We start from the raw sequence: 57,671 nt of genomic DNA, 5'->3' as shown, positions 1-57,671 counted from the left end.
GAGTTGCGCTGGATCAGCGCCAGGGTGTGCAGCACCTGGTCGTGGATCATGGCGGCCAGCTCGGCCCGCTCCTGCTCCCGGATCCGGCCCTCACGCTCGGCGCGCAGCTGCCCGAAGGTGCGCCAGGCCAGCGGAGCCACCACCACGCCGACCCCGAGCAGGCCGACGAACGCGAAGATCACGCCGTTCAGGACCGCCGAGAGGGAGTCGCCGGGCGCGTAGACCGCGACCAGGCCGATGATGCCGACGGCGACCAGGATGCCGCCGCCGACGAACCGGAAGAGGAACGAACGCCGGTCGGTCTCCGCCACGATCGCGGCCAGCCAGGGCGCCGGGGCGGTCAGGCCGTCGGCGAGCTGATCACGGCGGCTCGGGTCGGACTGGTGCCAGATCACGCCGGCCCCGACGGTGATCACCGCGACCATCCAGCCGGCGGTGGTGGCGACCTGGTCGTCGAAGACCAGGGCCTGCAGCAGGACGACGCCGAGGCCGATCGCGGCGAACGGGATCAGGGCGGCGAAGTCGCGACGGGCCGGCTGCTCGTCGGCACGGGCCTCCTGCGGCAGCACGGCCCAGAAGGCGGCGTACAACAGAAGGCCCAGCGCGTTGAAACCCAGAAGGACCACCAGGGCGATCCGCACGGCCAGCACCGGCACGCCGAGATGACGCGCCAGGCCGGCGGCGACGCCCGCGACGATCCGGTGGTCGCGCGGCCGGAACAACCGGCGCGTCGGGGCCGTGGTCGGCGTGGCTGTGGTGGTCACCCTCCGATCGTCACACGTGCCGCCCCACCCGGCCACGGGTAAGTACCCGGGGAAACCGGGACCGGATATCTCAGGGTGGCCTCAGGGTCGGTTCCGGAAGCGACTCGGGTGGCCCGGCCAGCAGGATCGAAGGCATGAACGACGAAGCTGCCGAACCCCGCGGACCTTCCACGCCGGGCGCCGGTCCGCAGGACGGGCCGGCGCCGTCGACCGAACGGACCGAACAGTTCACCAACGTCCCGCCCTGGGTGGCGCAGGCCCATGCCGCCTTCACCCGCCAGCAGCTGGTCCGCCCCCGCGAGGGGCGTTACGTGGCCGGCGTCTGCGGCGCCCTGGCCCGGGCCACCAACACCGACCCGGTGCTCTGGCGGGTCCTGCTCGCCGTGCTCGGCATCCTGGGCGGCACCGGCGTCCTGCTCTACCTGATCGGCTGGCTGATCATCGCGTCCGAGGGCGACACCGCCTCGCCGATCGAGTCGCTGCTCGGCAAGGGCCACTCCGGCATGACCCCGCTGTCGGTGGTCCTGCTCGGCGGCGCCGCCCTGCTGACCTTCGCCTTCATCGTCAACTCGGGGGCGCGGGCCAGCATGCTCGCCGCCGCGGTGATCGTCGGCGCGTTCCTGCTGATCAAACGAGGCGGTGCCACCACGCCTGCGCCGGCGCCGGTCCCGCCCGCCACGGACACGACCGAGGAACCGCCGGTTCCGCCCCGTTACGAGCCGCCTACGTTCACTCCTTCGAGCGAGGGTGTCCGCCCGCCGTTCGCCCCGCACGGGCCGTACGCGAGCTCTCAGCCCCCCTACTCGCCGCCTCCCGCGGCGCCCCGCCCGCCGAAGACGCCGAAGCCTCCCAAGGAGCGCTCGATCCTCGGCCGTCTGACGTTCTTCGCGGTCGTCATGGTGATGGGTGTGCTCGCCGCGGCCGACATGGCCGGCGCCGGCGTCGCGGTCTCCGCCTACTTCGCGGCCGCCCTGGTCACCATCGGACTCGGCCTGCTGGTCGGCGCCTGGTTCGGCCGGGCCCGCGGGCTGATCTTCCTGGCCCTGCTCACCACCATCGGCCTGGTGGTCTCCACCGGCACCGAACGCTGGGGCGCCGAGTTCCGCGACAGCGTCGTCCACCCGGCGAGCCTGGCCGAGGTCGCCGACCGCTACGAGTTCACCTTCGGCAACGTCACGCTCGACCTGCGCGACGTCGACTTCGCCGGCGCCGAGCAGAACACCGCGATCGACATGAAGGTCGGCCAGCTGCGGGTGCTGCTCCCGCCGGAGGTCGACACCACCGTCGACGTCCAGGTCGGCGGCGGCCGGACCTTCCTGTTCGGCAACGAGTGGAACGGCTCCGAGTCCGAGACCCGCAGCGTCACCGACCTCGGCACCGAGGGCGCCGGCGGCGGCAGACTCACCCTCGGCCTGCACCTCGACACTGGAAACCTGGAGGTGACCCGATGAGGGCACACCGCACCGACGGCGTCTCGCTGACCTTCGCTCTGATCTTCCTGGGCGTCGCCGCATGGTGGGCGGTCTCCCAGGTGGTCACCGTGCACCTGCCCGCGGTGGGCTGGATCGTCGCGGGCGGCCTGATCCTTTTCGGCGTGATCGGACTCCTCGGGGCGATCCGCTCAGGTCGCCGCGACCAGCCCGTCCCGGAACCGGTCGTGGCCCGCGCCGAAACCCCCGGCGACCTCCCGCCCGAGATGCACGCCTCGATCGTCCAGGAACTCCTCGACGACCCGTCCGACCGCTTCGCCAAGGACCACCCCGGCGACCATCAGCGCAAGGAATGAACGTGCCACTGCCCCGCCCACCGGGAAACAACCGGCGGGCGGGGCAATATGCTCGCGGAATGACCCCGTTTCCCGCCGTGTCCTCCACATCCGTTCCCGGCGTGGGCGCCCGGGCCGCCCGTGTCCTGACCGCCGAGTTCGCCCGGCAGAACGCGGCCACGTCCGCCCTGCTGGTGGGCGCCGACCACGCCTCAGCCGTGGTCGCCGCCGCCGTCGAGGCGCTGCTCCCCGGCGACACGCTCACCCTGGTCCCCGGCGAGCACAGCAGCGCCGAACTCCTCCGCGGCCACATCACCGGCCTCGGCAGCTGGGTCGCCGATCGGGTGAAGGTCGTCGACGCCCTCGACGAGGCGCAGCCCGCCGACGTCGTGATCGTCGCCGAGCCGCTGACCGGCACCGCCGACGAGACCCGCACCCTGCTCGACCGGCTCGGCAAATACCTGGCCGACGGCGCGGTCCTCTCCGTCGCCGCGCCCGCGACGCCCGGCCGCACCGGTGGCGCCGCCGCCGAACTGTTCCGGCAGGGCGCCCTCTTCGGCGTCGGCTCCGACCTGGTGGTCCGCAACCAGCCGCCGCTGCGGGTGCACAAGCTGCGCTTCACCCCGGCCGAGGTGTCCACAGCGGCGACCCTCGCCCCCGCCTACCGGCCGTCCAGCGTGCCGGTGACCCGCACCATGCACATCGACTCCAACGGCGTCGCCGCCGCCGGCATCGCACTCGGCCTGGCCGCGCTGGCCCGCCGCGCCCGGCCCAAGTCCAAGCTGTGGCTGGTCCCGGCGCTGCTGTCCGCCCCGGTCGCGCTCTTCTTCCGCGACCCGGAACGCGACGTCCCGACCGACCCGACGACGATCATCTCCTCCGCCGACGGCAAGGTCCTCTCCGTCGAGCGCATGCACGACGAGCGCTTCGGCCCCGGCGAGTTCCTGCGCATCGCGGTCTTCCTCTCCGTCTTCGACGTGCACGTCAACCGCGCCCCGGTGGCCGGGCGCGTCGCCGACTACTTCGTCGAGGAGGGCGGCTACGCCAACGCCGCGACCGCCGCGGCCGAACACAACGTGGCCGCCTACACGGTCCTGGACACCGACCACGGCACCGTCGCGGTCGTCCAGCGCACCGGCCTGATCGCCCGCCGCATCGTCCAGCGCACCCCCGTCGGCACCCTGCTGGCCAAGGGCGAGCGCTACGGCCTGATCCGCTTCGGCTCCCGCACCGACGTCTACCTGCCGGCCGACAAGGCCGAGGCCCTGGTGAGCGTCAACGAGCGCGTAGTCGGCGGCTCCACGGTGATCGCCCGCTGGAAGACCGATCGGTCTAGCTGACCTTTTTCGGTCACGCTCTTTCTGGGGTACGACCTGGCCCCAGCACCGTGGCTCCACGCGGTCTCCCCGGTGGTCCGGCCTTTGCCGCGACCGCCGGGCTGAGATCGGTGGTCCACCACCACCCGCATCACTTTTCGCAGACCTACACCAGTCGGCCGGCTTGCTTGGCTGGCTGGCTGGCTTGCTCACTGGCTGGCTTGCTGGCTTGCTGGCTGGCTTGCTGGCTTGCTGGCTTGCTCACTGGCTGGCTGGCTGGAACGATGATCGCCCCGCACCACCCCGTGACGTCCCGTGACGCTCTGCTGACGTCGCGCATGGGCATGGGCATGGGCATGGGCATCGATCGAGCAGACAGCAATGGACGACGGCTCAACCAACCCGACCCCACCACGGCCCACCTGTCGAAGCGGCACCAGCCCTGGACCACGGCGGACACCCCCCGATGCCGCTCAGCTTAAGTTGATCAACGCCGTGGCCGGTGACCATGCGATCCCCTTCGCCGCGGCGACTCGTCGGCCGTTGACGGCGGCGATGGCGATGGCGGTCGCATCAGCGCAGCTCAACTCAGCTGTTTGTCGCAGCGTGGGGTCATGTCCGTGATCAACTTAAGCTGGGTGGCGCGGCGCGACCGTCGGCCGTCGCTCACGGTCGTTTTCGGCGCGCGGAAGGACCACAGCTGACGGCCGGACCGGTCGAGCCGTCGACTACGGCTGCTCGGTAGGACGGAAACCAGCCGTGAGCGACGGCTCGAGGGCACCCAGCCGTCGCCCACGGTCGTATTCGGCGCGCGGAAGGACCACAGCTGACGGCCAAGCCGGTCGAGCCGTCGACTACGGCTGCTCGGCAGAGCGGAAACCAGCCGTGAACGACGGCTCAAGGACACCCAGCCGTCGCCCACGGTCGTATTCGGCCCATGGGCGGACCGCGACCGACGGCCGAGCCGACCGGAACGTCACCGAACCCATTCCGATCTCGGTGACGGCCCGGTAAGGCCGCGCGTTGCTGAACGGCGCCGACGCACCGGGGCGACCGGAGACGGCGCCCGGCAGACATGATCACAGCCGCGGCGAAGTCGATGGGCAGACCCATGATCAACTAAAGCGGACAACCCCCAGCCGTCGGTGGTGGCAGCGAGACGTCGCGAGAGCGGAACGAAGCCGGCGGCCCGCAAGCCGAGCCGTCGATGACCGCTGAACTGCGCCTCCCGAACAGGCATAGACGACGGCCCGACCAACCCCAGCCGTCGAATACGGCCCGACCAACCCAGCCGCCGAACACGGCCTACCCGCGCTCCGAACGACCGTCAACCGCGGCCGACACCTCCGAGCCGTCGCAGGCGGCTCGATCACACCTCGCGAACAGCCGTGAACAACGGCTCAACCGACCCGGCCGTCCGCCACGACCCACCCCGTCGAGGCGACAGCAACCATGAGGCACGGCCGCCGATAGTGGTTGCGTGACGTCGTAAGAGAGGACCGTGAGCGACGGCTCGGGGGTCTGACATACATCCGAACCGCTTCGATTCTGGACGGCTCCGTTACAGCGGCAAGTGATCGACCGGAACCTCTTCGACGAAGCGCCAGCCAGGTGCGAAACCAGGCGTCCGGGCGGAAAGCGCGCGCAGGGGCCGCCCCCGAAACGGGACGGCCCCTGCGCGGAGTCGGGTGGTCAGACGCGCTTGGCGCGCATCCACAGGATCGGGCCGCTGACCAGGTAGACCGCGACGATCAGCACGAACGTCATGCGGGGCTGGAGCAGCGCGCCCACGATCGGGAGCAGCCACAGCCACGGCGGCAGCTTCAGCAGCCGGGCCAGTTTCGCGTAGGGGAAGCTCGACACCATCGCGAAGGCCAGCAGCGTCACGCCGCCCAGCATCACCATGCCGGGCAGGGGCAGACCGATCAGCACGGTCAGGGCCAGCACCGCCGCGGCCATCGTCGTCGGGACGCCGCAGAAGAACCGGCCGTCCTTCGGCGAGACGTTGAAGCGGGCCAGGCGGATCGCCGCGCAGCCCGCGACGAGGGCGCTGGCGATCGCCGCCGCGTACTGCGGGACGGAGCCGGCCAGCGACGCGTAGACGACCACCGGGGCGGCCAGGCCGAACGAGCACATGTCGGCCAGCGAGTCCATCTGGGCGCCGAACGGGCTGGAGACGCCGAGTTTGCGGGCCAGCGCGCCGTCGAGGCCGTCGAAGGCGACGCAGGCGACCAGGCAGGCGGCCGCGATGCGGGCGTTGCCGTCCATGGCCAGGAAGATCGCCATCAGGCCGAGGCCGAGGCTGCTCAGGGTGCACGCGTTGACCAGGGCGAACGAGACACGACGGGACATCGTGTGCTCGCCCGGGAGTAGCGGGATGGAGGCCCCGTCGTCGGCGACGGTGGGCGTTTCCATGGGGATGCCGGGCGCGGAGACGTGCGGCCGCACGTGCTGTTCGGGACCGGTGTAGAGCACCTCGGCCCGCGTCGCCGTGGCGGCACGGCCACCCGTGTCGGCGACGCTGCGGCGGCCCACCCGAACAAGCAGGGCCTGGCGCGCGAGCGTCCCACTGCGGCGCAGACGGCCAGCCCAACGACGCCCTGCGGGACGGGGACTATCCGTCGTACGCCGGCGCCAAGGGGTTCTCGGCACGTGCTTCCTCCATGGTGTTCGGTTGTTCCGTCGGCACCGTCGCGGGTTCCGGCGAAATTGCGGGTTACACCATCGCACAGCCGGACGGCCTTGGCGAGAGGGCGAACAGTGGTGGAACTCCACCCCTGCAGCCGCCGCGCAGACCGGCGGATGTCGCCTCGAGCCTTCCGTAGACGATTTTAACCCGTTCGGCGCAAAGCTTCCCGGCTCAGCTCGGTGAGCGGCAGTGTGGCGACCTCCGCGGGGGTGAGCCAGGCGGCTTCCGCGGTCGATCCGCCGGCCGCCTCGGTGACCGTGGCGGCGGTCGGTGCGTCGACCGTGACCTGGTAGAACGCGCGGATCACATGCCAGTCCATCGGTACGCCCTCGGGGCCGAGGGCGGCCGGGTCGTAGCGGTGGGACACGCCGAGAAGTCCGGTGATCCGGCCGTGTTGGGACGTCTCTTCATAGAGCTCGCGGGCGAGGGCGGTCTCCGGGGTCTCGCCGAAGTCGGTGCCGCCGCCGGGGAGGTGCCACTGTCCTGCGCCCGGGTAACCGTCGGCGATGCGGGTCAGCAGGATCCGGCCGGCCGGGTCGGTGGCCAGGGCGTACGCCCCGAACCGCTGGACCGGCCCGTCCGGGCGGGTGACGTCGACCGGCCCGTCCGGGCGGGTGACGTCGACCGGCCCGTCGAGCTCCAGGGCCGGGTCGTCGAACCGGACGCCGAGGACACCGGCGGTGAAGCGCAGCAGCGGCCGGGTGGCCACCTGCTCCGGGTCCGCCCATTCGGCGATGTCGCTGGTGCCGTCGAGTTCCGGCCGCAGGTCGCCGCCGGTCACCGCGACGTCGTAGATGATCCGGTCGGTGTGTTCGACCGAGTCGTCGGGCAGCCGGGTCAGGTCGGAGAGGACGGCGCGCAGGCCGGTCACCCGGACGGCGAGACCGGTCTCCTCGGTGAATTCCCGGACGATGGTGTCGTCCGGGTTCTCACCGTGATCAATGCCACCGCCGGGCAGTGACCACACTCCGGGAAACGCGGCCGCCTCCGAGGCTCGGGTGATGAGCACCCGGCCGTCGGACGAGCGGCAGACGCCGTACGCCGCAGCCCTTCTCCTGATCTTCACCAAGCCGAGAATAGTCGCGTCTAGATCAGCCGCGCGGCCCGCAGCGCATCGGCTGTCACCTCGGTCAGCTGGTCGGCGGCGAGTTCGGCGACCTCCTTGAGCGGCATCCACCGGGCCTCGTCGGTCGAGCCGCCCACGTCGTGGATGGTCACCTCGGTGGGGGCGTCGACGACGACCCGGTAGAACGCCCGTACGCCGTGCCAGTCGATCGGGTAGCCCTCGGGGCCGAGGGATGCCGCGTCGCGGTGGCTGGCCACGCCGAGCAGTTCGATCAGCCGACCCTGCTGGCCGGTCTCCTCGACCAGTTCGCGGATCAGGGCCGCGCCGGGCTGCTCGCCGTAGTCGGTGCCGCCGCCGGGCAGGTGCCAGCAGCCGGCTCCGGGGTATCCGGGGGAGATCCGGGTGAGGAGCAGGTTCTCGTACGGGTCGGTGGCGATGGCGTACGCCGCGAACCGCTGCGACCGGTGCAGACCGTCCGGCCCCTGGTAGGCGTAGAAGGACGGGAAGTCCGGCGCTTCTTCGGGCCGCAGGTCGGCCGAGGCGGCGGACAGTCCGAGGGCGGCCGCCGTGAACGGGCGCAGCCGCAGCCTCTCGGCCTCTTCGAGGGTGTGCCAGCGGGCGAGGTCGGTCGGGTGCCCGACCCGGTCGATCAGGTTGCCGCCGCGGACGGACACCGAGTAGATGAGACGGTCGGTGTGGATGGTCACGCCGCGGTGCGGCAGGGAGCGCATGTCCGCCAGGACGTCATGCAGCCCGGAGACTGCGACGGAGAGCCCGGTCTCCGCCGCGGTCTCGCGGACGACGGTGTGGTTGGGATCTTCGCCGTGATCAACGGCGCCGCCGGGCAGCGACCAGACTCCGGGGGTGCCGGATTTGGACGAGGCCCGGACCAGGAGGACGCGGCCGGCGTCGTCGCGGGCGACGGCGTAGGCGGCGATCCTGCGGAGCGGTTCCAGTGCGGGGGTCACGGGCAGGCATTCTGCCCGGATTATGTTAACTCTCGAGAACTTCTGTCGGGTTCCTGACAGTGGGATAGCGGACTGTAACTGCAGCTCAGGGCGATTTTACCCGCCCTGAGCTATTGATCCACTACTGACCGTCACTCCCACTCGATGGTGCCCGGGGGCTTGCTCGTGACGTCCAGAACGACCCTGTTGATCTCCCGAACCTCGTTGGTGATGCGGTTCGAGATGGTGGCGATCACGTCGTACGGCAAGCGGGACCAGTCGGCCGTCATGGCGTCCTCACTGGAGACCGGGCGCAGCACCACCGGGTGCCCGTAGGTCCGGCCGTCGCCCTGCACCCCGACACTGCGCACGTCGGCGAGCAGCACCACCGGGAACTGCCAGACGTCCCGGTCGAGACCCGCCGCGGTCAGCTCCTCGCGGGCGATCAGGTCGGCCTGGCGCAGGATGTCCAGCCGCTCCCGGTCCACCGCGCCGATGATGCGGATCGCCAGGCCCGGACCCGGGAACGGGTGCCGCTGCACGATCTCGTCGGGCAGGCCGAGCTCCTTGCCGATCGCGCGGACCTCGTCCTTGAACAGGGTGCGCAGCGGCTCGATCAGGGAGAACTGCAGGTCGTCGGGGAGACCGCCGACGTTGTGGTGCGACTTGATGTTGGCCGTGCCGGTGCCGCCACCGGACTCCACCACGTCCGGGTAGAGGGTGCCCTGCACCAGGAACTCGATGTGCCGCTCGGCGTCCAGCTCGCGGGCCGCGGCCTCGAACGTCCGGATGAACTCGCGGCCGATGATCTTGCGCTTCTGCTCCGGGTCGGTGACGCCGGCCAGGTGACCGAGGAACTGCTCCTCCGCGTCCACCACCACGAGCCGCACGCCGGTGGAGGCGACGTAGTCCTTCTCCACCTGCTCGTGCTCACCGGCACGCAGCAGGCCGTGGTCGACGAAGACACAGGTCAGCTGGTCGCCGATGGCCTTCTGCACCAGGGCCGCGGCGACCGCCGAGTCGACGCCGCCGGAGAGCGCGCAGAGGACCTGCTTGTCGCCGACCTTCTCGCGGATCAGGGCGACCTGGTCCTCGATGATGTTGCCGGGCGTCCAGGTCGGCTCGAGACCCGCGATGTCGTACAGGAAACGCTTGAGCATCTCCTGGCCCTGCTCGGTGTGCGCCACCTCGGGGTGGAACTGCACGCCGGCGCGCTTGGCGGTGAGGTCCTCGAAGGCGGCGACCGGGGCGCCCGGGGTCGACGCGGTGACCGCGAAGCCCTGCGGGGCGACCGCGACGCTGTCGCCGTGGCTCATCCAGACCGGCAGGTCGGCGGGCAGGTCACGCAGCAGAGTGCCGCCCTGAGCGGCCAGAACGGTCCGGCCGTACTCCCGGTAGCCGGTCTGGGCGACGGTGCCGCCGAGCGCCTGGGCCATCGCCTGGAAGCCGTAACAGATGCCGAAGACCGGGACCTCGTTGTCGAACAGGGCCGGGTCGAGCGTCGGAGCACCGGGCTCGTAGACGCTGGACGGGCCACCGGACAGGATGATCGCGGCGGGGTTCTTGGCCAGCATCTCGGCCACCGGCATCGAGTGCGGGACGATTTCGGAGTAGACGCGGGCCTCACGGACCCGACGGGCGATCAACTGAGCGTATTGGGCGCCGAAGTCGACGACGAGAACGGGACGCGGTGTACTCACCCGGCGAGTTTACCGGCGGCGATGAGGCCGGGATGCGATGAGGGGACGGCCCGTACGGACCGCCCCCTCGTGATCACGCTAGGTCAGGCGCGTTTGTACGTCCGCGTGGCGGTGTACTTGACATTGCCCGCTTTGTCGTACGCCCGGACCCGGACCTTCATCGTCTTCTTCTGCTTGGCGACCTTGAAGGAGAGCGAGTAGCTCGCCTTCGTGGTGGTCGCCACGACCTTGCCGTTCACCATGAGCTGGACCTTGGCGATGCCGTTGGCGTCGCTGGCCTTGCCCTTGACCGTGACGGTGCCCTTGACCTTGGCCTTGTTGGCCGGGGCCTTGGTGACCGTGACGGTCGGCACCTTGTTGTCGGCGATCACGGTCCGGACCGCGCTCCAGCGGATGTTGCCCGCCTTGTCGGTGTACCGAACCTGGATCTTGATGGCGCCGTTCCGCTTGGCCGTGTTCAGCTTCGGCTGGAAGGGCGAGGTGTAGTCCCAGCTGTGCCACTTGCCGTCGACGTAGAGGTCGACGTTGCGAATCCCCGACCAGGCGTCCTTCAGTCCGGTGGTGGAGACCGCGACGGTGCCGTGCACCTTCGCGTTCGCCGCCGGGGAGAAGGAGGTGAAGGTCGGCGCCGTGGTGTCGTTGCCCTTGGCCAGCGCGGCCTTGGCGTCGACCAGGCCGTACTTCACCCAGCTGCCGATCGGCTTGGCCGACTGGGTGATCGCGTTGCCGAGGCTCCAGCCCGCGTACTTCGGGTTCTTGGAGGCCACCAGCGCGGCGATGCCGGAGACCAGCGGCGCCGAGAACGAGGTGCCCTGCACCTTGTAGTTCCCGTCCTTGCGGCACGAGGCCGGGCTGCTGGTCGTGTCGTAGCAGTACGTCGCGTCGTTGTACATACCGGCGGTGATGGCCGGCGCGGCGACGTCCACCCAGCTGCTGCCGTAGCTGGAGAAGCTGACCCGCGAGTTGGTGCCGGTCCGGGTGTTGGTGCCACCCACGGCCAGCACGTCGGCGTACGCCGCCGGGTACTGCTTCACGGTGTTGCCCTCGTTGCCCGCGGCGGCCACGACGAGCGCGCCCTTGCCGTTGGCGTACGCGATGGCGTCCTTCAGCACCGGGTCCGATGCCGGACCACCGAGCGAGAGGTTGATGATCTTCGCGTTCTGCTTGGTCGCGTAGATGACGCCCTCGGCGATGTCGGTGTAGTGGCCGGAGCCACCCGAGCCGAGCACCTTCACCGGCAGGATCTCGCACTGCGCGCAGACGCCCGCCATGCCGGAGCCGTTGTTCGGCGCGGCGGCGATCAGCGACGCGACGACCGTGCCGTGCGGGAAGACCCCGTCGTCACTCGCGTCGTCGTCGTAGTTGTAGAAGTCGCGCCCGGGCAGGACCTTGCCCGCCAGGTCACCCACCGAGCTGACGCCGGTGTCCACCACGGCCACCCTGATCTTCGCGCCGGTCGTGGTGTCCCACGCGGCCGGCACGTTGACCTGGCCGAGTTCCCTCTGGTTGCCGGCCGTGTAGAGCGGGTCGTTCGGCGTCACGGCGGACGCCGTGGCGACCGGGTCGATGCGGACGGAGGCCACGGCCGGGTCGCTGCGCAGCGCCGCCATGACGGCCGACGCCTTGTTGCCGGGCACCTCGATCGACTTCGCGCGTACCTCGGCGAGGAGCTTGCGGGCGAACGAGCCGCCCTTGGCGTCCGCGCTTGCCAGCCCCAGACGAGACAGGCTCGGCAGTGTCGCCTCCGCGTCGACACCGGCGCTGAGACTCACCACCAGGCGTACCGGCTCGGCCCGGCCCTCGGCCGCGGACGCGACGGACACGGGAGCGAAACTCACTCCGGCGAGCAGCGATGCAGCGGCGACGCCGACGACAGCACGCCGGTTGGAAGATTTCATACCTTGAATGCCTCCCCGTAGCGACGGTCGCGTACCGACGCGTCGCCGGGACAAGGTACCAGCGATCTCACCACTGGCAATATCGGCCATTCAGCGGGGTCTAATTCGTCGTTGAGCCGCCGTGCGTGTGCCGACTACTGTTCGCGATATGCGGAACAGCAAGATCACCTGGGCGGTGGTCATCGGCGCGTCCCTCGCGTTGCTGATCGGCGTGGGCGTCGCCATCGCGGTCAACCGTGGCGCCGAGCCGGCCGCCGCGCCGGCCGGCACCACGGCCTCGTCCGCACCCGCCGCCGCGCCGACGTCACCGGCCCCGTCGGCGGGCGCGGACATCAAGGGTCCGCTCGACCTGCTGCTCGTCGGCGTCGACACCCGGGTCAGCATCCCGGACTGGGACCCGCACGCCGACGCGATCATGCTGCTGCACGTGGACGCCGGCCTGGAGAAGGCCTACCTCTACTCGCTGCCCCGCGACCTGCGCGTCGACATCCCGGCCTACAGCAAATCCGGGTTCGGCGGCGGCCGCCACAAGATCACCGAGGCGATGAGCCGCGGCGCCCGGATCAAAGGCACCGACAAGAAGAGCGTCGAGCAGGGATATGAGCTGCTCAGCAAGACCGTCAGCGGCTACACCGGGATCAAGACGTTCCAGGGCGGCGCCATCCTGAACTTCGGGGGCATGGCGAAACTCGTCGACCAGCTCGGCGGCGTCGACATCACCCTCGACCGCAAGGTGAAGTCACGGCACCGCAAACCGGACGGCACGATGCGGCCGCTGGCCTCCGGCGGCGGCGACTACACCGGACCTCAGGCCGTCTATCCGACCGGCAGGCAGCACCTGGTCGGCTGGCAGGCGATCGACCTGGCCCGCCAGCGGTACGGCCTGCCGAACGGTGACTACGACCGCCAGCACCACCAGCGGCAGCTGGTCGAGGCCATCCTCGGCAAGGCACTGTCCGGCGGCTTCGACGACTCGGCGAAACTGGGCGACGTCGTCGACGCGCTCGGCAAGTCCCTGGTCTACGTCGGCGGGCGTACCCCGTTCGAGTACGCGTACGCCCTCCGGGGCCTGACCCCCGAGAAGATCACCATGGTGGATCTGCCCGGCTCCGGTGTCGGCAACGGCAGCGGCTACCTGGGCGAACAGCTCACCAGCGAGGGCAAGGGATTCATCAAGGCACTGGCCAAGGGGCAGGCCGCGAAGTACCTCGACGCCCATCCCAAGCTGATCGATAAGTAACCTTCAGACATGAGGCGACGGGCTGGGCTGGTACTCGTTCTCCTGCTGGCCGGAGGCTCGGCCGGGTGTTCGGCCGACGAGAAGGAAACGCCGCCGGAGCCGTCCGCGGCGAACTTCCAGCCCGGCGCGGACGGCGCCGGCGACCCGTACTTCCCGAAGTACGGCAACGGCGGCTACGACGTCGCCGGCTACGACCTGGACCTGCGCTACGAGCCGGCCACCGGCAAGCTGAGCGGCACCGCCACCATCACCGCCACCGCGACCCAGGACCTGTCCCGCTTCAACTTCGACCTGTCCCATCTGACCAGCAACGCGGTCACCGTCGACGGGGCCGCCGCCACCGCCGTCGCCGAGGGCACCGAGCTGGTGATCACCCCGGCCACCGGCATCCGGTCCGGCCGGGCGTTCACCGTCGTGGTCGCCTACGCGGGACAGCCCGGCCAGCTGGAGAACAAGACCCTCGGCAACGGCGGCTGGTTCCGGACCACGGACGGCGCGATCGCTCTCGGACAGCCGGAGTCCGCCAGCACGTGGTACCCGGTCAACGACCACCCCTCCGACAAGGCCACCTTCCGCCTCGCCATGGAGGTGCCGGACGGCCTCGAGGTGATCAGTAACGGCGTGCCGGGCACCCGGGAGACCGTCGACGGCTGGACCACCTGGCGGTGGACCGAGAACGCGCCGATGGCCAGTTATCTCTCCACCGTCGTGATCGGGCGGTACCGGATCGCCACGACCACCCACAATGACCTGCCGATGGTCACCGCGATCCCCGAGTCACTGCCCGCCGACGGCGCCGCGGCCCGGTCCCTGGCCCGCACCGGCGAGATCACCGACTACCTGGCGACACAGTTCGGGCCCTACCCGTTCGCCGCCAACGGCGGTGTCGTCGTCGACGAGGACGAGATCCGCTACGCCCTGGAGACCCAGGCCCGGCCGGTCTACGGCGACACCTTCTTCAGCGGGGGCGTCAACACCGGCGTGGTCGCGCACGAACTGGCACACCAATGGTTCGGCGACAGCGTGGCGATCAGCCGCTGGCAGGACATCTGGCTCAACGAGGGGTTCGCCACCTACGCCGAGTGGCTGTGGTCCGAGCACGACGGCCAGGACACCGCACAGGAGCTGTTCGACCAGAACTACAAGGCGTTCAACTGGGCCGAACCACCCGGCGACCCCGGACCCAACCGGATCTTCGGCGACGCGGTCTACCAGCGCGGCGGGATGACCGTGCACGCGCTGCGCCGCACCATCGGCGACGACGAGTTCTTCCCGCTGATCAAGGCGTGGGCCGCCGACCACAAGGACGGCAACGTCACCACCGACCAGTTCATCGAGGCGGCCGAGAAGGCCTCCGGACGCGATCTCGGCACGTTCTTCCAGGACTGGCTCTTCAGCGCCGAACGTCCCCCGCTCCCCTAGACCCTTCTTCATCGGTACGCGTAAAGCGCCCCCGTCCCCGGTGCCACCACGGTGCGTCCTGTCACGCGTACGAGAAAAGGAGAAGCGACGGACCCGAAGGCCCGTCGCTCAGCTCTCCCCGCAGCTCATCGGTCCAGCACGAGCGCGACTTTCTGGAATTCCTTGACGTCGCGGTAACCGCACTTGGCCATCGCCCGGCGCAGTCCGCCGAACAGGTTGAGCTGGCCGTCGGCGCGGGCCGCGGGACCGTAGAGGACCTCGTCGAGCGTGCCGTCCGGCTCGCCCGCGATGCAGAAGCCACCGCGCGGCAGGTCCGGGTGGCTGGCCGACGAGTGCCACCACGCGCCGCCCGCCGGAGCGCCCTCGGCCAGCGACAGCGGCTCGCCGAGCATCACCGCGTCGGCGCCGCAGCCGATCGCCTTGGCGATGTCGCCCGAGGTCGCGATGCCGCCGTCGGCGATCAGGTGCACGTAACGGCCACCGGTCTCGTCCAGGTAGTCGCGGCGCGCGGCCGCGGCGTCGGCGATCGCGGTCGCCATCGGCACCCGGATGCCCAGCACGGTGTCGGTGGTCGACCACTCGTCGGCGCCGACGCCCACGATCACGCCGGCCGCACCGGTACGCATCAGGTGCAGGGCCGTCTTGTAGTCGGTGCAACCGCCGACGATGACCGGCAGGTCGAGGTCGGCGATGAACTCCTTGAGGTTGAGCGGCTCGTCCGTCGTGGAGACGTGCTCCGCGGAGACCAGCGTGCCCTGGATGACCAGCAGGTCGACGCCCGCGTCCAGGATCACCGGGGCGAGGGCCAGGGTGTGCTGCGGCGACACCCGGACGGCCACGGTGACGCCGCCGGCGCGCATCTGCCGGACCCGCTCACCGATCAACTCCGGCCGGATCGGCTCGGCGTAGACCTCCTGCAGACGCTTGGTGGCGTCGGCGTCCTCGCCCAGCGAGGCGAGTTCCTCGAGGATCTTGGTGGGGTCCTCGTAGCGGGTCCACAGGCCCTCGGCGTTGAGCACGCCCAGGCCGCCGAGGCGGCCCAGCGCGATCGCGGACTCCGGGCTCATGGTCGCGTCCGACGGGTGCGCGACGCAGGGGATCTTGAAGGGGTACGCGTCGAGCTTCCACTCGGTCGACACGTCGTCGACGTCGCGGGTGCGACGGCTCGGAACGATGGCGATGTCGTCCAGGTGGTAGCCGCGCTGGGCGGTCTTGCCTAAGCCGATCTCCACGACGTCACGCATTGGACCTGTTCCTTATTAGCGGGAGTGGTAGTTGGGAGCCTCGACCGTCATCTGGATGTCGTGCGGGTGGCTCTCCTTGAGCCCGGCCGCGGTGATCCGGATGAGCTGTCCCCGCTCCTGCAGGTCGGGGATGGTCTCCGCGCCCACGTAGCCCATGGCCGCGCGCAGCCCGCCGATGAGCTGGTGCGCCACCCTGGACAGAGGACCACGATAGGGCACCTGACCCTCGACGCCCTCGGGGACCAGCTTGTCCTCGTTCACATCCTGCTGGAAGTAACGGTCCTTCGAGTACGACTTGGCCTGACCGCGGGACTGCATCGCGCCCAGCGAACCCATGCCACGGTACGACTTGTACTGCTTGCCGTTCAGGAAGATCAGCTCGCCGGGGCTCTCCTCGGAACCGGCCAGCAGGCTGCCGAGCATCACCGTGCTCGCGCCGGCCACGATCGCCTTGGCGATGTCACCGCTGTACTGGATGCCACCGTCGCCGATCACCGGGACGCCGGCCGGGGCACAGGCCCGGGCCGCCTCCATGATCGCGGTGATCTGCGGGACGCCGACACCCGCGACGATCCGGGTCGTGCAGATCGCGCCCGGGCCGACACCGACCTTGACCGCGTCGGCACCCGCCTCGACCAGTGCCTTGGCACCGGCGTACGTAGCGATGTTGCCGCCCACGATGTCGATCGTGGTGTCCTTCTTCAGACGGGCGACCATCTCCAGCACCGCGCGCTGGTGACCGTGCGCGGTGTCGACGATGACCACGTCCACACCGGCGTCGACCAGGGCCCGCGCCCGCTTGTAGGAGTCGTCGCCGACGCCCACCGCGGCCGCCACCCGGAGCCGGCCCTGCGCGTCCTTGGCGGCGTTCGGGTACTGCTCGCTCTTGGTGAAGTCCTTCACCGTGATCAGGCCACGCAGCCGGCCGCCGTCGTCGACGAGCGGAAGCTTCTCCACCTTGTGCTTGCTGAGCAGCGCGAGTGCCTGCTCCTTGGTCACCCCCACCGGGGCGGTGATCAGCGGGGTCTTCGTCATCACGTCACGCACCTTGGCGCTGTGATCGCTGACGAACCGCATGTCGCGGTTGGTGACGATGCCGACCAGCACGCCGGACGCGTCCACCACCGGGGCGCCGGAGATCCGGTAACGCCCGCAGAGCGCGTCCACCTGCTCGAGGGTGTCGTCCGGGCTGCACGTCACCGGGTTCGTGATCATGCCGGATTCGGAACGCTTCACCAGGTCGACCTGAGCCGCCTGGTCCTCGACCGAGAGGTTGCGGTGCAGCACGCCGATGCCGCCCTGCCGCGCCATGGCGATCGCCATCCGCGCCTCGGTGACCGTGTCCATGCCCGCGGAGAGCAGCGGGATGGAGAGCTCGACGTTGCGGGTCAGGCGCGTCACGGTGTTGACCCGGCTGGGAACGACATCCGACTCACCGGGCTGCAGCAGCACGTCGTCGAAGGTCAAACCGAGCGGAACGGTGCGGGCGCTGTCAGTTTCCACAAATCATCCCTAGAGAAGAGGCGGGGTCCCATCATCCTACCCAGCTGGAACGGGGCACCCAGGCGGCGGACAGAACGTGCGGGCCAGCACACCCGCTCGGGAGGTGAGTACGGTGTGAGGGTGCAAGATGAGCCGATCGACCCGTTCAACGGCGATCCCGCCGACCCGGCCGCCGGACTCGACGACCTCAACGAGGACGCCGAGAACGAACCGCTGACCGAGGACGAGCGGCAGGACGTCCTCGAGGACCTCTCCGACCTGGAGATCTACCAGGCGTTGCTGAGTCCGACCGGCATCCGCGGCCTGGTCATCGAGTGCGAGGACTGTCACGAGCCGCACTACTTCGACTGGGACCTGCTCCGCGGCAACCTGCGTCACCTACTGAGCAGTGGGCGGCCACGGGTGCACGAGCCGGCGTACGACCCGGACCCGGATCACTATGTGACCTGGGAGTATGCCCGCGGTTACGCCGACGGCGTCCACGACACCCTGACCGAGGGCACCGACGACGACTGACCGGTCCTGCCGGTGGTCGTCGTCCATCTGCCGTCCCGTCATCGGCTCCGTCGGGACGAATTTTCGCCAGATGACCTGATTTATCGTTTTTTATCGGTGCATGCCACCAACGACTGGCGTCCCGGATTCCAGGGTGAGAGTGGCTTGCGGGTGGGAACGCGAGCGGCGGCCACCGGAAGAACCGGTGACCGCCGCCCCCTCTCGACCCCCCGGGAGGAATCAGGCGACCAACCCCGCCCGGAACCCCGCCGCCACCGCGTGCGCCCGGTCGCGGGCGCCCAGTTTGCGGAACAGTCTCCGTGCGTGGGTCTTGACGGTGTCCTCCGAGACGAAAAGCTCCCGGCCGATCTCGGCGTTGCTCTTGCCGTCGGCCATGCCTCGCAGGACCTGCAGTTCACGCTCGGTGAGTGTGAGCCGCCGCCCGGCCGGTGCGGCATCGCCCATGCCGCCCTCGTTGCCCGGCCAGGCCACCATCGGCCGGCCGGTGGCCGGATCGATGGGTGCGTCGCCGCGCTGTGCCGGGACCATCGGTGAGTTGGGCAGCATCGCCGGCACCGCGGACGCGTTCGGCACTCCCATGCCGAGCCCGTCGCGGTACTGGCCGCGTGCGGCCGGTGAGTTGGTGTTGCGGACGCCGCCGGCCACGGTGGCCGGTTGTGCGTTGGCGCCGTTGATCGGCATGCCCTGCGGGCGTACCGGCAACAGCAACAGGAGCAGCGCCTTCGCGACGACGCTGACCAGGTCGTGCTCGACGCCACGGATGACTCCTCGGGCACCCGCGGCGACAGCCGCCGCGGCTACCCGAGGGTCTTCCGCACCGAAGAGCACCACTTGCGCCTGGGGGGCGCGGGCAAGTACGCGTCGGGTGAAACCGACGCTGTCGGGTCGGGTCACGGCGGTGTCGGCCAGGACCACTTCGGCGGGCCGTTCCGCCAGTCGGATCATGGCCTCGGTCTCGCTGACCGCTGTCCGGACGACGCCGGTCATGCCGAGCCGGGCCGCGGTGGACGCGACGGTCTGGGCCGCCAGCGGGGTTCGGACGCACACGAGGACGGTACGCACAGTGATCCTCCTTCTCTCTCAGAGGAGATCACGCGAGGGCCGCAGCATTACGCGCTTTAGATGGAAAAAACGGGAAAGATAGGTATGACTTGCCACCCCTTTGCGATACCGCTCACGAAGACATCGACATGGCGCGTGTGAGTCGGCGTCAACCTGGGTACAGCCGCCAAAGGCCTGACCCAGGCCCCTCATGAGGAACGCTCCGCGGTGCCGCGCGGGAGGAGGGTGTAGATGTCGAACGTTCGCAGACTGCCCGGCCCCATCGCCGATCTTTGGGACTGGCAACGACTCGGTATTTGCCGTGGCCGGGACAGCGCGCAGTTCTTCCACCCCGACGGCGAACGCGGGTCGTCCCGCAATCGCCGCGAGGTCAAGGCGAAGACCATGTGCGGTGCCTGCCCGGTCCGGGCCGAATGCGCCGCGCACGCCCTCGCGGTACGCGAGCCGTACGGTGTCTGGGGAGGTCTCAGCGAGTCGGAGCGGCTGCGGCTGCTCGCGGTCGGCTGGGAGGACCTGGCCGATCGTCACGGACGGGTCGACCTGCTCCGGCTCGAGGCTCGCCTCGGCCGGCCCCACAAGACGGCAGTTCCCGCGCAGCGGCAGGCCCCGGCGGCCTGACGCCGTCCGGAGCGCGGCATCACCACGCGACTGACGACACGGTCCTCCCCGGGGGGCCGTGTCGACTGGTTCCGCGGTTCTTCAACCGCATCGGTGGACATGCAACCCACCGTATGAGCGACTTGCGTTCTCGAGTCGGACCGAAAGTGCGGTTTCCGGCTACTCGACGTCGATGTTGACCTGATGCCACCCGGTGGCGCCGTCGGGCGCCGGTGGCGCGGTGTCGGCGGTCTGCACGGCACCGTCGAGATCGGTCGCCCGCACCCGGAGCGTGTGCGTCCCGGGAGTCGCCTGCCAGGTGTGCGTCCACTGCCGCCAGGTGTCGGCGGACACCGTCGGCGCGAGGGTGACGGTCTCCCAAGCCCCCTCGTCCACCTGCAGTTCGACCTTGGCGACCCCGCGGTGCTGCGCCCAGGCCACCCCGGCCACCGTGACCGCCCCGGCAGGCTTCGAGGCACCGTCCCGAGGACTGTCGATTCGTGACTGGGTCTTGATCGGGCCCTGCGCCGACCAGCCTCGCGGCACCCAGTAGGCATCGAAATCGGCAAATCTCGTCAGCTCGATCTCGGTGATCCACTTGCAGGCGGAGACGTACCCGTAGAGTCCGGGAACGATCATTCGGACCGGGAACCCGTGCGGCACCGGCAGCGCCTCACCGTTCATCCCGATCGCGAGCAGCGCGTCCCGCCCGTCCCGCAGCACGGAGGTCGGCGTGCCACAGGTCCAGCCGTCCGCCGATCGCTGCACGGCCTGATCCGCCTCGGGCAGCGGATCCGCCTCGTCGATCAGCGCCTTGATCGGCGTACCCAGCCACAGCGCGTTCCCGATGAGATCGCCACCCACCTCGTTCGATACACAGGCGATGGTCACGTGTCGCTCCACCATCGGGCGTTGCAACAGCTCCGCCCAGGTGATGGTGATCGGGTTACGGACCATCCCGTGGATCCGCAGCGTCCACGACGAGGGGTCCACCTGAGGGGTGACCAGCGCGGTGTCGATCCGGTAGAACTCCCGGTTCGGCGTCACCCAGGGCACCGCGCCGGAGACCTGGGCCGCGGCGGGCACGACCGGGGCGGGCTCCGCGGCCACCGGCAGCACCACCGACTGCCGGGCCGAGGTGACCGCGCGGCGCGAGCCGATCAGCCGTCCCGCGCCCCCGGCCGCCAGGGCCGCCACACCCGCGATCCCCAGACCTTTCAGAAACCGGCGGCGGCTCTCTCGGGGGTACGCGTGAACGGCCGTCCCGGCCCCCTCGTCCCGTCCCGCCTCCGCGGCGGGAGCGCCACCGCGGTCCGTGCCGCCGGCCGCCGCCGCACCCCGGTGCCCGCTCTCCGGCCGCCCGTCCGCCGCCGCCAGCAGGTAGCGCAGAACGGGGACCGCCAGACCGGCACCGATCAGGGCCGGTAGCGCCGCCGTGGCACCCGCGCCCGGCCGGGTCACCGCCGCCACCACGCCGGCCACCGCGAACAGCCCGATCCCGGCCACCGCCCACGGCCACCGGCGACGTCCGACAACGCCCAGCCCGTACGCGTAGCAGGCCAGCAGGATCGTCGTGCCCACCAGCAACGCGGTCTTGTCGTGCACCCCGAAGACCGCGATGCCGAAGTCCTTGACCGACGCCGGCACGTGATCGACCACCACCGCACCGACCGCGACCAGCGGGGACGAATCCGCCCCCGTGCCCGCCGCGACCGACTCGGCCGCGCCCAGCGCGACTGCGGCCGCCGCCACTCCGGCCAGGCCGGACCGTACCGTTGCCTTCACCTCACCATCCTGCCCCCGCACCGGGACCGGCGGCCGAAACTCTCAGCGCCCTCGCAGGCTGCGGACAGCTTTGAACACGCCGTATCCGGCACCGGCCGCGAAGGCCAGGAAGATCAGTCCGAGGACGACCTCGAAGCCCCTGTCCACGTCGTCGAGTGTCGACGCGAGCAGCATCAGCAGGCCGAGACCACCGAAGAGGAGCAGCCCCGGAACGGCGAAGACCAACCCCACGATCGGGCCGGCCTTGCCACCCTGCGACGGCGCCTGCGGGTGGCCGTACCCGCGCTGCCCCGGCGGCTGCGGGGCCGGGATGCGGGACGGGTCACGGGCCGGCATGGCGGCGTGCAGCTCCGGGCGTACCCGGGAGTCCAGGGCCGGCAGCAGGGCGTGCCCGTTGGTGAACAGGGTCGGCTCGAAGTGCACCTGGATGCCGTCGTGGCCGACGAACCGGCGGGCGCCGTCCGGCCAGATCAGCAGCACCGAGCACTCGTCGAAGTGGACGGTCGCCGCCGAGCCGTCACCGACCAGGCTGATCCCGCGCTCACCGGCCACCACCACGACGGACGGGTCCTCCAGCGAGGGGTACGCCGTGCCCTGCGCCACCGACTCGGACTCCCGGGGTGCCTCGGCGTATCCGGCCCAGTCCGCGCGGGTCCGCCCCGGCGTCATCAGCAGGCCGTCGGCGTGCGCGGTCACCGCGACCGCCGCCACGTCGGCCACCGTGACCGCGCGCAGCTCGGCGAGCGAGTCCTCGAGCGTCTGCACGGGCCGGCCGGAGAGCAGGTTGAACGCCTGTCCGGGCAGACGGGCGCCGCTCTCCTCGGCCCGGGTGGCCTCCTCGGCCCGCTGGGTGATCACGGTCTTGACGTCGGCCTCGTCGATCAGGCCGAGCCGGAACCCGGCCAGCACGTCGACGAACCCGCCGAGCACCGCGGACTGCTTCTCCGGCAGCACGTCGGCGACCGCGGTGACCACCGCACTGCCGTCGGCCCGCGGCTCGTAGTTGGTCTGCACCGTGTACGACAGGCCGCTCTCCTGCCGCAGGGAACGGAACAGCGCGCGTTCCAGGACGCCGCTGAACACCGCGGACCGGGCCTCCCGGCGGACCACGGTGTCCCAGCCGACCACGTTGGACGGACCGGAGAAGTGCGCCGGGCGTACCGGAAGAGCCGACGACGGTGCCGGAACCGGCTGCCGCCGCCCGGACGGCAGGTTGAGTTCGAGGCCCTCGGGAACGCCCGGACCGGCGATCCAGAGGACCGCGTTCTCCTTGGTGAAGTACTGCGCGACCCAGGCGCGCAGGTCGTCGGGGGTGATCCCGGTGAGACCCCATTCCGGGTACGTGGCCAGGCCGTAGTCGCGGGCCCCGTGCCGCCACAGCGCCATCGCCTCGGTCGGTCCCTCGCCCCGCCCGTTCTCCTCGGTGCGCAGGATCTCCTTCTCGGTGACCAGGCGCTGCATCGGCAGGTCGCTCAGCGCGGCGCAGACGCCGTTGAGGAACGCCACGATGTCCGCCTCGGCGCCCTGCATGTGGAAGAAGGTGAACTCCACCCCGGTGGCGCCGTTGTAGTGGTAGTCGGCGACCCCGAACGAGTGCAGCGCCAGGTGCTCGACCAGGTGGGTGATGCCCCGCCGGGCCAGCGTCTCGTCCGCGAAGCCGACCCGGAAGACCAGGCCGGCGTGCATCGGTCCGGTGGTCGGCGCCAGCACCACGGGGATGCCGCCGACCTCGAGCTCAGTGATCATCGTGCGCCTCCGAACGCCCACGTGCGTGCCTGCCGGATCCGGACGGCGGCGTCCGCCTCCTGGTGCGACCAGGGATCGGCGACGGCGAGGTTGCCGAGGACGCCGAACATCCGGGCCGTGTTGGGCTGGTCCTGGACGAGCGCGAAGTATGCCGCAAAGGTGTTCGCCGCGCGGACCCAGCCGTAGTCGCGACGGAACTCCGGGTGCAGCACCGAATGCTCGGCCACCCGGTAGAGGTCGTTGCGCATCCGCTGGTCGTGCAGCAGCGAGCCGCGTTCGGCGTCGTTGTCGGCGGTGGTGTACCGGGCGAAGAACGCCTCGGCGAGCAGCAGGCCGTGCGGGCTGCCGGGCGGGGCAGCCAGCGCCGAGTCCCGGGCGAACTCGTGCAGCTCCTCCCAGCTGCCGAACCACTTGGGCTCCAGCCCCCAGGCGAGCTCCATCTGGCCGGGCAGGTGGTGCGGCACGGCGGCGGAGAGACGGTCGTACCGGCGGCGGCTCTCGGCGCTGCCCAGCGACAGTCCGCGGGCGGCCAGCAGCCGGGCCGTCCAGACCGCGGCGTCGGACCGGTCGTACGCGCTCGCGTCGATCAGCGCCTGCTCGGCCTGGCACAGGTGGTCCCGGAAACCGGCCCACTGCTCCGGCGTCACGTCCTTGGCCCAGGCCGCGGTGCGGATCTCCCAGCCCAGGTAGATCAGGTGGAAGCCGAGCAGCGCCGACGCGGCGCCGTCCCGGGGGTCTTTGCGCAGCACCTCGCGGAGGAAGCCCTCCAGGTCCTTCTCGTCGCCGGCGGTGCGGATCAGCGAGGTCCGGTCCGCGGGGCTCACCGAGTCGAGCAGGGCACGGCACGCGGACCAGTCCCGCCGGGCGAGGGCCGCGGTCAGCACCGGGATGTCCGGATACGCGGCGGCGGGGTCGAAGACCACGTCGGAGGGATGCGACATGGCGCGCAGCATAAGCGTCGATCAACCGTCGACGCATCGGCGATACCGGCCTCAGCCGTTCGACCGACGGTTCAGGTCTCTCGGCGCCACCACGGCCGGCCGGCCACCGGGGCCGGGACCGCCGACGGGTCACGGGCCGGCATCACCACCCGCAGCGCACCGGGGAAGCGCTGGTCGAGGTCCCGGACGACCTCTTCGGCGCCGCGGAACAGGGTGGGTTCGACCTTCGCCACGATCGCGTCCTCACCGACCAGATGGCGTCCGCCGTCCGGCCAGGCGAGCAGGGCGGCGCAGGTGTCGTACCGGACGGTCGCGGTGGCATCGCCGGTGATCACACTCACACCCTCGTCGCCGTGGATCAGGCGCAGCGCCCGGTCCTTACGCCCCCGGTACGCCCGGCCGCTCACCACCGGGCCGGACGAGACCGGGGCGGCGGCGTACCCGGCCCAGTCGGCGGCCGTGCCCTCCGGGGTCATCAGCAGACCCTCCCGGTACGCGTCCGCGGCCACCTCCGCCACGTCGGCCGCGGTGACCGCGCGGACCTCGGCGAGCACCTCACCGATGCCCTGCACGCCACGGCCGGCGAGCAGGTTGAACGCCTGCCCCGGCAGCCGGCCGCCCCGGGACTCGGCGTGCTTGAGACCGTCGCAGGTCAGGCCGACGACGGTGGCCACGTCCTCGTCGTCGATCCGGCCGGCCCGCATCCCCGCCAGCACGTCGACCATCCCGCCGAGCACCGCCTCCCGCCGTCCGGGCAGGGAGTCGGCGTACGCGGTGATCCGGGCGGAACCGGCGGCCCGGGGTTCGTACTCGGTGCGTACCTGATCCGAGATGCCGCCCCGCAGGCGCAGGTCACGGAACATCTGGCGCTCCAGGACGTTGGCGAAGACCGCGGCACGGGCCTCACGGCGTACCACGGTGTCCCACCCCACCATGTCGCTGTCGCCGGCGAACCAGGCCGGTGCGCCAGGGGGTGCGGCCGACGGTGCCGGAGGCGCCTGCCGGACGCCGGAGCGCAGGTCCAGGCGCAGACTCTCGGCGGGACCGTCACCGGCCACCCAGAGCGCCGCGTTCTCCCTGGTGAAGAACCGGCCGATCCAGTCGTGCAGGTCCTCGCCGGTGATCCGGTCCAGGCCCCACTCGGGGTAGCTGGCCATGCCGAAGTCGCGGGCGCCGTAGCGCCACATCGGCAGCCGGTCGCGTCCCCGGCCGGCCGATTCGGCGTGCAGGGCCTCCGCCGCCTCGGCGATCCGGTCGGCCGGCGGGTCGCGCAGCACCGCGCAGACCCCCTCCAGGAAGGCGGTGATCTCGTCAGCGGTGCCCTGGGTGTGGAAGTACGTGTGCTCCACGCCGGTGGCGCCGTTGCGGTGGTGACCGGCGGAGGGCCGGCCGAGCACCAGGTGCTCGACCAGGTGGGTGATGCCGCGCCGGGCCAGCGGCTCGTCCGCGATGCCGACCCGGAAGACCAGGCCGGCGTGGGTGGGACCGCCGGTCCGGGCGACCACGGCGGGGATCCCGTCCACCTCGGTCAGCCTGATCATCGGTCTCCTCCGGCGGCCCGCTCGGCGTTGCGGCGGTACTTGGTGATGACGGTGGCGGGGTCGCCGAGCAGGTTCCACGGGTGCGCGGAGTCCAGCTCGCCCAGTTCGGCGAAGAGGGACGCGGCTGCCTGCTGGTCGTCGAGCAGCGCGAAGACCATCGCGAAAGTGCTCACGACCTCGACCCATCCATGGGTACGCCGGAAGTCCGGGTGCCACACCGCGTGGTGGGCGGCGTCGTACAGCTCGGCCCGGACGGTCTCGCCCGCCAGGTGGCCCCGGCCGGTCTCCCGCCACCGGCCGAGGTGCACCTCGGCGATCAGCACCGGCTGGTGCGCGCCGGGCGGGGCGTCCTCGGCGGCCTCCACGGCGAACCGGTGGGCACGCTCCCAGGAACCACCGCGACGAGGCGTCAGGTGGTGCAGGAATTCCACCTGTCCGGGCAGGTGGTGCGGGTCGAGCTCGGCCAGCCGGTCGTACCGCCGGCGGGCCTCGGACCGGCCCAGTTCGAGGCGCCGGGCGGTGATCAGCCGGGACACCCAGACCGCGTGGTCGCCGGGGCTGTGCGCGGCGGCCGAGATCAGCACCCGCTCGGCCTTGCGGAAGCACTCCGGGCAGCCCGGCTCGGCGCGCTCCTCGGCGTGCACCTCCCAGCCCACGTTGATCAGGTGCCGGCCGAGCAGGGCGCCGGCCGCGCCGTCGGCCGGGTCGGCGCGCAGCACGCCGCGCAGGAAGTCCTCCAAGCCGGGCTCGTCCGCGCCGGCCTGGATCAGCGCGGTGCGCTCCGCGGGCTCGGCCGGGTCGAGCAGTCCCCGGCAGGCCGGCCAGTCACCGTCGTCCAGAGCCGTCCGCAGTCCCGCGATCTTCGGGTACGCGACGGCCGGGTCCAGAACCGGGTGGTGGGGGGGCATGGCGGGCAGCATAGAGCTTCCGCGATGGCCCCTGGATTTCGGGTGATCAGGCCTTTGTCAGGACAGGCCACTCAGGACAGCAACGGATCGCCGAGCAGATGCTCGAAGGCGAGTTCGGCCGCCCCGATCAACCCGGCGTCCGGACCGAGTTCCGGCGTCCGCAACCGCACGTGTTCCCGGCAGGCGGCGAGCCCGACCCCGTTGAGCCGGCTGCGGATCTGCGCCGCCGCACCGAGATAGACGTCCCGCAGCGTGCCCCCGAAGATGACCACCTCCGGGTTGAAGATGTTCACCAGGTTGCCGACGCCGAACCCGAGCCAGTCGCCGACCTGCCGCATCGCGTGCTGGGCCTGGCTGTCGCCGCGCTGCGCGGACTCCACCACGCCGAGTACCGCCTCCCGGCCGCTGTCGCCGGTCCGCCCGGCCAGCCGCAGCAGCGCGTGCTCACCGATCTCGGTCTCCCAGCATCCGCGCGAGCCGCAGCCGCACGGCCGCCCGTACGGGTTGACGACCATGTGCCCGACCTCGCCGCCGTACCCGCCGTGCCCGGTGACCCGGCGGCCACCGGCCACGATCCCGGCGCCGACACCCGCGTCGCCGTAGAGGTAGATGACGTTGTCGCAGCCCACCGCCGCACCACGGGCGTGTTCGGCGAGGGCGCAGACGTCGGCGTGGTTGCCGGCCGTGAGCCGTCCGAGATCGCCCAGTTCGGCGCGCAGGGCCGCCCCGGCCGGCTCCTGGATCCGGCCGGCCGGTGGGGACAACCGGACCATGCCGTCCTCGCCGCGGACCATGCCGGCCACCGCGAGTCCGGTGCCCACACACCGGGCGTCGTCCGGCACCCCGGTGCGCATCGCCCGGACGTAGCGGGCCAGGGGCCGCACCGCGTCCTCGGCGGTCATCCCGGGTGGGCGTTCGGTCTCGTACTGCTCCAGGATCCGGCCGCCGAGACCGATCCGGGCCGCCCGCAGCCGGTCCACCTCGATGCTCAGCGCGTACGCGTAGATCCGGCCCGACTCGGGCCGGACGACCAGTGACGGCCGCCCGGCCCGGTGGATCCGGTTCGGCACCGCCTCGCTGACCAGTCCCGCACTGATCAGGTCGGCGGTGAGTGCCCCGATGGTGCTGCGGTTGAGTCCGAGACGGGAGGTGAGTTCCGCCCGGGACGTCGCGCCGTGGACGTGCACGTACCGCAGAAGTGTTCCCAGGTTGTGCCGGCGTACCTCTTCCTGACTGGGGCCGGCACGCATCAGCGGAGCACCGTCCCCCGTGCCGGCGCTCGATTCATCGGTTGCCCGTTGCCGCTGCTCTGCGCCGGGCCAGCGCGTCGACGCTCGCCGCTGCCAGCAGCACCAGACCGGTGAAGATGAACTTCTGGCCGGAACTGAAACCCATCAGGCCCATGCCGTTGTCGATGACCGCGATCACCGCGCCACCGATCACCGCGTTGATCACCTTGCCCTTGCCGCCGAAGAGGCTGGTGCCGCCGATGACCGCGGCGCCCACCGAGTAGAGCAGCACGTTGCTGCCACCGGTGTTCGGGTCGACCGAGCCGGCCCGGCTGACGATGAGGATGCCGCCGATCGAGGCCATGAACGAGCCGATGACGAAGACGGAGATGCGGATCCGGTCGACCGGGATACCGGCGCGCCGGGCCGCCTCGGTGTTGCCGCCGACGGCGTACACGTGCCGGCCGTACGTGGTGCGGCCGAGCACGAACGTCCAGATCACCATGAACACCGCGATGATCGGGACGACGATCGGCACGCCCTTCAGCGAGTTGATCGCCGGGTTGATCGACCGTTCCTGGGTGAGCACCCAGGTGCCGGCGACCAGCAGCAGGCCGAGCGCCACGATGCGGGTCGCGACGATGCCGAACGGCTCGGTGACCAGGTTGCGGGACGCCCGTGCCCGGTAGCGGTTGAGCTGTGCCAGGGCGAATCCGGCGACGCCGACGAGGGTGACCACCCAGCTCCAGGTCACCGACAGGTTCGACTTGTTGAGCGAGTTGACGAACTCGTCGGTGATCGAGATGTTCTTGCCGCCCTCGAGCAGGGTCAGCAGGATGCCCTGGAAGCCGAGGAAGGCGGCCAGGGTCACCACGAACGACGGGATCCCGAGCTTGGTCACCAGCAGACCGAGCACGAGACCGATGACCACACCGGTGAGCATGGCCGCCGGGATCGCCACCGACCAGGGAAGTCCCTCGTTGGTGAGCAGGATGGCCAGGACCGCGCCGCACACGCCGCTGGCGAAGCCGGCGGAGAGGTCGATCTCGCCGAGCAGCAGCACGAACACCAGGCCCATGGCGATGAAGACCACCTGGGCGCTCTGGTTGAACAGGTTGGCGAAGTTCAGCGCGGACAGGAACGTGTCGCTGCGGGCCACGCTGAAGATCAGCGTGAGGACGAGCAGGCCGAGGACGGCCGGCAGGGCGCCGAGGTCACCACCGCGGACCCGCGCCCAGTAATCGCGGACGTGGCTGGCGACCGTGGGTTTGACCGCCTGGATGCCGCCGGCCGTGGTCGTGGTGGTCGTCGTGGTCATGGCGCCTCTCCCGGCGTGATGTCGATGAACTCGGCCGGCTTCTCGGCCGGCAGGCCGAGGTCGCCGCTGCGTCCCGCGGTGATCAGTTCGACGATCTGGGAGTGGGTCACGTCCGCGGCCTTCACCTCGGCGGCCATCCGGCCGAGGTAGAGCGCCGCGATCCGGTCGGAGACCGCGAAGACGTCGTTCATGTTGTGCGAGATCAGCACGACGCCGAGGCCGTTGTCGGCGAGCCGCCGGACCAGTTCGAGGACCTGGGCGGTCTGCGCCACGCCGAGGGCGGCGGTCGGCTCGTCGAGGATGACGACCCGGCTGTTCCAGAGGACCGCCTTGGCGATGGCGACGGTCTGCCGCTGGCCGCCGGAGAGGCTGGCGACGAGCTGCCGCAGGGATTTGACGGTGCGGACCGAGAGGCTGCGCAGGGTCTCCCCGGCCATCTCCTCCATGGTGGCCTCGTCCAGGACCAGGCCGGACTTCTTCTCCCGGCCGAGGAACATGTTCTGGACGATGTCCAGGTTGTCGCAGAGCGCGAGGTCCTGGTAGACGACCTCGATGCCGAGCGCCGAGGCGTCCCGCGGGCTGTGGATCGCGACCTCGTCACCGTCGAAGGTGACCGTGCCGGCGTCGATGGTGTAGATACCGCTGATGCATTTGACCAGCGTGGACTTTCCGGCGCCGTTGTCGCCGACCAGGGCGGTGACCTCACCCGGGTAGACGTTCAGTCCGACGTCGTGCAGGACCTGGACGGGACCGAAGCTCTTGTCGATCCCGCGCAGTTCCAGAAGGGGTGTCGCGGTCACTGATGGTTCTCCTTCGTCCGGTGACCGTGGTGCCCGGCTCCGCCACCTCGTCGTGGCTCCGCCGACAGCGGGAGGGGTGACACAGAGCGACTCCGGCGCCGCCCACGGGATCCGTGGACGGCGCCGTCGCGAGTCGCTGTCGCAGGCTGGTCGTCAGCCTTGGGTCAGCTGATGCCGGCCTCGGTGCACGCCGCCGCGAAGTCCGCGGTGCAGAGCTCCTCCTTGGTGACGAAGCCGTCGGCGATGACGTCCTTGACGTTCGCCTTGGTGATCGACTTCGGGGTCAGGAGCACGGACTTGACGTCCTTCTTGGACTCCGGGTCGGTCACGCTGCTGGTGGCGGTGGTGGGCGCCTCGCCCTTGGCCAGCGCGATCGCCAGTTCGGCGGCGGCGTCGGCCTCGTCCTTGATCGCCTTGTAGACGGTCATGCACTGGTCGCCGACCAGGACGTTCTGCAGGCCCTGCACGGTGGCGTCCTGACCGGTCACCGGGACCTGGCCGTTCAGCTTGTTCTTCTTCAGCACCTGGATGGCCGCGTTGCCGAGGCCGTCGTTCGCCGCCAGGACACCCTTGATGTCCTTGTTGGTGGTCAGGTTCTGCTCGAACAGGGTGCCGCCCTGGGCGTTGTCCCAGTCCGGAACGTCGGTGTCCGGGCCCTTGAGGTACTCGCCCGAGTCGAACTTCGGCTTGAGCACCGAGTCGTAGCCCTGCTTGAACAGCGAGGCGTTGTTGTCGGTCGGCGACCCGTTCAGGTACGTCACGACCGGCTTGACGGCCTTCTTCTCGGTGAGGCAGTCGATCAGGCCCTGGCCCTGCAGTTCGCCGACCTTGACGTTGTCGAAGGACACGTAGAAGTCGGCGCCGCCGTTGAGGGTCAGACGGTCGTAGTCGATGGTCGCGATGCCCGCGGCCTTGGCCTTGTCCAGGACGGCCTTACCGGTGCCGGAGTCCAGGTTGACGGTCACCAGGACCTTGACGCCGCTGGAGATCATGCCGTCCGCGAGGGTCTGGAACTGGGTCTTGTCGCCCTGCGCGTTCTGGATGTCGGCCTCGACGCCGGCCGCCTTGAAGGCGTCGGTCAGGTATTTCACGTCGGCGGTCGCCCACCGCGCGGAGCTCTTGGTATCGGGCAGGATCACGCCGACCTTGCCGACGGCCGAGCCGCCCTCGGCGCCGCCTTCGTCACTGTCGCTGTTGCTGCCGCAAGCGGCCGTGCTTCCGGTGGCCAGCAGGCCGACCGCGGCAAGGGCGAACAGTCCCTTACGCATTCCTTGTGTCCTTTCGGGGGGTAAATCCGGAGCCTTATTTCGGATTTGTCAGGGTGCGTGCTGCCTGGGAACGCCGCCGCCCTGGTGACGCCGATGGATCAGGAACCGGTTTGTTGTGCCCGGCAACGTATTCCCGTAGTGGCCTGGAACACAAGGCACAACGAGCGTCGATCCCGTACTCAGGGATAACAATCCGGCAACATGGCTGTGCGGTGATCCCGAAGGACAGTCCCGAGATAACGGGACAAGTCAGGATCGGATGGGCGCCACCGTCGCGTCGGACAGCCGGATCAGATCGGCCGGAGCGAGGGACACCTGCAGGCCACGGCGGCCGGCGGAGACGTACATCAGATCGAGGCCGGTCGCCGAGTCGTCGATCACGGTGGGCAGGCGCCGGCGCTGGCCGAGCGGGCTGATCCCACCCCGGACATAGCCGCTGCTGCGCTCGGCGGCGGCCCGGTCGGCGAGCACGGCACGCTTGCCGCCGGCCGCGTGAGCGAGCGCCTTCAGGTCGAGATCGCCGGTCACCGGCACCACACCGACCACGAGGCCGCCGTCCACCTCGGCGACGAGCGTCTTGAACACCCGGCCCGGCTCGATCCCGAGCGCCTCGGCGACCAGGGCGCCGTAGTTCGGCGCGTCCGGCGAGACGTCGTACGGGTGCAGGGTGTGCTCCACCCGCTCCTTGATCAGCAGGACGGTGGCCGGGGTGCCCGCCGCTTTCTTGGCCATGCGGGCACGCTACTCCCCTGGTGACCGCCGTTACGCCGCGGAGGTCAACAACACCACTGGCGCGCCGTTCATCCTGGTCAGCACCAATCCGGCCGGATTCGGACCGGACAGCTTCAGATCCTTGCGCAGCTGCTCGGGCACCAGCGCCGAGCCCCGCTTGCGGATCTCCAGCCGGCCGACGCCCCGCTCGCGCAACAGGGCCCGCAGGCGCTTGAGCGAGAACGGCAGCACGTCGGTGACGGTCAGCCGGCGCGCGTACGGGGTGTCCACCGGCTCGTCGGTGTAGACATACGCGATCTCCGGGTCGGCCAGCCGACCGCCGACCGTCGCGGCGAACTCGGCCACCAGATGCGAGCGGACCACCGCCGGATCCGGGTCGTACAGGTAGCCGCCCACCGCACCCACCGGCGCCGCCTCGACGCCGGTGCCGGTCAGCTCGCGGACCTCGCCGGACGCGCCGATCAGCGTCGCCCGCCGGGGCGCCGCGGCCAGCGGGCCGCACCAGAACGCGGCCTCGACCAGGTCGCCGCCGACGCTGACCCACTCGCCCTCGGCGCCCGGCGGCAGCAGATCGTGGTCGATGCCGGGCGCGAGCTTCAACGTGGTCAGCGGGACCCGGCCGGGCAGGCCTGCGATGAAGTCCCAGGACGGCGAGTACGACTTCGGATTGAACACCCGCCCCCGGCCGGTCTGCCGGCGGGCCGGGTCGGCGAAGACCGCGTCGTAGCGCTCGACCTCGACCGTGGTGGCGTCGGCGCACTCGACGGTGATCAGCTCGGCGAGACCGGCCGCCTCGGCGTTGGCCGCCGCGATCGCCGCGGTCAACGGGTCGGCCTCCACGGCGTACACCCGGATGCCGCGCCGGGCCGCGGCCAGCGCGTCGGAGCCCAGCCCGCATCCCAGATCCACCAGGGACCGCACCCCGGCATCCGCGAGGCGCGCCGCCCGCCGGTCCGCCACCACCGACCGCGTCGCCTGCTCCCATCCGGGGCGGGTGAAGAACATCCGGGCGGCGTCCGGGCCGAACTTGCATGCCGCGCGCCCGCGCAAACTAGCCTGGGTCAGAGCGGCCGCGGCCAGATCCGCGGGGATGCCCCGCGACCGCATGGCCGAGGCCGCCACGAGTGGGTCGGCACCGGCCAGTTCGTCGGCCGTGGCCAGGGCTTTCTCTCCGTCGGGAGAACGCAGCACGCGCAGCAGCTCAGGGGTCACACCAGGCATTCTCCCTGGCGTGACGTGTTGGCACTCTGGTTGACGGAGTGCTAGATCCGGAATAGTCTCCCCGTTAGCACTCTCAACATGAGGGTGCCAGCCGCACGGCCCGTCCGTGCGGTTAGGCACCAGGCGGACCGGCACCCGCGACGACGGCCCCGCCCGGTGGCATGAGGCATCTGACCGGCCTGACTCAAGGTCGGCGAAACCTGTACCCAGGAGGGTATGCCCGTGACTACCGCGACCAAGGTTGCGATCAAGCCGCTCGAAGACCGCATCGTGGTTCAGGCGAACGAGGCTGAGACCACCACGGCGTCCGGCATCGTGATCCCCGACACCGCCAAGGAGAAGCCGCAGGAGGGCACCGTCCTCGCTGTCGGCCCCGGCCGGATCGACGACAAGGGCAACCGCGTCCCGCTCGATGTCAAGGTCGGCGACGTGGTCCTCTACTCGAAGTACGGCGGCACCGAGGTCAAGTACGCCGGCGAGGAGTACCTGGTGCTCTCCGCCCGCGACGTCCTCGCGGTCATCGAGAAGTAAGACCTAACTGATTGCGCTCGCGCCCTGTTCCGATAACTCGGGGCAGGGCGCTGGTGCGTGAAGGGACCATAAATGGCGAAGATCCTCAGCTTCTCCGACGACGCCCGGCACCTGCTGGAGCACGGCGTCAACACGCTCGCCGACACGGTCAAGGTCACCCTCGGGCCGCGCGGTCGCAACGTCGTCCTGGACAAGAAGTTCGGTGCGCCCACGATCACCAACGACGGCGTCACCATCGCCAAGGAGATCGAGCTCACCGACCCCTACGAGAACCTCGGCGCGCAGCTGGTCAAGGAGGTGGCGACCAAGACCAACGACGTCGCCGGCGACGGGACCACCACCGCCACCGTGCTCGCGCAGGCGCTGGTCCGCGAGGGCCTGCGCAACGTGACCGCGGGTGCCAACCCGATCGGCCTCAAGCGGGGCATGGACCAGGCCAGCGAGGTCGTGTCCAAGGCTCTGCTGGCGAAGGCCGTCGAGGTCTCCGACCACAAGGCGATCGCCAACGTGGCCACCATCTCGGCCCAGGACGCCACCATCGGCGAGCTGATCGCCGACGCGATGGACCGGGTCGGCCGCGACGGTGTCATCACCGTCGAGGAGGGCTCGGCGCTGCACACCGAGCTCGACGTCACCGAGGGTCTGCAGTTCGACAAGGGCTTCATCTCGCCGAACTTCGTGACCGACGCCGAGTCGCAGGAGGCGGTGCTGGAGGACGCGTACATCCTCCTCACCACCCAGAAGATCTCCAGCATCGAGGAGCTGCTCCCGCTGCTGGAGAAGGTCCTGCAGACCGGCAAGCCGCTGCTCATCGTGGCGGAGGACGTCGAGGGCCAGGCCCTGTCCACCCTCGTGGTGAACGCGCTGCGCAAGACCGTCAAGGTCGCCGCGGTGAAGGCGCCCGGCTTCGGTGACCGCCGCAAGGCGATCCTGCAGGACCTGGCGATCGCGACCGGTGGCGAGCTGATCGCCCCCGAGCTCGGTTACAAGCTCGACCAGGTCGGCCTCGAGCAGCTGGGCAGCGCCCGGCGCATCGTCGTCGACAAGGAGAACACCACGATCGTCGACGGTGGCGGCCAGTCCGCCGAGGTCGCCGACCGGGTCTCGCAGATCCGCAAGGAGATCGAGGCGTCCGACTCCGACTGGGACCGCGAGAAGCTCCAGGAGCGCCTCGCGAAGCTCGGCGGCGGTATCGCGGTGATCAAGGTCGGCGCCGCGACCGAGGTCGAGATGAAGGAGCGCAAGCACCGCATCGAGGACGCCATCGCCGCGACGAAGGCCGCGGTCGAGGAGGGCACCGTCCCCGGCGGCGGCGCCGCTCTCGCCCAGGTCGCCAAGGAACTCGAGGGTGGCCTCGGCCTGACCGGCGAAGAGGCCCTCGGTGTCGCCATCGTCCGCAAGGCGCTGGTGGAGCCGCTGCGCTGGATCGCGCAGAACGCCGGCCACGACGGCTACGTCGTGGTGGGCAAGGTCAACGAGCTGGGCTGGGGCCACGGCCTCAACGCCGCCACCGACGAGTACGTCGACCTGGCCGCGTCCGGCATCATCGACCCGGTGAAGGTGACCCGTAACGCGGTCTCCAACGCCGTCTCGATCGCCGGCCTGCTGCTCACCACGGAGAGCCTCGTGGTGGAGAAGCCCGTCGAGGCCGCTCCGGCCCCGGCCGGCGGCCACAGCCACGGCGGTCACGGCCACAGCCACTGATCGTCCGCTCACGGAAAGGGCGCGTCCTGCGGGGCGCGCTCTTTTTGGTCCTCACCCTGCCAGGAGTGCCACAGCGCCGCGTAGGCGCCGTTCTTGGCCACCAGCTCGTCGTGCGAACCCAGTTCCACGATCCGGCCGTCCTCGACCACCGCGACCCGGTCCGCGTCGTGCGCCGAGAACAACCGGTGGGCGATCGCCACCACGGTCCGGCCGCGGACCACCGCCGCCAGCGACCGTTCCAGGTCCCGGGCCGACCGCGGATCCAGCAGCACCGTCGCCTCGTCCAGCACCAGCGTGTGCGGATCGGCCAGGATCAGCCGGGCCAGGGCGACCTGCTGCGCCTGCGCCGGGGTGAGCAGCCGGCCACCGGCGCCGACCGGCGTGTCCAGCCCGGCCGGCCAGCCGTCCACCCAGTCCAGCGCGTGCACCGCGGCCAGGGCGGCGCGGATCTCCGGGTCGGGGGCGGCTGGGCGTACCATCGCGACGTTCTCGCGCAGCGTGCCGGCGAAGACGTGATGCTCCTGGCTGACCAGCGCCACGTGGGCGCGGAGCCGGTCCGGCGACAGCTCACCGAGCGGGACCCCGCCGACCGTGATGCTGCCGGACGTGGGCCGGTGCAGGCCCGCGAGCAAGCAGCCCAGGGTGGACTTGCCGGCGCCGGAGAGGCCGACCACCGCGATCCGCTCGCCCGGTTCCAGGGTCAGATCGATGCCGTGCAGCACCTCGCGGCCCGCGACGTAACCGAACCGGACGTCGCGCAACTCGATCCGGTCGTTCTCCGGTTCCCGCGCCGGTGTCCGCCCGGCCGGCGGATCGGCCGCCACCCCCAGCAGACGGGCCAGCGAGGCCGCGCCCACCTGCAGTTCGTCGAGCCAGTTGAGCAACCGGTCGAGCGGGTCGATCAGCTGCTGGACGTAGAGCACCGCGGCCGCGGTCTGCCCCAGGGTCACCGCGCCCCGCAGATACAGCCAGCCACCGGCCAACAGCGTGATCACCAGCGGGAGCACGTAGCTCACCTCGAGCACCGGCCACCAGACGGTCCGCAGGTGCAGCGTGTACCGCTCGGCGATCCAGGACCGCCGCAGGTCGGCGTCGGTACGCCCGGCCCGCTGCCCCTGCCGCCCGAGGGCCTCCACCGTCCGGGCCCCCTCGACGGTCTCGCTGAGCCCGTCGGTCACCTCCGAGTACGCCGCGTTCTGCCGCAGGTACCCCTTCGGCGCCCGGCGCAGATACCACCGGGTTCCGGCCACCGTCAGCGGCACCCCGACCAGCAGCGGCGCCGCCAGCAACGGGTCGAGCACCAGCAGCGCCACCACGATCAGCACCGTGGTGATCAGCGCGATCATCGTCTCCGGCACCGCGAACCGCACGCACTTCGACAGCGCGTCCACGTCCCGGGTGGTCCGGGTCAGCAGGTCACCGGTGCCGGCCGCCTCGACCGTGCCCAGCGGCAGCGACAGCACCCGGGCGATGAACCGTTCCCGCAGCCGGGCCAGCACCCGTTCGCCGAGCCGGGCCGACGCCACGTGCGCGAACCGGATCAGCACCGCCTGCACCAGCACGAACCCGGCGATGGCCAGTGCCAGCCGGTCCAGTTCGGCGATCCGCGCACCGTCCTGGATGCCCTGCACCAGTTCGCCGAGGAGCCGGGGACCGGCCAGCCCGGTGCAGGCGGCGAGCAGGTGCAGCCCGACGGCGGCCTGGAACATCCGGGCATGACCGCGGTAGAGGTCGCGGGCGTACCGGCGTACCTGGGCGGTGCCGGCCACCGGGAGCGGTCGGTTCACGGCAGGTCCCCGCGCGACACCATGGCGGCGTAGCGGGGCTCCGCGACGAGCAGGTCGTGATGGGTACCGGACGCGACCACCCGGCCCTGCTCCAGGTAGAATACGTGGTCGGTACGGTTCAGCACCAGCGGACTGGACGTGCAGATCACCGTGGTCCGCCCGGCCCTCGCCGCTCGCAGCCGCTCGGCGATCAGTTCCTCGGTGTGCGGATCGACCGCGTTCGTCGGCTCGACCAGGATCATGATCTCCGGGTCGGCGAGCAGCGCCCGGGCCAGCCGCAGGCGCTGCTGCTGGCCGCCGGAGAAGGACCGGCCCCGTTCGGCGACCCGGGTCTGCACCCCGGCCGGCAGCGCCTCGACGATCTCGGTGGCCGCCGCGGCCTCCAGCGCCTCCGGGAGGGCACCGTCACCGGCCGGGTCCAGATCGGACCGCAGCCGGCCGGAGAAGAGCCGCGCCTCGTTCTCCACCACCAGGATCCGACGGCGGACCTCGGACAACGCGGCGGCGGCGAGCGGCAGGCCGTCCAGGGTGGCGCCGTCGGCGTACCGGCCCAGCCGGTCGGCGACCCGGGCCGCGTCCACCGGGTCGGCCGCGGCTATCGCGGTGAGCCGGCCCGCGGCGATCACCACCCGCGACTCCGGGTCGGCCAGTTCGCCCCGGGGCAGCGGCACCGGGGCCGCCGGATCGGGCAGGTCCGTCCGCACCCCCAGCATCGTCACCACCCGCTGGGCCGACACGTGTCCCCGGGTCAGCTTGTCGATCGCCTCGGTGAGCTGCCGCATCGGCGCGACCAGGAAGGCGGCGTACGCGTAGAACGACACCATCTCCCCCACGGTGATCCGCTGCTGCAGGGCGAACCGGGCGCCCAGCCACGTCACCAGCACCAGGAAGATCCCGGGCAGCAGCACCTGGGCCGCTTCGAGCAGCGCCTCCACCCGGGCGGTACGCACCCCCGCGTCCCGCAGCGCCCGGGACTCGGTGGCGTACCGGTCGGCCATCGCCTGTTCGCCGCCCACCCCGCGGATCACGTGCAGTCCGGCGACCAGGTCGGCCGCGTTGCCGGTCAGCCGGCCCTGCTGCCTGCGGTACGCCTCCTGCTGCCGGTGCAACGGCCGGATCAGCGCCCCGGCGACCAGCAGCAACACCGGTACGCCGAGCAGCACGACCAGTCCGAGCGGCACCGAGACGTGCAGCAGCAGCACGGTGACGGTGACGATCGCGATCAGCCCGCCGAGGCTGCGGGCCGCGATGTCGATGGCCCCGCCGATGTGGGTGAGGTCGGAGGTGCCGATCGCGACGACCTCACCGGCGTCCAGCCGTCGCGGCAGGGTGGCGCCGAGCAGGTTGGCGTGCCGGACGGTCACCTGCACGGTCCGGAAGGAGGCGCCCAGCCAGTTCGCCACCGCGAACCGGTGCCGGGCGATGCCGGCGAGCGCGTGCGCGACCCCGACGAAGAGCAGGATGAGTCCCCAGCCCAGCAGGGCGGTGCCCCGCCGCTGGGCGGCCGCGTCGATCGCCTGGCCGACGATCGCCGGCACCATCGCCTGGAATCCCATCCAGGTGACGGCCAGGCCGACGGCGGCCGCGGTGGTCAGGCGGGAGCGCCGCACGAGCCAGCAGAGGTACCGGGCGGCGGACCGGTCAACGGGACGGCCGGGATCGGCCACGGGCAATCTTCGCATCAGGCCCCGACGGTAAGGGCCGGAGCACGGGGACGGCGACTACTCAGCGATCGACGGGACTGAAATCCCAGACATGCGGAGTGCGTGCCACCAGGTTCTCCGGTGGCACCGGCATGTTCTCCGGGCTGTTACGCCATTTGGTGATGACGACGATGCGAAGATCGGTGGACGAATAGACGTCACTCGACACATGTTGTGGCAGTACCTCCAGTCCGGGTACCGCCGTGTCACACACCCAGGCCAGCAGCTCGTCGAAGCCGGTCCGGGAGGCCCGAACCTCCCACATCCGCGCGATCATGATGGCTTCCTACCCCGGCACGCTCACCGCGGTCAAACTCATCGACGAGTCGGCGGGCAGGTCCAGGCGGCTCGGGGCGACGCCGGCCGCGACCAGATGCGAGCCGAGCGCGGCGACCATCGCGCCGTTGTCGGTGCACAGCTGCGGCCGGGGCACCCGCACGGTGATGCCGTACTTCGCGGCCCTCTGTTCGGCGAGCACCCGCAGCCGGGAGTTCGCCGCCACCCCACCCCCGATGACCAGGGTGTCCACGCCGTTGCTGCGGCACGCGTCGATCGCCTTGGCGGTCAGCACGTCACAGACCGCCTCCTGGAAACTGGCCGACACGTCGGCCACCGGGACCGGCTCACCGGCCCGTTCCCGGGCCTCCACCCAGCGGGCGACGGCGGTCTTGAGACCCGAGAAGGAGAAGTCGAAACGGTGCTCCGCCTGGTCTTTCGGCGCGGTCAGGCCGCGCGGAAAGGCGATCGAGGCGTGGTCACCGTCACGCGCCGTCCGGTCGATCACCGGGCCGCCGGGGAAGCCCAGGCCGAGCAGCCGGGCCACCTTGTCGAAAGCCTCGCCGGCCGCGTCGTCGATGGTCGCGCCGAGCGGCGTCACCCCGGCGGTCAGGTCGTCGACGAGCAGCAGCGACGAGTGGCCGCCGGAGACGAGCATCGCCACCGCCGGGGCGGGCAGCGGACCGTGTTCCAGGGTGTCCACCGCAACGTGCGCGGCCAGGTGGTTCACGCCGTAGATCGGTTTCTCGGCGGCGAGCGCGTACCCCTTGGCTGCGGCCACCCCGACCAGCAGCGCGCCGGCCAGTCCGGGGCCGCTGGTCACCGCGATGGCGTCGATGTCGGCGAGCGTCACCCCGGCCGTGTCCAGTGCCCGCTGCATGGTCGGGACCAGCGCCTCCAGGTGGGCGCGGCTGGCCACCTCGGGCACCACCCCGCCGAACCGGGCGTGCTCATCCACACTGGACGCGATCGCGTCGGCCAGCAGAGTGTGCCCGCGGACGATGCCGATGCCGGTCTCGTCGCAGGAGGTCTCGATCCCGAGGACCAGGGGCTCGTCACGCATCACGCATCATCACCAGGGCGTCGGTGTTGCTCGGTTGGTAGTAGCCGCGCCGGATGCCGACCGGCTCGAAATCGTAAGTCGCATACAGCTTCTGGGCCGGCCCGTTGTCGACCGCCACCTCGAGCAGCGTCTTACGGGCGCCGCGCCGGGCCGCCTCGGCGAGCAGCGTCTCCAGCAGCAGCCGGCCGGCGCCACGGCGCTGGGCGTCCCGGCGTACCGCGATGTTCTGCACCCAGGACTCGTCGGCGTCCACCACGGACAGGCCGGCATAGCCCAGCACCGGGCCGCCGGGCTCGTCGGTCGCGACGACGTAGAAGTGCCGCTGCGCCAACTCGTTCCAGAACATCGAGGCGGACCACTTCTCCGCCCCGAACAGGTCCTCCTCGACCGGGAGGATCTCGTCGATGTGCCACCAGCGGAAGCGTTCGACAAGCATCAGGTCAGCACCGGTTTGCGCGCCGACGGCTCGACCGCGTCCGGCCGCCGCAGATAGAGCGGGGTCAGGATCTCGCTCGGCGCCGCCTCGCGGATCCGCTGCGCGGCGATCGCGACGAGGGCGGCGCCGGGCGGGTGCAGAAGATGCTCCTCCACGGGTACGCCGAAAACGTCCCCGTATTTCAGCGCGCCCTCACCACAGGCCCGTTCCACCGACTCGACGGACACCGCCGCGGGCTTGTCCACGTCCGGCCCGCTGACCCGCTCACCGTCCTGATAGGTCGCGTAGTAGACCTCACGACGCCGCGCATCGGTCGCCACCAGCACCCGGCCCGGACCGGCCGCCCGGCCCAGAGCGTCGAGCGAACAGACGCCGTAGGTCGCGATGCCGAGCGCCTGCCCCATGCTCGCCGCGGTCGCCAGTCCGACCCGCAGGCCGGTGAACGGTCCGGGACCGAGCCCGGCCACGATCGCGCCCAGGTCACGCGGGCGGACGCCGGCCTCGGCCAGCGCCGCCGCGATCTCCGGCGCGAGTTTCTCCCCGTGCGCCCGCGGGTCGACGGTCCGCTGCTCCACGACCCCGAACAGGCCGTCAGCGGTCACCTCGACCAGCGCCGCCGTCGACGCGGGCGTTGCGGTGTCCAGAGCTAGTACGAGCACAGGCTGACCCTAGACGGTGGCCTTCGGGTCCCAGTCGATGACCGGCCGTCCCCCGTCGGCGAGAGCCTTGTTGGCCGCGCTGAACGGGCGGCTGCCCAGGAAACCGACCCGGTTGAGCGGGCTCGGGTGCCCCGCCTCCAGCACCGCGTGCACCGGGTTGGTGATCAGGGACGCCTTCTTCTTGGCGTAGCTGCCCCAGAGCAGGAAGACGATCCGCTCGTCCCGCTCGTTCAGCGCCTTGATGGTGGCGTCGGTGAACGCCTCCCAGCCCTTGTTGCCGTGCGAGCCGGCCTTGCCCGCCCGGACGGTCAGCACCGCGTTGAGCAGCAGCACACCCTGCCGCGCCCAGCCGGTCAGGTCGCCGTCGGCCGGCTTGGCGATGTTGACGTCCTCGGAGAGCTCCTTGAACACGTTGCCCAGCGACGGGGGCTTGCGGACCCCCTCGCGGACGCTGAAGCTCAGGCCGTGCGCCTGGCCGGGACCGTGGTACGGGTCCTGGCCGAGGATCAGCACCCGGGTCTGCTCCGGCAGGCACAGCCGGTACGCGTTGAACAGGTCCTCCCGCGGCGGGTAGATCGTCTGCGAGTCGTACTCCGCCTCGACGAACTCGCCCAGTGTCGCCGTGGCGGCCTCGTCGAGGAAGGGCGACAGCTCGGTCCGCCACTCGGCGGGCAGCAGCTCGATCAGGTTCACATGTTCTCCAGTCGGTGTGCCCAGTCGCCGCCGTGCGGCACCAGGTCGATCACTCGGGTGTCGTCGTCCAGCCGGTCGATGGCGACCTGCAGGTATTCGTCGTTGAGCTGCTCCACCAGCCCGGCGCCCCACTCCACGACCGTGACCGCGTCGTCCGCCGAGGCGTCCAGGTCGAGGTCGTCGATCTCGGCGCGCGGGTCCGGCCGGTCGCCCAGCCGGTAGGCGTCGGCGTGCACCAGCGGCACCGGACCGCGGTGCACCCGCGCGATCACGAAGGTCGGCGAGGTGATCGGGCCCTGCACCCCCAGCCCCGCCCCGATGCCCTGCACCAGGGCGGTCTTGCCGGCGCCCAGCGGGCCGGTGAGCAGCAGCAGGTCGCCGGGCCGCAGCAGACCGGCGAGCCGCCGGCCGAAGTCGCGGGTCTCGTCGACCGTGGTGAACTTCACGAGATCTTCTCCAGGAAGGGGAGCAGTGCCGCGTTGACCTCGTCGGCCTTCTCGAGCATCACCACGTGGCCACTGTTGTCGATCTTCAACAACTCGGCCTCGGGCAGGTGCCGCAGGATCTCCTCGGAGTGGGTGACCGGGGTCAGGTAGTCGCGGGTGCCCACGATCACCAGCACCGGCACGCCCCGCAACGCGGACAGCGCCGGGAACCGGTTGTGGGTGTAGAGGGTGTGCAGATATTTGGTCAGCGTCTCGACCGAGGTCCTGGAATTCATCGTCTCGACGAACGTGACGAGTGTCGGGCTCGGCTTGGGCTCGCCGAACCCGTACCGCCGGGTGAGCAACCAGGCCAGGTCGGAGGAGGCGATCCGGGCCCGGTCGATGGTGCCGCCGCCGAGGTGCGCCGCCTTGTCCCACAGCGGGAAGAACGGCGCGCTGGCCCGGGCCACCAGGTTGGTGATGCCGAGCTGTGTCTTGTCGACCAGCCCGGCCGAGGTGGAGATCAGCACCACGCCGGTCACCCGGTTGCCGAACCACTCCGGGTACTGCTCGGCGAACGCCATGATGGTCATGCCGCCCATCGAGTGGCCGACCAGGATGATGTGCCCGTCCGGCACCACCTCATCGAGCACCGCGGCCAGCGAGCGGCCCAGCGCGGCGATGTCGTAGGTGCCCGACTGCAGACGCCCGGACCGGCCGTGACCCGGCTGGTCGTAGAAGACCAGGCGCTGGTCGCCGCGCTCGGTGAGCAGCTTGCGCTGGAAGTAGAAGGTGCCCATGTCCAGGGCGAACCCGTGCACGAAGACGATGGTGGGCTTGTCGTTCGCCTCGGCCGGCTCGACGATCTCGACGTGCATGTCGGTGCCGTCGGCCGCGGTCACCGTCAGCTCCTCGTCGAACACCTGCTCACCGAACGGCTCCTCGGTGTACGGGTCGCCGGGCGCGTTGACCGACCGCCGAACCAGCACCCGCTCGACCGCGAACGCGGTGGCCAGGCCGGCCGCCGCCACACCGACGGCGGCGCCGAAGACGCCGGCCACCGCCCTGCCCCGGATCACCGCTCGACCTCCCCGGTGTAACGCCGTGGCACCCGGCCACTGCCGAACCTGGTGACGATCTCGTAGTGGATCGTGCCGGTCGCCGCGGCCCAGTCGATCGCGGTGGGCTCGCCGTCGTCGCCCGGCCCGAACAGGGTGGCCACGTCGCCCGGCTGGACCGGCTCGTCGCCGACGTCGACCACCACCTGGTCCATGCAGACCCGGCCGGCGATCCGGGCCGTCACGCCGCCGATCAGCACCGGCGCGGTGTTGGACGCGTGGCGGGGCACCCCGTCGCCGTAGCCCAGCGGCACCACGGCCAGCGTCGTCTCGCGCGGGGTGCGATAGGTCAGGCCGTAGGAGACGCCCTGGCCGGCCGGCACCCGTTTGGCCATGGTCACCCGGGCCCGGGCGGTCATCGCCGGGCGCAGGCCGAACGTCTCGCCGGCCACCGGGGACAGGCCGTAGGCCGCCACACCGATCCGGACCAGGTCGAAGTGGGTGTCCGGCCGGGTCAGGGTGGCCGCGGAGTTGGCGATGTGCCGGTGCGTCGGGACGACCCCGTGCCGCTCGGCCACCGCGAGGGCGTCGGTGAAGGCGGCCAACTGCCGGTCGACCGACTCGTGGCCGGGCTCGTCGGCGCAGGCGAAGTGGCTGAACACCCCGATCACCTCGATGTCACCGGCGTCGCGCGCCTTGGCGGCCGCGTCCACCAGGACCGGCCACTCCGCCGGGGTGGCGCCGCCCCGGGCCAGCCCGGTGTCGATCTTGAGGTGAACCCGCGCGGGCCGGCCCACCCGCCGGGCCGCCACGACGATCTCGTCGAGCAGCTCCGGCGACGCCGCAGCCAGGTCGATGTCGGCGGCGACCGCCTCGTGCAGCGGCAGACCCGGCGCCAGCAGCCAGGCCAGCACCCGGGCCGGCAGACCCGCCCGGCGCAGCTCGAGCGCCTCGTCCAGGGTGGCGACACCGAGCCAGGTCGCACCGCCGGCCAGCGCGGCGCGGGCCGCCGGCACCATGCCGTGGCCGTAACCGTCCGCCTTGACGGCGACCAGCACCTCGGCCGAGGTGCGGGCGCGCAACGCCGCCACGTTGTCGCGGATGGCGTCCAGATCGACGCGGACTTCGGCCTGCCACATGTCTTCCACCCTACTGAGGCGTACGACAGTTTCCGGCCGCCCCGGGTCAGTCCAGCAGATCAGCGAGTACCGGGCGTAGGGCGCACGCCACGTCCGACGACGACACCGGACCGCCCTGCGCCGCCCGGCGGCCGGCGAGACCGTGCACGTACGCCGCCGCGACCGCCGCCCGCACCGGCGGCACCCCGGCCGCCAGCAGCGACCCCAGCAGCCCGGCCAGCACATCCCCGGTCCCGGCGGTGGCCAGCACCGGACTGCCGGTGGGATTGGCCCAGATCTCGCCGGCCGGCGACGCCACGATCGTCCGGTCGCCCTTGAGCAGCACCACCGCGTTCGTCCAGGCCGCCAGCCGGGCCGCCGCACCGGCCCGGTCCGCGCCCGGCGCCTCCCCGGCCAGCCGCTTGAACTCACCGTCGTGCGGAGTGATCACCAGCGGGGCGTCGCGCCGCAGATCCTCGGCGTGCTCACCTCCGACCAGCAGCGAGATCGCGTCCGCGTCCAGCAGCACCGGCAACGACGTGGCCAGCACACTGCGCAGCTCGGTGCGCGCCGCGGCATCGGTGCCGAGACCGGAACCGCACACCCAGGCCTGCACTCGGCCGGCCTCGGCCACCCGGGGCGCCACCACCACCGACGGATGCGCACGGACCACCTCGCGGTGGGCGCTGCCCGCATAGCGCACCATGCCGGCCGGACCGGCGAGCGCACCGGTGGCCGAGAGCAGGGCGGCGCCGGGATACTGCTCCGAACCGGTCGCCAGACCGACCACACCGCGGTTGTACTTGTCCGAGGTGGTGCCGGGCCGGGGCCACCACCCGGCGACGTCGGCAGCCTCCGCCACCCGGACCGCCGGATCGGCCACCAGAACCGGCCCGAGACCGATATCGATCAGATCGATGAGCCCGCAGCGGGTGGCCGCGGCGCCCAGCACGTGCGCCGGTTTGAGACAGCCGAACGTCACCGTGACATCCGCGGTCACCGCCTCACCCGGCACGTCACCGGTGTCCACGGCCACCCCGCTGGGCACGTCGACAGCCACCACCGTCGCCCGCTCCCCGGTCCGCCCGCGCAGGTCACCGAGGCGGCGCACGATCGCCACGGCAGACTCCCGCAGGCCGCCGCTCGCCCCGATCCCGACGATGCCGTCCAGCACCAGATCGGCCCGGGCGGGCAGCTCCCCGGTGGTGAACCCGCCGGCCGCGCGCAACGCCGCCACACCGGCCAGATGCACCCGGTCCGGGTTCAGCAGCAGGGCGCGGACCTGAGCCCCACGACGGGCCAGCGCCGCGCCGGCATAGAGCGTGTCGCCGCCGTTGTCACCACTGCCGACCAGCAGCAGCACCCGGGCGCCGTAGACGCCGCCGGCCGCCTCCAGCAACAGCGCGCATCGCCGGGCCAGACCGGCCGCTGCCCGCTGCATCAGCACGCCCTCCGGCAGCCGGGCCATCAGCGATTTCTCCGCCGCACGGACGTCCGCGACCCGCCACGCCTGACGCATGTGCCCTCCCAGGGGTCAAGTCCCGGTCTCCGCGACCACCATTGCGGACGCTATCCCGCCGTCGTGGGACAGCGAGAGATGCCACCGCCCGATCCCGCGCGCGGTCGCCGCGGCGGCGACCGTACCGGAAACGGTCAACCACGGCCGGCCGTCCGGATCGGTGACGATCTCGCAGTCGTGCCAGCGCAGACCGGCCGGCGCGCCGAGAGCCTTGGCCACGGCCTCCTTCGCCGCGAACCGCGCGGACAGCGACTCCGCGGACCGGGGACCACCGGATCCGGTGACGCGTTCGGCCTCGGTGAAGAGGCGGTCAGCGAGCAGCGGGGTGCGGTCCAGGGCACGGGCGAAACGCTCCACCAGGACGACGTCGATGCCGACAGACACGATCACACCGGTCACCCTAGCGGTGGGTCCGGCTGCTTCCAGCGTACGAGTGACCGCACCGCACCGCCCAGACCTCGGCACCGACCAGGTCCACAAGGCCTGTGGACAACCGGATCCCGGCGCCCGGTGGGCTGTCCACAGGGCCGCCCCGGCGCCCCGGCCCGGCCCCTACCGTCGGCGCATCCCCATCCCGTACGTCCCACCCGCCCACCTCGCCACCGGAGGCCGCCGATGAATCCCGATCCGCACGCCGACACCGCTTCCGTTTTTCAGGCCGACACGGTTTTTCAGGCCGACACCGCCGACCTGCGCCGGCACGCCGCCGACGTCGAAGCGACCGCCCGTCGACTGGACGGCGCCGGTGCCGCCGCCCCGCACACCGAGACGACTCCCCGCTGGGCCACCGCCACCGCCGCCGATCTCGCCGCCGGCGCCGCCCGCCGGTCGCTCGCCTTGATCGGGGACGACACCGCCGAGACCGCTCAGCGGATCACCGCCGCCGCCCGGGCGTATGAGGAGGCCGACGCCCGAGCCGCCACCCGCCTGCGGCTGACCCGGTGAGCACCCTCGTCCGCGCCCGGTTGCGGGTGACCCGGTGAGCACCCTCGTCCACGCACGGTTGCGGGTGACCCGGTGAGCGCTGTCGTCTACGCCCGGTTGAGGGTCACCGATCCGGGCCGGTGGTGGGCGGCCGCGCTGTCCTGGCGCCGCTGGGCGGCCGTCGCCGGGGTGCTGGCCGCCGAGTTCGAGCCGCTCGCCGCGGGCCTGCGGGCGATCTGGTCCGGTCCCACCGCCACGGCCGCCGGGTCCCGGCTGCGCGGGCTACGACGGCGTCTCACCCTGTTCCGGCTCTTCTGCTGGCGGGCCGACCAGGCGCTCAGCGAGTTCGCCGCGGCGCTCGACCGGGCCCGGGCACTGCTCGACCGGGCCCGGACCCGGGCCGAAGCCGCTGGCCTGATCATCGACGACACCGGCACGGTCCGGTCCCGTTCACCGGAGTCAGCGGATTCGGCCTCGGCCACCACGGCGGGTTCGGTCTCCGCCGCCGCGGGCCTGGCCGCGGCCGACCTCGCCGCGGCCCTGACGGTCGCCGCCGACGCCGACGAGTCCGCTGCCGCCCGGTTGCACGAGCTCTCCCCCGAGGCCGCCGCGCCCCACCGAGCCGGCCGGCCCGGCTGCACCGCGTCGCCGGCCGAGGTCCGCCGCTGGTGGGCCGGCCTGACTCCGGCGGAACGCAACTGGCTGCTGGTCACCGAACCGGGCCCGCTCGGGTCCACCGACGGCATCCCGATCGCGGACCGGGACCTGGCGAACCGGCTGCTGCTCCCGGACCACCGCGCCGGCACCGCCGACCGCGGACTACGCGACGGCCTGGACGAGTTGGACGCCCGGCTCGGCGACGACACCGGACGCCGGGCCTACCTGGTGGGCCTGGACGTCGCCGGTGAGGGCCGGGCCGTGGTGGCGCTCGGTGATCCGGACCGGTCGCGGTCGGTGCTCACCCACGTACCGGGCATGACCTCCGGTCTGGCCTCGATCGGTGGTGAGCTGACCCGGGCCGGGCGGGTCGCCGACCGGGCGGCGGAGCTGGGACCGGCGAGTGCGGCGAGCGCCGTGCTGTGGCTGGACTACGACGCCCCGGACTTCCTCGACGAGGCGTTCTCCGACCGGCAGGCGATCGCCGGTGCGGCCGGTCTGCGCCGGTTCCAGGAGGGTCTGCGGGTCACCCACGAGGGCCCGGCGGCGGTGCAGACCGTGCTCGGGCACAGCTACGGCTCGCTGGTCGTCGGGGAGGCCGCCACCGGACCGCTGGAGGCCGATCGGCTGGTGTTCGTCGGGTCGCCCGGGGTCGGCGTGCGATCAGCCGAGCAGTTGAGTGTCCCGGCCGACCAGGTCTGGTCGTCGACGTCGAGGACCGACGTCATCCAGTACGCCGCGCTCGCCCCGGCCGGACTCGCCCGCGACCTGGCGATCTCGGGGGCCGTACCGGTGGTCGGGCCGGCGTTCGCCTTCGGCCGGCCGGAGCGGGATCTGTGGTTCGGCACCAACCCGAGTGATCCGGCGTTCGGCGGACGGGTCTTCGCCAGTCAGCCGGAAGCCGGCCACCTGGGCTACTGGGAACCCGGACGGCCGGCTCTGGATGCCCTGGCCACCCTGGCCCTGGGCGACACACCCGTGGAAGGCCGGTGAGCCGCGGCTCACCGGCGCATCACTCGACGGTGACCGACTTCGCCAGGTTGCGGGGCTGGTCCACGTCGTGGCCGCGGGCGGCGGCGATCTCGCAGGCCAGGATCTGCAGCGGAACCGTGGTCATCAGCGGCGCCAGCAGGGTCGGGGTGTGCGGCACCAGGATCAGGTGGTCGGCGAACTGCGCCACGTCGTCGTCGCCCTCCTCGGCGATGACGATGGTGCGGGCGCCCCGGGCCCGGACCTCCTGGATGTTGGAGACCATCTTGTCGCGCATCACGCCGCGGCCCTGCGGTGACGGCACCACGCAGACCACCGGCGTGCCCTGGTCGATCAGGGCGATCGAGCCGTGCTTGAGCTCGCCGGCGGCGAAGCCCTCGGCGTGCATGTAGGCCAGCTCCTTGAGCTTGAGCGCGCCCTCCATGGCCACCGGGAAGCCGACGTGCCGCCCGATGAACAGGATCGTCGAGGCCTCTTTGAGGTCCCGGGCCAGTGCCCGCACGTCCTCCATGCCGTCGAGCAGCGTCCGCAGGTTGTCCGGGGTGCGGCGCAGGCGGGAGACCACGGCGGCGACCTCGTCGGCGTACATCACGCCGCGGATCTGGGCCAGGTGCAGGCCGATCAGGTAGCAGGCGACGAGCTGGGTGAGGAACGCCTTGGTGGAGGCGACCGCGACCTCCGGGCCGCCGTGCGTGTAGAGCACCGCGTCCGACTCGCGCGGGATGGTGGAGCCGTTGGTGTTGCAGATCGCCAGGACGCGGGCCTTCTGCTCCTTGGCGTGGCGCAGCGCCATCAGGGTGTCCATGGTCTCGCCGGACTGGCTGATCGCGATCACCAGCGTGGAGCGGTCCAGGATCGGGTCGCGGTAGCGGAACTCGCTGGCCAGCTCCACCTCGCACGGGATGCGGACCCAGTGCTCGATGGCGTACTTGGCGACCATGCCGGCGTGGAAGGCGGTGCCGCAGGCGACGATGAAGACCTTGTCGACGTCCCGCAGGTCCTGGTCGGTGAGCCGGACCTCGTCCAGGATGATCTCGCCGCGCTCGGAGAGGCGGCCCAGCAGCGTGTCGGCGACGGCCTGCGGCTGCTCGGCGATCTCCTTGAGCATGAAGTAGTCGTAGCCGCCCTTCTCCGCGGCCGAGGCGTCCCAGTCGATGTGGAACTCGGTGCCGGTCGCCGGGGTGCCGTCGAAGCCGGTGATCTCGATGGCGTCCGGGGTGATCAGGACGACCTGGTCCTGGCCCAGCTCGATCGCCTCGCGGGTGTGCTCGATGAACGCCGACACGTCGCTGGCCAGGAAGTATTCACCGTCGCCGCGGCCGACCACCAGCGGCGAGTTGCGCCGGGCGGCGACCACCGCGCCGGGCACGTCGACGTCCACGGCGAGCAGCGTGAACGCGCCCTCCAGGCGGCTCACCACGTGGCGCATGCCCTCGGCGAGCAGGGCCGGCCCGTCCTGGGCGCCGGACTCGCGCAGCGCCCGCATCTCCGCGGCCAGCAGGTGGGCCGCGCACTCGGTGTCGGTGTCGCTGTGGAACTCGACGCCGGTCGCCTCGAGCTCGGCGCGCAGCCGGGCGAAGTTCTCGATGATGCCGTTGTGGATGACCGCCACCCGGCCGTCGGCCGACAGGTGCGGGTGGGCGTTGCGGTCGGTGGGGCCGCCGTGGGTGGCCCAGCGGGTGTGCCCGATGCCGGTGACGCCGGCGGCGATGCCGTCCGTGGCGCGCTCGGCGAGCGCCTTCTCCAGGTTGGCCAGCTTGCCGGCCTTCTTCTCGGTCAGGACGCTGCCGCCGTTGATGACGGCGACTCCAGCGGAGTCGTATCCGCGGTACTCCAGACGGCGGAGCCCGTCCAGGACGATACTCAATGCCGGTCGATTGCCAACGTAACCCACGATCCCACACATGACGGGCAGCGTAACCGACTTTCGCTCATCCGTCATGCTCGTGGGGCGCACTTTCGAGCATCCCATCTGATCGGAACATCGGGCATCCTCCCATCGGTCAGCTCGTCCCGGCAAACTCGGACGCCCGGGGAACAGCCGCGTACGCCTGTCATCCGTATGGGTGGGTGACGGGGACGGTGCGCGACTGACGTACCGTCGGCTACGGCACCGTCACGGCGGCCCGACCGGGAGGACAGATGAGCGACCAGAGCGATCCGCCCCAGCCGCCCCAGCCGCCCCGTCCGCCGCAGTTCAATCCGGGTCAGGCCACACCGCCGTCCGGCGATCCCGCCACCTCGCAGTTCCCGCCGGCGCAGTTCCCGCCCGCGCCCTACGCGCCGCCGACCGGAGCACCCGCCGGGGACTACCCGCCGACCTCGTCGTTCCCGCCGGTCAACTACGCGCCGCCGGGCCACCCGCCGGACTACGGCACCGCGTCCCCGCCCGGTTCACCCCCGCCGGGGTACGGCCAGGGTGGATACCCGCCGCCGGGATACGCCCCTCCCGGGTACGCCCCGCCGCCCCCGCCGCGGCGCAGCAACGCCCCGCTGATCGCCGTGATCGTGGCCATCACGGTGCTGCTCTGCGGCGGCGTGATCACCTCCGGGGTGCTGCTGGTCCGCAACACCGTCGACTCGGCGAAGGAGGCCGTCGCGCCGATCCTCGACCCGACGCTGCCCACCGGCTTCCCGACCGGTCTGCCCACCGATCTCCCCACCGGCCTGCCGACGGACCTGCCGACCGATCTGCCCACCGGGCTGCCCGACATCCCGGGCATCGGCGCGGGCCGGGAGATCAAGGTCACCTACGAGGTCACCGGCGACGGACCAGCCAAGATCCTCTACACCGAGCAGCTCGGCGGTGCACCCCAGGTCCTCGACGACGTCGACCTGCCGTGGACGTTCACCGCCACGGTGCAGGTGCCCGCACTGCTCTCGATCACCGCGCAGCGCAGCGGCGGCGACGACGGCGAGATCGCCTGCAAGGCCACGATGGACGGCGAGATCGCGGCACAACGGTCGGCCAACGGCGCCTGGGCCACCACGACCTGCAACAAGTTCGTGTTCGACTGAGCGTCGGACGACGCCCCACGGCATCGAGAAGACCGGTGACGTGAGCGTCGGACCACGCCTCACGACATCGAGGAGACCGGTGACCACAGCGCAGCCGGGAGATCCGCTGGTCCAGCGGATGCGCCCGTTCGGGACCACGATCTTCTCCGAGATGTCCGCGCTGGCGGTCCGCACCGGCGCGGTCAATCTCGGACAGGGCTTCCCGGACACCGACGGTCCGCCCGAGATGCTCGCCGCGGCGGCCGAGGCGCTGGCCTCAGGTGCCAACCAATATCCGCCACTGCCCGGGATCCCCGCCCTGCGCGCCGCGATCGCCGACCACGAGCAGCGGTTCTGGGGCCTGACCCGCGACCCGGACACCGAGGTCGGGGTGACGGCCGGCGCCACCGAGGCGGTCGCCGCCACCGTCCTGGCCCTCTGCGAGACCGGTGACGAGGTGATCTGCTTCGAGCCGTACTACGACTCGTACGCGGCCTCGATCGCCCTGGCCGGCGCCGTCCGCCGGCCGGTCACCCTGCGTCCCGGGCCGGACGGGCGGTTCGTGTTCGACGAGGCCGAGCTCCGTGCCGCGTTCGGCCCGCGGACCCGCCTGGTCCTGCTGAACTCGCCGCACAACCCCACCGGCAAGGTCTTCACCCGCGCCGAGCTGGAGCTGATCGCGGACCTCTGCCAGGAACACGACGTGCACGCCGTCACCGACGAGGTCTACGAGCACCTGGTCTTCTCCGACGCGGCCACCCCGCACCTGCCACTGGCGTCCCTGCCCGGCATGCGCGAACGCACCCTGCGCATCTCCTCAGCGGGCAAGACCTTCTCGTGTACGGGCTGGAAGGTCGGCTGGGCCACCGGCCCCGCGCCGCTCGTCTCCGCGATGCTGCGCGTCAAGCAGTTCCTGACGTTCGTCAACGCCGCGCCGCTGCAGCCCGCCGTGGCGGTGGCGCTCGGACTGCCGGACGACTACTTCCACGACTTCACCGCCGGCCTGCAGGATCGCCGGGACCGTCTGGTCGCCGGGCTGACCGAGGCCGGGCTGCGGGTGCTGCCGTCCGAGGGCACCTACTTCGTCACCGCCGACATCCGTCCGCTGGGCGGCGTCGACGGTGTCGAGTTCTGCCGCGATCTGCCCCGTCGTGGCGGGGTGGTGGCCGTGCCGACACAGGTCTTCTACGACGATCAGGAGGCCGGCCGGCACCTGATCCGGTTCGCCTTCTGCAAGCGGTCCGAGGTGATCGACGAGGCGGTCCGCCGTCTCAAATCCCTGACCTGACGTGCGAAACGGCCCCGGAGGCGTCCTCCGGGGCCGTTCGTCAGATCAGGATCGGTCAGGCCGGGCTGGCCGACCGGACCTCTTCCGCGATGACCTCGGCGACGCTGCGCGCCTTCTCCTCGGTCGCGGCCTCCACCATCACCCGGACCAGCGGCTCGGTGCCGGACGGACGCAGCAGCACCCGGCCGGTCTCGCCCAGGTCCGCCTCGGCGAGCGCCACCGCGGCCTGCACGGTCGGGGCAGCCGCGCCGGCCTCCCGGTCGCCGACCTTCACGTTGATCAGGACCTGCGGCAGGGTGTGCACGACCGAGGCCAGGTCGGCGAGCGACTTGCCGGACGACGCCACCTGCGCCATCAGGTGCAGGCCGGTCAGCACGCCGTCGCCGGTGGTGGCGAACTCCGGCATCACGATGTGCCCGCTCTGCTCGCCGCCCAGCGCCAGGCCGCCGCTCTGCAGCTCCTCCAGCACGTACCGGTCGCCGACCTTGGTCTCGATCAGCTTGACGCCGGACTGCTTCATCGCGATCCGCAGGCCCAGGTTGCTCATCACCGTGGCGACGAGCGTGTCGCCGGTCAGGGTGCCGGCGTCGCGCATGGCCAGCGCCAGGATCGCCATGATCTGGTCGCCGTCGACGACCTCGCCGGACGCGGTGACGGCCAGGCAACGGTCGGCGTCGCCGTCGTGGGCCAGGCCCAGGTCGGCGCCCTCACGGATCACGGCCTCGCGCACCTTGTCCAGGTGGGTCGAGCCGCAGTTCTCGTTGATGTTGATGCCGTCCGGCTCGGCGTGGATCGCGATGACCTCGGCGCCCGCCTCGCGGTACGCCACCGGCCCGACCTCGCTGGCCGCGCCGTTCGCGCAGTCCACCACGACCTTGATGCCGTCCAGCCGGTGCGGGATCGAGTCGACGAGGTGTTTGATGTACGCCGCGTCGCCGTCGAGCAGGTCGTGGACCCGGCCGATGCCGGCTCCGGTGGGACGGCCGACCAGCCCGTGCCCGTCCTCGATCGCCTTCTCGATGCGCTCCTCCAGCTCGTCCGGCAGCTTGGTGCCGCCGGCGGCGAAGAGCTTGATGCCGTTGTCGGGCATGGCGTTGTGCGATGCGGAGAGCATCACACCCAGGTCGGCGTTGGTCTCCCCGACGAGGAACGCGACCGCCGGTGTGGGCAGCACGCCGACCCGCACCACGTTCGCCCCGGCACTGGTCAGGCCGGCGACGACGGCGGCCTCCAGCATCTCGCCGCTGGCCCGCGGGTCACGTCCCACGATGGCCATCGGCTGGTGACTGCTGTCAGTCTCGACCAGGACTCTGGCGGCCGCGACGGCGACCTGCAGAGCCAACTCCGGAGTGAGCAGGTCGCCGTTCGCCAGTCCGCGAACGCCGTCCGTGCCGAAGAGTCGCCCCATAACGGCTTCCTTTCGCCGGTAACACGCTGACCTCAAGCCTGCAACAAGGGTGCCGCTGTTCAGGAGTACCGGAACGGCTAGTTGGGGAGGGAAGTGAAGTAGAGCAACGACGGCTGTGCTGAGCCTTCGAGGCGGAACAGCGGGGGCTGTGGCCGGCCCCCGCGGTGAAACAGCGATGGCCCTCGTGGTGGAACATCGACGGCCCCGCGGTGAAGCGGCGACGACCGCGGTGAAACCACGACGGCCCCGCGGTGAAACACCGACGGCCGAGCACAGCCCCCGTGAGACGGGGGTGCACTCGGCCGTCGATCAGAAGCGGCGCAAAAATCAGCGCTTCGAGTACTGCGGAGCCTTACGGGCCTTCTTGAGACCGTACTTCTTGCTTTCCTTGACGCGCGCGTCACGGGTCAGGAAGCCGGCCTTCTTCAGGGCGGGGCGGTCGTCGGGCTCGACGGTGATCAGGGCGCGGGCGATGGCGAGACGCAGCGCACCGGCCTGGCCGGTGATGCCGCCGCCACGCAGGTTCGCGATCACGTCGAACTGCTCGGCGCGCTCGGCCGTCACCAGGGGCTCACGGATGAGCTGCTGGTTGACCTTGCTCGGGAAGTAGTTCTCGAGGTCGCGGCCGTTGCAGGTGATCTTGCCGCTGCCGGGCACGAGGCGCACCCGGACGATGGCCTCCTTGCGGCGGCCGACGGTCTGGACGGGACGGTCACCGGGACGCGGGGCGCGGACCGGGGCCGGCGCGGCCGTCTCGACGACGACGACCGTCTCAGCGGGCTCCTCGACGGTCTCGACGACCTCGGGCTCGATGATGTCAGTCATGCTGGTGCCTTCTCCCGCGCTCACTGCGCGATCTGGGTGATTTCGAACGGCTGCGGCTGCTGGGCAGCATGCGGGTGCTCAGCGCCCGGGTAGACCTTCAGCTTCTTGATGATCTGGCGGGCGAGCTTGTTGTGCGGCAGCATGCCCTTGACCGCCAGCTCGATCGCCTTCTCGGGGCGCTTGGTGAGCAGCTCCTCGTAGCCGATCTGCTTGAGACCACCCGGGTAACCGGAGTGGCGGTAGGCGACCTTGGTCTGCCGCTTGTTGCCGGTCAGAGCGACCTTGCCAGCGTTGATGATCACCACAAAGTCGCCGGTGTCGACGTGAGGGGCGAACGTCGGCTTGTGCTTACCGCGCAGGAGAGTGGCGGTGTGGGTAGCCAGGCGGCCCAGAACGACGTCAGAAGCGTCGATAATGTGCCACTGACGCTCGATCTCACCCGGCTTCGGGCTGTACGTACGCACAGAATTACCTTGTCTCGTCGTCGGTCTGGGGCGCGCGCTGGTCGCATCGAGTCGATGCGTCAAGCGACCCCGCATAGGGACCACTCGCAACAGTCGCACAACAGCAGGCAACAGTACCCGGCTACGCGGCGCGTGGTCAAAACAGGCAGTGTCTAGGGCACTAGGAACCCGGCGAGCGTTCTGGTTGCAAACACTCAGCCCTGGCGGAACCCCAAACGAGGCAAGCATACTCGATGCGACGAACGCCCCCGAAGCGGGTGGGTCAAGTCACCCCGACGCCTCTTAGCAGGCTTGAAACAAAAGGGACGCTCGACCGAAATTCGCCCCCGGCACGCTTCGGTGCATGGCCAATGGAGGCGACCCGAAGACTACGCGGCCCGGTTATGGCCGACGCCGCGGCTCCGGGCGTTCCATGGGAGGACCATCGTCAGGGTTGAGGACGGACCTGACGATGTCCGCCGGGCCGGCTCGCCGGTTCGGCGAGGAGGAGTCGCGGCGTGCCCCGGACGGAGGCACGGCGAAGAACGCAGGCGTGACATGGGAGCGGGTCGACGCTGAGGACGGCGGGCTTCGAGCGTGCCCTTCGGTGGACCGTTCGGCCACGCCGCGACTTCTCGCCCCGGGGATCGGATGATCGACCGAACCCCGGGCACACGACGGACGGTGCTGACCGCGGCCGCGCTTGCCGAACCGGCGGCGTCGCTGTCCGGATACACGATCGGCGTCACCGCCGACCGCCGCAAGGACGAGCTCGCCACCCTCCTCGAGGCCCGCGGCGCCCGCGTGGTGATCGCCCCCGCGCTGCGCATCGTCCCGATCGCCGACGACGCCGAGCTGCGCGCCGCCACCCGCGCCTGCCTCGACGATCCACCCGACATCGTGCTGGTCAACACCGGCATCGGCATGCGCGGCTGGCTGGAGGCCGCCGAGGGCTGGGGGCTCGCCGAACCGCTGCGGGCGGTGCTCGGCCGCGCCTACCTGGTCGCCCGCGGGCCCAAGGCCCGGGCCGCGGTCCGTGCCGCCGGCCTGAAGGATCACTGGTCACCCGAGGGCGAGGGGTACGAGGAGGTCGTCGACCACCTGACCGCCCGCGGCCTGACCGGGCTGACCGTCGCGATGCAGCTGCACGGCGAGAGTCAGCCGGAGTACACCGCCGCGCTCGTCGCCGCCGGCGCCCGGGTGATCGAGGCGCCGGTCTACCGCTGGGCGCCGCCGGCCGACCCGGCCCCGCTGCACCGCCTCGTCGACCTGATCATGGCCAAGCTGGTGGACGCCGTGACGTTCACCTCGGCGGCCGCCGTCCAGGCGGTGCTGCGCGCGGCCGGGACCGGCGCGGACGCCCTGCTGGACGCACTGCGCGCCGACGTGATGGCCGCCTGTGTCGGGCCGGTCACCGCGGAACCGCTGCGCCGGCAGGGTGTGCCGGCCGTCACGCCCGGACGGGCCCGGCTCAGTGCGCTGGTCCGGACCGTCGTCGACGAGTTGCCCCGGCGCGCGGTCAATCTGGAGATCAACGGTCATGCGCTGACCCTCCGCGGACACGCGGCGATCGTGGACGGCGAGTTGCGCCAGCTGGCCCCGGCCCCGATGGCGGTGCTGCGGGCCCTGGCCGAATCCCCCGGCCGTGTCCTGTCCCGGGCGGCGCTGCTGCAGGCGCTGCCCCGGGGCGCCGACGAGCACGCGGTCGAGATGGCGGTGGCCCGTCTCCGCGCCGGTCTGGCCCTGCCCGGCGTGGTCCAGACCGTGGTCAAACGCGGCTACCGGCTACCTGTCTGACCCCACCGGGCGACCCGGGGTTCGGGCGTCACCACTCACGCAGGCCGCCCGGCGGCTCTCGCGGGTTGGACGCGTAGCGGCCAGCGGGAGTCGCCGGGCCCTCGGCGGGAGCGACGGTCCGCACCACCCACCCCGCTACGACATCGATCCTC

The 57,671-nt window shown here is 71.4% G+C and carries 50 protein-coding genes (1 of these 50 running past the window's edge); 14 read left to right on the top strand and 36 right to left on the bottom strand.

What is annotated here, in order from left to right; translation table 11 throughout:
* A protein-coding gene (locus WH85_RS24590) for an ATP-binding protein (protein ID WP_045744349.1) crosses the window boundary here: on the bottom strand, positions 1-764 show its 5' portion. The gene continues 508 nt to the left of window position 1, outside the view; 764 of the gene's 1,272 nt are visible here — the first part of the coding sequence; the start codon lies at positions 762-764; its stop codon lies beyond the left edge, outside the window.
* A gap of 134 nt (positions 765-898) precedes the next feature.
* On the opposite strand from WH85_RS24590, the gene WH85_RS24585 reads away from it, so the two are divergent.
* From WH85_RS24585 to WH85_RS24575, 3 genes are read left to right on the top strand one after another with little or no spacing between them, the layout of a single operon-like run.
* Positions 899-2,215 (top strand): PspC domain-containing protein, encoded by a 1,317-nt coding sequence (locus tag WH85_RS24585; protein ID WP_045744348.1) that lies wholly within the window; start codon positions 899-901, stop codon positions 2,213-2,215.
* On the top strand, positions 2,212-2,550 hold the full coding sequence (locus tag WH85_RS24580) for a phage holin family protein (RefSeq protein ID WP_045744347.1): 339 nt from the start codon (positions 2,212-2,214) through the stop codon (positions 2,548-2,550). Before WH85_RS24585 ends, WH85_RS24580 begins: the two co-directional genes overlap by 4 nt.
* Positions 2,551-2,609: 59 nt before the next feature.
* On the top strand, positions 2,610-3,869 hold the full coding sequence (locus tag WH85_RS24575; RefSeq protein WP_045744346.1) for a phosphatidylserine decarboxylase: 1,260 nt from the start codon (positions 2,610-2,612) through the stop codon (positions 3,867-3,869).
* A gap of 1,668 nt (positions 3,870-5,537) precedes the next feature.
* On the opposite strand, the gene WH85_RS24570 is transcribed toward WH85_RS24575, so the two are convergent.
* From WH85_RS24570 to WH85_RS24550, 5 genes are all read right to left on the bottom strand, one after another.
* Complete coding sequence (locus WH85_RS24570; protein WP_045744385.1) at positions 5,538-6,425, bottom strand: CDP-alcohol phosphatidyltransferase family protein; 888 nt, start codon at positions 6,423-6,425, stop codon at positions 5,538-5,540.
* 251 nt (positions 6,426-6,676) lie between these two features.
* Positions 6,677-7,600, bottom strand: coding sequence for an NUDIX hydrolase (locus WH85_RS24565; protein WP_083449232.1), 924 nt, complete (start codon positions 7,598-7,600; stop codon positions 6,677-6,679).
* A gap of 20 nt (positions 7,601-7,620) precedes the next feature.
* Positions 7,621-8,568, bottom strand: coding sequence for an NUDIX hydrolase (locus tag WH85_RS24560; protein WP_045744345.1), 948 nt, complete (start codon positions 8,566-8,568; stop codon positions 7,621-7,623).
* A gap of 131 nt (positions 8,569-8,699) precedes the next feature.
* The gene (gene guaA, locus WH85_RS24555; RefSeq protein WP_045744344.1) at positions 8,700-10,247 is read right to left on the bottom strand and encodes a glutamine-hydrolyzing GMP synthase; all 1,548 of its coding nucleotides are present in this window, start codon (positions 10,245-10,247) and stop codon (positions 8,700-8,702) included.
* Positions 10,248-10,330: 83 nt separating this feature from the next.
* Positions 10,331-12,145: a S8 family serine peptidase gene (locus tag WH85_RS24550; RefSeq protein ID WP_169792485.1), complete on the bottom strand. Its 1,815-nt coding sequence runs from the start codon at positions 12,143-12,145 to the stop codon at positions 10,331-10,333.
* Between the two features lie 148 nt (positions 12,146-12,293).
* Here WH85_RS24550 and WH85_RS24545 point away from each other — a divergent pair, with 148 nt between their 5' ends.
* Together WH85_RS24545 and WH85_RS24540 are read left to right on the top strand one after the other, a co-directional pair.
* Entirely contained in the window at positions 12,294-13,385 is a 1,092-nt protein-coding gene (locus tag WH85_RS24545; protein WP_045744342.1) for an LCP family protein, read from the top strand.
* A gap of 9 nt (positions 13,386-13,394) precedes the next feature.
* On the top strand, positions 13,395-14,807 hold the full coding sequence (locus WH85_RS24540; protein WP_045744341.1) for a M1 family metallopeptidase: 1,413 nt from the start codon (positions 13,395-13,397) through the stop codon (positions 14,805-14,807).
* A 125-nt stretch (positions 14,808-14,932) separates the two neighbouring features.
* Here WH85_RS24540 and WH85_RS24535 read toward each other — a convergent pair whose 3' ends face one another.
* Together WH85_RS24535 and guaB are read right to left on the bottom strand one after the other, a co-directional pair.
* Positions 14,933-16,051 (bottom strand): GuaB3 family IMP dehydrogenase-related protein, encoded by a 1,119-nt coding sequence (locus tag WH85_RS24535; protein WP_045744340.1) that lies wholly within the window; start codon positions 16,049-16,051, stop codon positions 14,933-14,935.
* Positions 16,052-16,066: 15 nt separating this feature from the next.
* Entirely contained in the window at positions 16,067-17,554 is a 1,488-nt protein-coding gene (gene guaB, locus WH85_RS24530; protein ID WP_045744339.1) for an IMP dehydrogenase, read from the bottom strand.
* 120 nt (positions 17,555-17,674) lie between these two features.
* Here guaB and WH85_RS24525 point away from each other — a divergent pair, with 120 nt between their 5' ends.
* Positions 17,675-18,070 (top strand): DUF5319 domain-containing protein, encoded by a 396-nt coding sequence (locus WH85_RS24525; protein WP_045744338.1) that lies wholly within the window; start codon positions 17,675-17,677, stop codon positions 18,068-18,070.
* A 219-nt stretch (positions 18,071-18,289) separates the two neighbouring features.
* On the opposite strand, the gene WH85_RS24520 is transcribed toward WH85_RS24525, so the two are convergent.
* A complete protein-coding gene (locus WH85_RS24520; protein WP_045744337.1) occupies positions 18,290-19,132 on the bottom strand; it encodes a response regulator transcription factor in 843 nt (280 codons plus the stop codon).
* A 231-nt stretch (positions 19,133-19,363) separates the two neighbouring features.
* On the opposite strand from WH85_RS24520, the gene WH85_RS24515 reads away from it, so the two are divergent.
* A complete protein-coding gene (locus WH85_RS24515) occupies positions 19,364-19,750 on the top strand; it encodes a WhiB family transcriptional regulator (protein ID WP_045744336.1) in 387 nt (128 codons plus the stop codon).
* 159 nt (positions 19,751-19,909) lie between these two features.
* On the opposite strand, the gene WH85_RS24510 is transcribed toward WH85_RS24515, so the two are convergent.
* The 11 genes from WH85_RS24510 to WH85_RS24460 form a co-directional block, all read right to left on the bottom strand.
* Positions 19,910-21,514 carry a molybdopterin-dependent oxidoreductase gene (locus WH85_RS24510; RefSeq protein ID WP_045744335.1) on the bottom strand — a complete coding sequence of 535 codons (1,605 nt, stop codon included), beginning with the start codon at positions 21,512-21,514 and terminating at the stop codon, positions 19,910-19,912.
* Positions 21,515-21,556: 42 nt separating this feature from the next.
* Positions 21,557-23,260: a M16 family metallopeptidase gene (locus WH85_RS24505; RefSeq protein WP_045744334.1), complete on the bottom strand. Its 1,704-nt coding sequence runs from the start codon at positions 23,258-23,260 to the stop codon at positions 21,557-21,559.
* Entirely contained in the window at positions 23,257-24,201 is a 945-nt protein-coding gene (locus WH85_RS24500; protein WP_045744383.1) for a DUF4034 domain-containing protein, read from the bottom strand. Before WH85_RS24500 ends, WH85_RS24505 begins: the two co-directional genes overlap by 4 nt.
* A 71-nt stretch (positions 24,202-24,272) precedes the next feature.
* On the bottom strand, positions 24,273-25,742 hold the full coding sequence (locus tag WH85_RS24495; protein ID WP_045744333.1) for a peptidase M16 family protein: 1,470 nt from the start codon (positions 25,740-25,742) through the stop codon (positions 24,273-24,275).
* Positions 25,739-26,650: a hypothetical protein gene (locus WH85_RS24490; RefSeq protein ID WP_211275435.1), complete on the bottom strand. Its 912-nt coding sequence runs from the start codon at positions 26,648-26,650 to the stop codon at positions 25,739-25,741. The genes WH85_RS24495 and WH85_RS24490 overlap by 4 nt, the downstream gene beginning before the upstream one ends.
* Before the next feature lie 71 nt (positions 26,651-26,721).
* Positions 26,722-27,900 (bottom strand): ROK family transcriptional regulator, encoded by a 1,179-nt coding sequence (locus WH85_RS24485; protein WP_045744331.1) that lies wholly within the window; start codon positions 27,898-27,900, stop codon positions 26,722-26,724.
* 34 nt (positions 27,901-27,934) lie between these two features.
* Positions 27,935-29,197 carry a sugar ABC transporter permease gene (locus WH85_RS24480; protein ID WP_045744330.1) on the bottom strand — a complete coding sequence of 421 codons (1,263 nt, stop codon included), beginning with the start codon at positions 29,195-29,197 and terminating at the stop codon, positions 27,935-27,937.
* The gene (locus WH85_RS24475; protein ID WP_045744329.1) at positions 29,194-29,997 is read right to left on the bottom strand and encodes an ATP-binding cassette domain-containing protein; all 804 of its coding nucleotides are present in this window, start codon (positions 29,995-29,997) and stop codon (positions 29,194-29,196) included. The genes WH85_RS24480 and WH85_RS24475 overlap by 4 nt, the downstream gene beginning before the upstream one ends.
* Positions 29,998-30,161: 164 nt before the next feature.
* Positions 30,162-31,265, bottom strand: a complete 1,104-nt coding sequence (locus tag WH85_RS24470; protein WP_045744328.1) for a sugar ABC transporter substrate-binding protein — start codon at positions 31,263-31,265, stop codon at positions 30,162-30,164.
* Between the two features lie 249 nt (positions 31,266-31,514).
* Entirely contained in the window at positions 31,515-31,997 is a 483-nt protein-coding gene (gene ybaK / locus WH85_RS24465; RefSeq protein WP_045744327.1) for a Cys-tRNA(Pro) deacylase, read from the bottom strand.
* 30 nt (positions 31,998-32,027) lie between these two features.
* Positions 32,028-33,218, bottom strand: coding sequence for a class I SAM-dependent methyltransferase (locus tag WH85_RS24460; protein ID WP_045744326.1), 1,191 nt, complete (start codon positions 33,216-33,218; stop codon positions 32,028-32,030).
* A 216-nt stretch (positions 33,219-33,434) separates the two neighbouring features.
* On the opposite strand from WH85_RS24460, the gene groES reads away from it, so the two are divergent.
* Both groES and groL read left to right on the top strand, forming a co-directional pair.
* Positions 33,435-33,749: a co-chaperone GroES gene (gene groES, locus WH85_RS24455; RefSeq protein ID WP_014440794.1), complete on the top strand. Its 315-nt coding sequence runs from the start codon at positions 33,435-33,437 to the stop codon at positions 33,747-33,749.
* Positions 33,750-33,821: 72 nt separating this feature from the next.
* Positions 33,822-35,453 carry a chaperonin GroEL gene (gene groL, locus WH85_RS24450; RefSeq protein ID WP_045744325.1) on the top strand — a complete coding sequence of 544 codons (1,632 nt, stop codon included), beginning with the start codon at positions 33,822-33,824 and terminating at the stop codon, positions 35,451-35,453.
* Positions 35,454-35,461: 8 nt separating this feature from the next.
* On the opposite strand, the gene WH85_RS24445 is transcribed toward groL, so the two are convergent.
* Genes WH85_RS24445 through WH85_RS24390 form a run of 12 tightly spaced genes read right to left on the bottom strand, consistent with a single transcriptional unit; the run spans position 35,462 to position 46,580 of the window.
* Entirely contained in the window at positions 35,462-37,240 is a 1,779-nt protein-coding gene (locus WH85_RS24445; protein ID WP_045744324.1) for an ABC transporter ATP-binding protein, read from the bottom strand.
* Complete coding sequence (locus tag WH85_RS24440; RefSeq protein WP_045744323.1) at positions 37,237-38,922, bottom strand: ABC transporter transmembrane domain-containing protein; 1,686 nt, start codon at positions 38,920-38,922, stop codon at positions 37,237-37,239. Before WH85_RS24440 ends, WH85_RS24445 begins: the two co-directional genes overlap by 4 nt.
* A gap of 43 nt (positions 38,923-38,965) precedes the next feature.
* Positions 38,966-39,220, bottom strand: coding sequence for a hypothetical protein (locus WH85_RS24435; protein WP_045744322.1), 255 nt, complete (start codon positions 39,218-39,220; stop codon positions 38,966-38,968).
* A gap of 9 nt (positions 39,221-39,229) precedes the next feature.
* Positions 39,230-40,282, bottom strand: coding sequence for a tRNA (adenosine(37)-N6)-threonylcarbamoyltransferase complex transferase subunit TsaD (gene tsaD, locus WH85_RS24430; RefSeq protein ID WP_045744321.1), 1,053 nt, complete (start codon positions 40,280-40,282; stop codon positions 39,230-39,232).
* Positions 40,275-40,718 (bottom strand): ribosomal protein S18-alanine N-acetyltransferase, encoded by a 444-nt coding sequence (gene rimI, locus WH85_RS24425; protein WP_045744320.1) that lies wholly within the window; start codon positions 40,716-40,718, stop codon positions 40,275-40,277. The genes tsaD and rimI overlap by 8 nt, the downstream gene beginning before the upstream one ends.
* Positions 40,718-41,377 carry a tRNA (adenosine(37)-N6)-threonylcarbamoyltransferase complex dimerization subunit type 1 TsaB gene (gene tsaB / locus WH85_RS24420; RefSeq protein WP_045744319.1) on the bottom strand — a complete coding sequence of 220 codons (660 nt, stop codon included), beginning with the start codon at positions 41,375-41,377 and terminating at the stop codon, positions 40,718-40,720. The genes rimI and tsaB overlap by 1 nt, the downstream gene beginning before the upstream one ends.
* A gap of 9 nt (positions 41,378-41,386) precedes the next feature.
* Entirely contained in the window at positions 41,387-42,070 is a 684-nt protein-coding gene (ung, locus tag WH85_RS24415) for a uracil-DNA glycosylase (RefSeq protein WP_083449228.1), read from the bottom strand.
* On the bottom strand, positions 42,067-42,516 hold the full coding sequence (gene tsaE, locus WH85_RS24410; RefSeq protein ID WP_045744318.1) for a tRNA (adenosine(37)-N6)-threonylcarbamoyltransferase complex ATPase subunit type 1 TsaE: 450 nt from the start codon (positions 42,514-42,516) through the stop codon (positions 42,067-42,069). The genes ung and tsaE overlap by 4 nt, the downstream gene beginning before the upstream one ends.
* Positions 42,513-43,574, bottom strand: coding sequence for an alpha/beta fold hydrolase (locus WH85_RS24405; RefSeq protein WP_045744317.1), 1,062 nt, complete (start codon positions 43,572-43,574; stop codon positions 42,513-42,515). The genes tsaE and WH85_RS24405 overlap by 4 nt, the downstream gene beginning before the upstream one ends.
* Positions 43,571-44,692 carry an alanine racemase gene (gene alr, locus WH85_RS24400; protein WP_045744316.1) on the bottom strand — a complete coding sequence of 374 codons (1,122 nt, stop codon included), beginning with the start codon at positions 44,690-44,692 and terminating at the stop codon, positions 43,571-43,573. Before alr ends, WH85_RS24405 begins: the two co-directional genes overlap by 4 nt.
* 46 nt (positions 44,693-44,738) lie before the next feature.
* Positions 44,739-46,190, bottom strand: coding sequence for a bifunctional ADP-dependent NAD(P)H-hydrate dehydratase/NAD(P)H-hydrate epimerase (locus WH85_RS24395; RefSeq protein WP_045744315.1), 1,452 nt, complete (start codon positions 46,188-46,190; stop codon positions 44,739-44,741).
* Between the two features lie 15 nt (positions 46,191-46,205).
* Positions 46,206-46,580, bottom strand: a complete 375-nt coding sequence (locus WH85_RS24390; RefSeq protein WP_045744314.1) for a holo-ACP synthase — start codon at positions 46,578-46,580, stop codon at positions 46,206-46,208.
* 225 nt (positions 46,581-46,805) lie between these two features.
* On the opposite strand from WH85_RS24390, the gene WH85_RS24385 reads away from it, so the two are divergent.
* Entirely contained in the window at positions 46,806-47,135 is a 330-nt protein-coding gene (locus WH85_RS24385) for a hypothetical protein (protein WP_045744313.1), read from the top strand.
* 72 nt (positions 47,136-47,207) lie between these two features.
* Entirely contained in the window at positions 47,208-48,764 is a 1,557-nt protein-coding gene (locus WH85_RS24380; protein WP_045744312.1) for an alpha/beta hydrolase, read from the top strand.
* Positions 48,765-48,783: 19 nt separating this feature from the next.
* On the opposite strand, the gene glmS is transcribed toward WH85_RS24380, so the two are convergent.
* Complete coding sequence (gene glmS / locus WH85_RS24375) at positions 48,784-50,667, bottom strand: glutamine--fructose-6-phosphate transaminase (isomerizing) (protein WP_045744311.1); 1,884 nt, start codon at positions 50,665-50,667, stop codon at positions 48,784-48,786.
* A 236-nt stretch (positions 50,668-50,903) separates the two neighbouring features.
* Here glmS and WH85_RS53800 point away from each other — a divergent pair, with 236 nt between their 5' ends.
* Positions 50,904-51,779: an MmpS family transport accessory protein gene (locus WH85_RS53800; protein ID WP_052720770.1), complete on the top strand. Its 876-nt coding sequence runs from the start codon at positions 50,904-50,906 to the stop codon at positions 51,777-51,779.
* Between the two features lie 79 nt (positions 51,780-51,858).
* Positions 51,859-53,046, top strand: a complete 1,188-nt coding sequence (locus WH85_RS24365) for a pyridoxal phosphate-dependent aminotransferase (protein ID WP_083449227.1) — start codon at positions 51,859-51,861, stop codon at positions 53,044-53,046.
* A 55-nt stretch (positions 53,047-53,101) separates the two neighbouring features.
* Here the strand turns inward: WH85_RS24365 and glmM are convergent, their stop codons facing one another.
* The 3 genes from glmM to rplM form a co-directional block, all read right to left on the bottom strand.
* A complete protein-coding gene (gene glmM, locus WH85_RS24360; protein ID WP_045744309.1) occupies positions 53,102-54,454 on the bottom strand; it encodes a phosphoglucosamine mutase in 1,353 nt (450 codons plus the stop codon).
* A gap of 327 nt (positions 54,455-54,781) precedes the next feature.
* Positions 54,782-55,279, bottom strand: a complete 498-nt coding sequence (gene rpsI, locus WH85_RS24355; protein WP_045744308.1) for a 30S ribosomal protein S9 — start codon at positions 55,277-55,279, stop codon at positions 54,782-54,784.
* A gap of 20 nt (positions 55,280-55,299) precedes the next feature.
* A complete protein-coding gene (gene rplM / locus WH85_RS24350; RefSeq protein ID WP_045744307.1) occupies positions 55,300-55,743 on the bottom strand; it encodes a 50S ribosomal protein L13 in 444 nt (147 codons plus the stop codon).
* Between the two features lie 630 nt (positions 55,744-56,373).
* Here rplM and WH85_RS24345 point away from each other — a divergent pair.
* Positions 56,374-57,519, top strand: a complete 1,146-nt coding sequence (locus WH85_RS24345; RefSeq protein WP_083449226.1) for a uroporphyrinogen-III synthase — start codon at positions 56,374-56,376, stop codon at positions 57,517-57,519.
* Positions 57,520-57,671 lie beyond the last annotated feature (152 nt).

It is taken from the genome of Actinoplanes rectilineatus, from assembly GCF_000962825.1.
GTDB classification, from domain to species: Bacteria; Actinomycetota; Actinomycetes; order Mycobacteriales; family Micromonosporaceae; genus Actinoplanes; species Actinoplanes rectilineatus.
Note: the sequence above shows the minus strand (reverse complement) of the source record. Positions and strands in the feature narration are given on the sequence as shown.

Excerpts from the sequence above, each read along its gene's own strand:
- WH85_RS24585 (WP_045744348.1), top strand. The coding sequence starts at position 899 with ATGAACGACGAAGCTGCCGAACCCCGCGGACCTTCCACGCCGGGCGCC.
- WH85_RS24580 (WP_045744347.1), top strand. The coding sequence starts at position 2,212 with ATGAGGGCACACCGCACCGACGGCGTCTCGCTGACCTTCGCTCTGATC.
- WH85_RS24575 (WP_045744346.1), top strand. The coding sequence starts at position 2,610 with ATGACCCCGTTTCCCGCCGTGTCCTCCACATCCGTTCCCGGCGTGGGC.
- WH85_RS24550 (WP_169792485.1), bottom strand. The coding sequence starts at position 12,145 with ATGAAATCTTCCAACCGGCGTGCTGTCGTCGGCGTCGCCGCTGCATCG.
- WH85_RS24545 (WP_045744342.1), top strand. The coding sequence starts at position 12,294 with ATGCGGAACAGCAAGATCACCTGGGCGGTGGTCATCGGCGCGTCCCTC.
- WH85_RS24540 (WP_045744341.1), top strand. The coding sequence starts at position 13,395 with ATGAGGCGACGGGCTGGGCTGGTACTCGTTCTCCTGCTGGCCGGAGGC.
- WH85_RS24535 (WP_045744340.1), bottom strand. The coding sequence starts at position 16,051 with ATGCGTGACGTCGTGGAGATCGGCTTAGGCAAGACCGCCCAGCGCGGC.
- WH85_RS24515 (WP_045744336.1), top strand. The coding sequence starts at position 19,364 with ATGTCGAACGTTCGCAGACTGCCCGGCCCCATCGCCGATCTTTGGGAC.
- WH85_RS24505 (WP_045744334.1), bottom strand. The coding sequence starts at position 23,260 with ATGATCACTGAGCTCGAGGTCGGCGGCATCCCCGTGGTGCTGGCGCCG.
- WH85_RS24500 (WP_045744383.1), bottom strand. The coding sequence starts at position 24,201 with ATGTCGCATCCCTCCGACGTGGTCTTCGACCCCGCCGCCGCGTATCCG.
- WH85_RS24495 (WP_045744333.1), bottom strand. The coding sequence starts at position 25,742 with ATGATCAGGCTGACCGAGGTGGACGGGATCCCCGCCGTGGTCGCCCGG.
- WH85_RS24490 (WP_211275435.1), bottom strand. The coding sequence starts at position 26,650 with ATGCCCCCCCACCACCCGGTTCTGGACCCGGCCGTCGCGTACCCGAAG.
- WH85_RS24485 (WP_045744331.1), bottom strand. The coding sequence starts at position 27,900 with ATGCGTGCCGGCCCCAGTCAGGAAGAGGTACGCCGGCACAACCTGGGA.
- WH85_RS24480 (WP_045744330.1), bottom strand. The coding sequence starts at position 29,197 with ATGACCACGACGACCACCACGACCACGGCCGGCGGCATCCAGGCGGTC.
- WH85_RS24470 (WP_045744328.1), bottom strand. The coding sequence starts at position 31,265 with ATGCGTAAGGGACTGTTCGCCCTTGCCGCGGTCGGCCTGCTGGCCACC.
- ybaK (WP_045744327.1), bottom strand. The coding sequence starts at position 31,997 with ATGGCCAAGAAAGCGGCGGGCACCCCGGCCACCGTCCTGCTGATCAAG.
- WH85_RS24460 (WP_045744326.1), bottom strand. The coding sequence starts at position 33,218 with ATGCCTGGTGTGACCCCTGAGCTGCTGCGCGTGCTGCGTTCTCCCGAC.
- groES (WP_014440794.1), top strand. The coding sequence starts at position 33,435 with ATGCCCGTGACTACCGCGACCAAGGTTGCGATCAAGCCGCTCGAAGAC.
- groL (WP_045744325.1), top strand. The coding sequence starts at position 33,822 with ATGGCGAAGATCCTCAGCTTCTCCGACGACGCCCGGCACCTGCTGGAG.
- WH85_RS24440 (WP_045744323.1), bottom strand. The coding sequence starts at position 38,922 with ATGCGAAGATTGCCCGTGGCCGATCCCGGCCGTCCCGTTGACCGGTCC.
- WH85_RS24435 (WP_045744322.1), bottom strand. The coding sequence starts at position 39,220 with ATGATCGCGCGGATGTGGGAGGTTCGGGCCTCCCGGACCGGCTTCGAC.
- tsaD (WP_045744321.1), bottom strand. The coding sequence starts at position 40,282 with ATGCGTGACGAGCCCCTGGTCCTCGGGATCGAGACCTCCTGCGACGAG.
- rimI (WP_045744320.1), bottom strand. The coding sequence starts at position 40,718 with ATGCTTGTCGAACGCTTCCGCTGGTGGCACATCGACGAGATCCTCCCG.
- alr (WP_045744316.1), bottom strand. The coding sequence starts at position 44,692 with ATGTGGCAGGCCGAAGTCCGCGTCGATCTGGACGCCATCCGCGACAAC.
- WH85_RS24395 (WP_045744315.1), bottom strand. The coding sequence starts at position 46,190 with ATGCGTCAGGCGTGGCGGGTCGCGGACGTCCGTGCGGCGGAGAAATCG.
- WH85_RS24385 (WP_045744313.1), top strand. The coding sequence starts at position 46,806 with ATGAATCCCGATCCGCACGCCGACACCGCTTCCGTTTTTCAGGCCGAC.
- glmS (WP_045744311.1), bottom strand. The coding sequence starts at position 50,667 with ATGTGTGGGATCGTGGGTTACGTTGGCAATCGACCGGCATTGAGTATC.
- WH85_RS53800 (WP_052720770.1), top strand. The coding sequence starts at position 50,904 with ATGAGCGACCAGAGCGATCCGCCCCAGCCGCCCCAGCCGCCCCGTCCG.
- glmM (WP_045744309.1), bottom strand. The coding sequence starts at position 54,454 with ATGGGGCGACTCTTCGGCACGGACGGCGTTCGCGGACTGGCGAACGGC.
- rpsI (WP_045744308.1), bottom strand. The coding sequence starts at position 55,279 with ATGACTGACATCATCGAGCCCGAGGTCGTCGAGACCGTCGAGGAGCCC.
- WH85_RS24345 (WP_083449226.1), top strand. The coding sequence starts at position 56,374 with ATGATCGACCGAACCCCGGGCACACGACGGACGGTGCTGACCGCGGCC.